36 protein-coding genes and 1 tRNA gene (2 of these 37 cut by a window edge) are annotated in these 57,671 nt (G+C 41.7%); 17 read left to right on the top strand and 20 right to left on the bottom strand.

Annotated elements, in window-relative coordinates; genetic code table 11:
• Positions 1-791: the 5' end (the start) of a RagB/SusD family nutrient uptake outer membrane protein gene (locus BN8908_RS15225; RefSeq protein WP_021987860.1), read on the bottom strand. Its footprint begins 1,042 nt before the window's first position; the window shows 791 of its 1,833 coding nt (coding positions 1-791); the start codon lies at positions 789-791; the stop codon falls past the left edge of the window.
• A gap of 18 nt (positions 792-809) precedes the next feature.
• Positions 810-3,953, bottom strand: coding sequence for a SusC/RagA family TonB-linked outer membrane protein (locus tag BN8908_RS15220; RefSeq protein WP_021987859.1), 3,144 nt, complete (start codon positions 3,951-3,953; stop codon positions 810-812).
• Between the two features lie 700 nt (positions 3,954-4,653).
• Between BN8908_RS15220 and BN8908_RS15215 the strand changes: the two genes are divergently transcribed.
• The 8 genes from BN8908_RS15215 to dnaG all read left to right on the top strand — a co-directional run bounded on the left by BN8908_RS15215 (position 4,654) and on the right by dnaG (position 23,808).
• Positions 4,654-7,779 (top strand): SusC/RagA family TonB-linked outer membrane protein, encoded by a 3,126-nt coding sequence (locus BN8908_RS15215; protein ID WP_235837447.1) that lies wholly within the window; start codon positions 4,654-4,656, stop codon positions 7,777-7,779.
• An 18-nt stretch (positions 7,780-7,797) separates the two neighbouring features.
• On the top strand, positions 7,798-9,564 hold the full coding sequence (locus BN8908_RS15210; RefSeq protein WP_392389382.1) for a RagB/SusD family nutrient uptake outer membrane protein: 1,767 nt from the start codon (positions 7,798-7,800) through the stop codon (positions 9,562-9,564).
• Between the two features lie 486 nt (positions 9,565-10,050).
• The gene (locus BN8908_RS15205; RefSeq protein ID WP_392389381.1) at positions 10,051-13,131 is read left to right on the top strand and encodes a SusC/RagA family TonB-linked outer membrane protein; all 3,081 of its coding nucleotides are present in this window, start codon (positions 10,051-10,053) and stop codon (positions 13,129-13,131) included.
• A gap of 12 nt (positions 13,132-13,143) precedes the next feature.
• Positions 13,144-14,997, top strand: a complete 1,854-nt coding sequence (locus BN8908_RS15200; RefSeq protein ID WP_068691485.1) for a RagB/SusD family nutrient uptake outer membrane protein — start codon at positions 13,144-13,146, stop codon at positions 14,995-14,997.
• A gap of 118 nt (positions 14,998-15,115) precedes the next feature.
• Positions 15,116-16,084, top strand: coding sequence for a DUF4959 domain-containing protein (locus BN8908_RS15195; protein ID WP_021987853.1), 969 nt, complete (start codon positions 15,116-15,118; stop codon positions 16,082-16,084).
• 177 nt (positions 16,085-16,261) lie between these two features.
• Complete coding sequence (locus tag BN8908_RS15190; protein ID WP_021987852.1) at positions 16,262-19,018, top strand: M60 family metallopeptidase; 2,757 nt, start codon at positions 16,262-16,264, stop codon at positions 19,016-19,018.
• 87 nt (positions 19,019-19,105) lie between these two features.
• Positions 19,106-21,721, top strand: coding sequence for a TonB-dependent receptor plug domain-containing protein (locus tag BN8908_RS15185; RefSeq protein ID WP_068691482.1), 2,616 nt, complete (start codon positions 19,106-19,108; stop codon positions 21,719-21,721).
• A gap of 137 nt (positions 21,722-21,858) precedes the next feature.
• Positions 21,859-23,808, top strand: a complete 1,950-nt coding sequence (gene dnaG, locus BN8908_RS15180; protein WP_068691480.1) for a DNA primase — start codon at positions 21,859-21,861, stop codon at positions 23,806-23,808.
• Here dnaG and BN8908_RS15175 read toward each other — a convergent pair whose 3' ends face one another.
• The 7 genes from BN8908_RS15175 to BN8908_RS15145 form a co-directional block, all read right to left on the bottom strand.
• Positions 23,809-24,510, bottom strand: a complete 702-nt coding sequence (locus BN8908_RS15175) for a hypothetical protein (RefSeq protein ID WP_021987849.1) — start codon at positions 24,508-24,510, stop codon at positions 23,809-23,811. It lies immediately after the preceding gene.
• A 60-nt stretch (positions 24,511-24,570) separates the two neighbouring features.
• Positions 24,571-29,316: an efflux RND transporter permease subunit gene (locus tag BN8908_RS15170; RefSeq protein ID WP_021987848.1), complete on the bottom strand. Its 4,746-nt coding sequence runs from the start codon at positions 29,314-29,316 to the stop codon at positions 24,571-24,573.
• 24 nt (positions 29,317-29,340) lie between these two features.
• Positions 29,341-32,415: an efflux RND transporter permease subunit gene (locus BN8908_RS15165; RefSeq protein WP_068691475.1), complete on the bottom strand. Its 3,075-nt coding sequence runs from the start codon at positions 32,413-32,415 to the stop codon at positions 29,341-29,343.
• A 196-nt stretch (positions 32,416-32,611) separates the two neighbouring features.
• A complete protein-coding gene (locus BN8908_RS15160) occupies positions 32,612-33,670 on the bottom strand; it encodes an efflux RND transporter periplasmic adaptor subunit (RefSeq protein ID WP_068691473.1) in 1,059 nt (352 codons plus the stop codon).
• 36 nt (positions 33,671-33,706) lie between these two features.
• Positions 33,707-35,167, bottom strand: a complete 1,461-nt coding sequence (locus BN8908_RS15155) for a TolC family protein (RefSeq protein WP_021987844.1) — start codon at positions 35,165-35,167, stop codon at positions 33,707-33,709.
• Between the two features lie 19 nt (positions 35,168-35,186).
• A complete protein-coding gene (locus BN8908_RS15150; protein ID WP_068691471.1) occupies positions 35,187-38,522 on the bottom strand; it encodes a golvesin C-terminal-like domain-containing protein in 3,336 nt (1,111 codons plus the stop codon).
• An 8-nt stretch (positions 38,523-38,530) separates the two neighbouring features.
• Complete coding sequence (locus tag BN8908_RS15145) at positions 38,531-39,460, bottom strand: ABC transporter ATP-binding protein (RefSeq protein WP_021987842.1); 930 nt, start codon at positions 39,458-39,460, stop codon at positions 38,531-38,533.
• A 177-nt stretch (positions 39,461-39,637) separates the two neighbouring features.
• On the opposite strand from BN8908_RS15145, the gene rsgA reads away from it, so the two are divergent.
• The gene (rsgA, locus tag BN8908_RS15140) at positions 39,638-40,558 is read left to right on the top strand and encodes a ribosome small subunit-dependent GTPase A (RefSeq protein ID WP_021987841.1); all 921 of its coding nucleotides are present in this window, start codon (positions 39,638-39,640) and stop codon (positions 40,556-40,558) included.
• Here rsgA and recO read toward each other — a convergent pair whose 3' ends face one another.
• From recO to BN8908_RS15110, 6 genes are all read right to left on the bottom strand, one after another.
• On the bottom strand, positions 40,559-41,275 hold the full coding sequence (gene recO, locus BN8908_RS15135) for a DNA repair protein RecO (RefSeq protein WP_021987840.1): 717 nt from the start codon (positions 41,273-41,275) through the stop codon (positions 40,559-40,561).
• A gap of 120 nt (positions 41,276-41,395) precedes the next feature.
• Positions 41,396-41,983, bottom strand: coding sequence for a non-canonical purine NTP diphosphatase (locus tag BN8908_RS15130; RefSeq protein ID WP_021987839.1), 588 nt, complete (start codon positions 41,981-41,983; stop codon positions 41,396-41,398).
• A 217-nt stretch (positions 41,984-42,200) separates the two neighbouring features.
• Positions 42,201-43,577: a COG3014 family protein gene (locus BN8908_RS15125; RefSeq protein WP_068691469.1), complete on the bottom strand. Its 1,377-nt coding sequence runs from the start codon at positions 43,575-43,577 to the stop codon at positions 42,201-42,203.
• 127 nt (positions 43,578-43,704) lie between these two features.
• Positions 43,705-44,304 (bottom strand): penicillin-binding protein activator LpoB, encoded by a 600-nt coding sequence (locus BN8908_RS15120; RefSeq protein ID WP_068691467.1) that lies wholly within the window; start codon positions 44,302-44,304, stop codon positions 43,705-43,707.
• Positions 44,305-44,360: 56 nt separating this feature from the next.
• Positions 44,361-45,236 carry an N-acetylmuramoyl-L-alanine amidase-like domain-containing protein gene (locus BN8908_RS15115; protein ID WP_068691465.1) on the bottom strand — a complete coding sequence of 292 codons (876 nt, stop codon included), beginning with the start codon at positions 45,234-45,236 and terminating at the stop codon, positions 44,361-44,363.
• On the bottom strand, positions 45,233-45,718 hold the full coding sequence (locus BN8908_RS15110; RefSeq protein WP_068692353.1) for a CYTH domain-containing protein: 486 nt from the start codon (positions 45,716-45,718) through the stop codon (positions 45,233-45,235). Before BN8908_RS15110 ends, BN8908_RS15115 begins: the two co-directional genes overlap by 4 nt.
• Before the next feature lie 463 nt (positions 45,719-46,181).
• On the opposite strand from BN8908_RS15110, the gene BN8908_RS15105 reads away from it, so the two are divergent.
• On the top strand, positions 46,182-47,456 hold the full coding sequence (locus tag BN8908_RS15105) for a serine hydrolase domain-containing protein (protein ID WP_068691463.1): 1,275 nt from the start codon (positions 46,182-46,184) through the stop codon (positions 47,454-47,456).
• 162 nt (positions 47,457-47,618) lie between these two features.
• Here BN8908_RS15105 and pheS read toward each other — a convergent pair whose 3' ends face one another.
• Positions 47,619-48,638, bottom strand: coding sequence for a phenylalanine--tRNA ligase subunit alpha (pheS, locus tag BN8908_RS15100; protein WP_068691461.1), 1,020 nt, complete (start codon positions 48,636-48,638; stop codon positions 47,619-47,621).
• Between the two features lie 266 nt (positions 48,639-48,904).
• On the opposite strand from pheS, the gene BN8908_RS15095 reads away from it, so the two are divergent.
• Positions 48,905-50,491 carry a glycoside hydrolase family 31 protein gene (locus BN8908_RS15095; RefSeq protein ID WP_021987832.1) on the top strand — a complete coding sequence of 529 codons (1,587 nt, stop codon included), beginning with the start codon at positions 48,905-48,907 and terminating at the stop codon, positions 50,489-50,491.
• Positions 50,492-50,498: 7 nt separating this feature from the next.
• Here the strand turns inward: BN8908_RS15095 and BN8908_RS15090 are convergent, their stop codons facing one another.
• The 4 genes from BN8908_RS15090 to rbfA form a co-directional block, all read right to left on the bottom strand.
• On the bottom strand, positions 50,499-50,894 hold the full coding sequence (locus BN8908_RS15090; protein ID WP_021987831.1) for a VanZ family protein: 396 nt from the start codon (positions 50,892-50,894) through the stop codon (positions 50,499-50,501).
• A gap of 21 nt (positions 50,895-50,915) precedes the next feature.
• The gene (locus BN8908_RS15085) at positions 50,916-51,722 is read right to left on the bottom strand and encodes a peptidylprolyl isomerase (RefSeq protein WP_082989342.1); all 807 of its coding nucleotides are present in this window, start codon (positions 51,720-51,722) and stop codon (positions 50,916-50,918) included.
• A gap of 34 nt (positions 51,723-51,756) precedes the next feature.
• Positions 51,757-52,959, bottom strand: a complete 1,203-nt coding sequence (locus BN8908_RS15080) for an ABC transporter permease (protein WP_068691459.1) — start codon at positions 52,957-52,959, stop codon at positions 51,757-51,759.
• A 71-nt stretch (positions 52,960-53,030) separates the two neighbouring features.
• Positions 53,031-53,366 (bottom strand): 30S ribosome-binding factor RbfA, encoded by a 336-nt coding sequence (gene rbfA, locus BN8908_RS15075; RefSeq protein WP_021987828.1) that lies wholly within the window; start codon positions 53,364-53,366, stop codon positions 53,031-53,033.
• A gap of 89 nt (positions 53,367-53,455) precedes the next feature.
• Here rbfA and BN8908_RS15070 point away from each other — a divergent pair.
• The 6 genes from BN8908_RS15070 to BN8908_RS15050 form a co-directional block, all read left to right on the top strand.
• Positions 53,456-53,528, top strand: a tRNA-Pro gene (locus BN8908_RS15070).
• 138 nt (positions 53,529-53,666) lie between these two features.
• Positions 53,667-54,047, top strand: a complete 381-nt coding sequence (locus tag BN8908_RS19010) for a Fic/DOC family N-terminal domain-containing protein (protein ID WP_235837446.1) — start codon at positions 53,667-53,669, stop codon at positions 54,045-54,047.
• On the top strand, positions 54,008-54,757 hold the full coding sequence (locus BN8908_RS15065; protein WP_235837445.1) for a Fic family protein: 750 nt from the start codon (positions 54,008-54,010) through the stop codon (positions 54,755-54,757). The genes BN8908_RS19010 and BN8908_RS15065 overlap by 40 nt, the downstream gene beginning before the upstream one ends.
• 396 nt (positions 54,758-55,153) lie before the next feature.
• Positions 55,154-56,065 (top strand): L,D-transpeptidase, encoded by a 912-nt coding sequence (locus BN8908_RS15060; protein WP_082989282.1) that lies wholly within the window; start codon positions 55,154-55,156, stop codon positions 56,063-56,065.
• A gap of 4 nt (positions 56,066-56,069) precedes the next feature.
• Complete coding sequence (locus tag BN8908_RS15055; protein WP_082989281.1) at positions 56,070-56,705, top strand: murein L,D-transpeptidase catalytic domain family protein; 636 nt, start codon at positions 56,070-56,072, stop codon at positions 56,703-56,705.
• A 168-nt stretch (positions 56,706-56,873) separates the two neighbouring features.
• A protein-coding gene (locus BN8908_RS15050; RefSeq protein WP_021987824.1) for a hypothetical protein crosses the window boundary here: on the top strand, positions 56,874-57,671 show its 5' portion. 663 nt of this gene lie beyond the right edge of the window; 798 of the gene's 1,461 nt are visible here — the first part of the coding sequence; its start codon is at positions 56,874-56,876; the stop codon falls past the right edge of the window.

Below are 57,671 nucleotides of genomic sequence, written 5' to 3'. Positions count from 1 at the left end.
GCTGCTTCTTTCCACAATTCTTTGTCGTAAGCTACCGGAAAAAGATTCGTCCCGTCCGGATTCTTCACATTTTTATAAAGCTCATTTCCATTAAACAACGGACGTGCAGCATACAATTTCAATCGACCGATCACAGCATAACATACTCCTTTGGTAGGCATACCGTAATCATCATTTGTCGTAGGACTTGCCGGTAATTCTTTTGCACATTCAGCCAATTCACCGCATACATATTCCACACACTCTTCCCAGGTATTCCGGGGACGCTGCAAAGCCCCCATCGACTGGTTGAAATCTACCAACTCGTCCTTTACCAGAATAATCGGTCCATACATACGCATCAACAACCAATTGTAGTAAGCTCTGGCAAATCTGGCCTGCACTTTCCATAATTTCTTTTCCGTTTCATTCACATCTTTCGCAGAACAACGGTCGATATTCTGCATAAAAATATTAGCCTCACGGATAGCTTGATAATAATGCATATAACGGTTATACGGCACTGTAGAAGGTCCCCATGAACCATTATTCATATACCGGTAATCCCGGTTATAGGTGCAGGTTGCTTCATCGGAAGCTCCGATCCACGGATTTTCATCCACCCAGTTCGATTCCGTAGGCATAAATCCCCATACATTATAAAAATATTGTAAGGTTGTCGCCCGTTTGGTCCAGATCTTGTCGAAGGTCATCGCTTCGTCTTCCTGTTTGTCCAGATAATCGTCACAGGAAACGGCAAGCAGGGCTATACTCGTCAGGAGTAACAGTATCGCTTTATTCATGAATTTCATAATATCCTCATTTAAAGATTACAAATTAATATTTACCCCAACGGTGAATACCCGGGATATGGGGTATTTAGCTCCGTTAGAAGAGTACAACTCCGGATCCCATAGTTTAAACTTACTGAATGTAAGCAGATTCTGTCCGGACACATAGAACCGCAATGACGTAATAAAGGTTTTATCTAAAATTCGTTTCGGCATGGAATAACCGATTTCCATATTTTTCAGTCGCAGGAAAGAACCGTCTCTCATACGCCAGGTGGAGTTTCGGTTATTATTCGGACTATTATCAGCCGACATACGCGGATAGCGGGCATTCGGATTCGGATTCTCTGCCGTCCAACGGTGTTTGTACACATCTTCATTGATAGCAGCACGTCCCAGGTTACCGGAACTAAATCCATACATGGCATCTCCGCCGATAAAGAATGAAGTATGGCTTACTCCCTGGAAAAATACATTCAGGTCAAAACCTTTCCAGGCAGCCGTTGCACCGAAACCATAGTTAATCTCCGGCAGGGAAGGATAACCGATGGCCACCTCGTCGTTAGCATCAATCTTACCGTCGCCATCAATATCCTGGTATTTGATATCTCCAACCCTCACTGTTCCGTAAGTTTGTGTCGGGCTATTATCGATTTCTTCCTGACTTTGGAACAACCCTAAAGCTTTAAGTCCAAAGCTTTGTCCATAAGGCTTACCGATCCGGTTCTGGTATTTGTGCTTCCAATCCGGTTCGTCATTATCTATAATTTCACTTCTGGCATAGGTAAAGTTACCTCTGGCTGTCAATTGAACCTCACCGATTTGTTGTTCGTATTCAATGGTACCGTCAAAACCCTGATTATTCATCTTACCGACATTCACCCAAGGCATTGTACTCAAACCGACAATTCCGGGAAGAGCTGAACGCTGCATAAAGATTCCGCTACGTTCTTCTTTGAAATAATCGCCCTGGATTTTTACAGCATTGAAGAAAGAAATCTCAAAACCGACATTCAGTTTTTTAGCTTCCTCCCAACCCACATTCGGGTTAGCTACTTCTCCCATACGAATTCCGTTTCCTCCCATATTACCGGTAGATCCCCAAGTATAACCCGGCAGATTATTACCGTTAGCATCCTTATATTGTATTGTAGCTTCATAAATAAAACGACGTCCTCCGCCAATCTGATCATTACCTACAATACCGTAAGAACCTTTCAGTTTCAACATATCGATGATATGGGTAACCGGCTGGAAAAATTTTTCGTTAGACACCATCCATCCCAAAGCAAATGCAGGAAATACACCGAAACGTTTACCCGGACTGAAATTTTCAGAACCGTTATATCCGACATTTCCTTCGATAAAATAACGATCGTCGAAAGAATAGGTCAAACGTCCGGCAATACCCATATTTTTATAAGGCAAACTACTCAACATATTACCGGATGCGGTATAAGTTTTCTTCTTCTGATTATATAAAAACAACGCCCCAACCCGGTGTTTTCCGAATACCCGGTCATAGGTTAAAGAAGCTTCCAGATAAGTCGTTTTATAACCGCCTACCGTGTTGGTATACGTCAAAGATTCCGAACCTTTGTAAATTTCCTGATAATTCAATGTACCGTCTTCGTTCCGGCCAGTAGCGAAATATTGATTCACTTCTTTGGAACGTACCTCTTTATTATTGTGATAAGCATCCCAGGAAAGTTTAATATTAGCTTTCAAACCCGGAGTTACAATTTCACTGAAATCCTGTGTCAATCCGACCAAAGACTGTGCAGAGTTCCAATATTCTTCCGTATAACCGGATTGTGTCAATAAGTTATAAGGATTGTAACCGGAACTTCCGCCTGGAGCTGAAAATGTTCCATCCGAATAACGAACCGGGAAAGCATTGGGAGAAGTCATAAAAGCATATCCCCAAATATCGTCCAAACTGGCACCAGGACTGAATTTCTTCTCATACACGTTGGCCAAATTCACATTCAATATGGTACTTTGCGTCAGATTGATATCCAGGTTGGCTCTAAAGTTAATTTTATTGTAATTGATAGAAGAAGTATAATCATTCGATTTATCTTCTTTAAAAATAGACCCTTCGTTATAATAAGAACCGGCTACGTAATAACGGGCGATGCTACCACCACCGGAAACATTCGCATTTACCCGTTGGTTGGAAGCGAAATTTTTATACAAAGCATCAATCCAGTTTACATTCGGATAAAGGTCCGGATCACTGCCGTCCCGATACTTCTGAATCGTCTCGTCTGAATAATATTTACGCCCTATCGCTTCGTTATACAATTGAGCCCATTGTACGGCATCTACCATCTTCGGCATTTTATTCGGACCGGTCAATCCGGCTTCTGCACGCACATTGATACGGGGCTTACCGTCAGAACCTTTCCGGGTAGTTACCAGGATAACACCGTTAGCACCGCGCACACCGTACACAGCCGTTGCCGTAGCATCCTTCAATATGGAAAAAGTAGCAATATCTTCAGGGTCTACCAGGTCAAGATCACGTTCGATTCCATCGACCAAAACCAACGGCCGCTGACTGTCCGAATTAAAGGTACTGATACCCCGGATATAAAAATTAGAACCTTTTCCCGGTTCTCCGGAACGTTGTACGGAAACAACACCGGCCAACTGACCGGCCAGCGTATTGGACACCGAACTTCCCGGTACTTTCAATTTATCGACTTCCACCGAAGAAATCGCACCGATCACACTCTCCTTCTTCTGGGTACCGTAAGCAACCACAACGGCCTCTTCCAGTTTCTCCGAATCGGGTACCATTGTCACATCGATTGTTGACTGATTACCGATTACAATTTCCTGTGTTTTATAACCGATAAAAGAAATCACCAAAATCTGATAATTTCCTTCGTAGGTTAAAGTATATTCTCCGTTGATGTCTGTTGCAACACCGACGGTAGATTCCTTCAACCAGACGTTAGCACCGACAATCGTTTCTCCTTTTTCATCGAACACTTTTCCTTTGATTGTTTTTTTCTGAGCCTGTTGGGCAGTAACTTCCTCCGTCAGACCCGAAGGCTGTGTTTTTCGCAACGTCGTCCGCTCGTTATTCCGGGCAAAAACCGCAACCGTTGTGAAAAAGCAAAGCAGCAATACTACCGCTTTTCTACATTTGTTTGCTTTTAAACATTTGTTCATAACATAACTGTGTTTGATTAATACTGTTACTTTTTAGATGGTAAACACATCCGCCTATTCCACACCGAATTAGACTGATTAGAACTGTTTTATTAAATAATAACTTTGGTTTTCTATCTATATAATTGATAACAAGCAAATTAACCCAAAATCGATACCTGCTTACCAGGCATGTAAGGGTATTTAGTCTGTCAATCAACAGATAATCAGTAACATATCAATGCGTGAAAAAAGTAGTATATTCAAAAAATATAAGTTGTAGATTTTTAGATTATTGATCGGAAAAAAAGAAATACAGATATGCTTACCAGGCTAAACTCTATTTATGAAGATTTAAAATATTTATAATCAAATACATATGCAAATGTTAATGTACTGTTAAATTTGTGTCGATAATGTTATAAAAAAGCTATTTTTTAACGAAACGAATTTTTTTTTCATCTCAACATAGTTAAAAATTAATGAAAGATTTTGTATTAATATTAATTTGTTTACATTTGTCCCTGATTTTTGCATTAAAATAATGTTATGCAAACGTTTTTTGTGTGAAAAGCATGCGAAGTAAGGAATTTTAACACGATTGTGAAAATTAAAGATAATTTACATTGCAAGCAAAAAAATATAAAAATTGGATACATGCCTGGTAAGCATGTAATAATATAGTTAATTAACTGATATTATGAATTTAACACTAAAATGTATGAGAAAAAACAGTGTATTTAAAGCTCTCAAAGCGGTTTTTTTGTCCTTAGGGATTATCACCGCGATGAATTTGGCCTTTGTAACACAAGCGTCTGCTGAAAATTTAAAAACAGAAGCTTTCCAACAGGAAAAAGTAACCATTACAGGAACAGTTTCCGATAATGCGGGAACTTTACCGGGTGTAACCATTCTGATAAAGGGTACATCCGAAGGAACCAGTACTGATATCGACGGTAATTATACCTTAATCGTTGACAAAGGTGCAGTTTTACAATTTTCCTTTGTGGGATATAAAACAAAGGAAATCGTAGTGAATAAACAAGCGGTAATCAATGTCACTTTGGAAGCTGATCAACAACAGTTAGATGAAGTTGTGGTTGTCGGTTACGGTACACAGAAAAAAGTAAATCTGACCGGATCAATTGCTGCCGTAGGACAGGAAGAATTAAAAGATCGTATCAACACAGACGTATTGAAAGCCATACAAGGAACGGTTCCGGGGGTAACGATTATTTCCCGTCCGGGTTCCGATGCCGCAATCAATTTTCGGGGACGTGGTAATTTAGGATCATCGACACCTTTATATGTTATTGACGGAGCAATTGCCGATGCTGAATTTTTTTCCAGTTTGGATCCGGCAACTATTGAAAGTATTTCTTTTTTGAAAGATGCCGCTTCTTCCGCCATCTACGGTTCGCGTGCTGCTTATGGAGTTGTATTGGTAAAAACCAAAGGAGGCAAGAAAGGAGAAATGAAAATAACTTACAACGGGTATATGGGTTTTAAAATTCCGACCTATAAGCCGGAAGTTGTCAGTTCGGGTCAATATGCAGAATTATATAACGAGGCCATTTACAATGACAACCCGAACAATAAACCTCAATATACAGAAGATCAGATCAAGAAATTTTACGATGGTTCAGAACCGGATTTATATCCCAATACCAATTGGTATGACATGGTGTTGAATGATATGGGAATCACCACGCAACATCAGTTGAATTTCAATGGCGGTAGTGATAATATTCGTTATTTTGTGGGTATGGGATATGTATATGATGAAAAACTGACTCCCGGTGTTCATGATGACCGTTTCAACTTGTCAGGAAATATCAGTGCCGATATTAAACCTTGGCTGACATTAAATACCAATGTAAAATACATTTATAAGCAATATAAAAGAAATACGGGTAGTGTTGCCCTGATGACTTGTTTAACTATTCCGGTCACCTATGTCGCCAAGCAATCGACTGGAGAATGGGGATCGATGCTGGGAGGCGAACAGGCTCCGGCGGAATATATCAAGAAAAACCCCTTGCGTAATTTGGAAGACGGAGGATGGCAGGAACAACACCGGAAAAATACATTAATTGATCTGGGATTTGATATCAAACCTGTAAAAGGGTTGGTATTAACTACACAGTTCGTGTATAAAGGCTGGGACTACCGTAACAAGTCTTACAGTGCTTCCTGGGATGAAGTACCGAACTTCAAGACGGGCAAAATGATCAGCGGTAGCGGTAAAGACGAAAGCAAAATGGAGTATGACTGGCAAAACAGCAGCCGTTTGCTTTATAACGGTCTGGCTAAATACAATTGGAACAATGACAACCATGACCTGGGAGTATTAGCAGGTGTTTCTTACGAACACTATAAATGGAACAAAAGCTATTCCTGGCGTAAAGGCTTTCCGAACAATTCAATGGAAGACATGAACGGCGGATCGAATGCAGACGAAAACACATATGCAGAAGGCGGATCAAATGAAAACAAAATGCTGTCTTACTTCGGCCGTATCAATTATTCACTATTCGGTAAATATCTGTTGGAAGCGAATTTGCGTGCGGATGCTTCATCCCGCTTTCACAAAGACGAGCGTTGGGGTATTTTCCCTTCGTTCTCTGCCGGTTGGAGAATCAGTCAGGAAAATTTCATGAGTCAGGTAAAATGGGTAGATAATTTAAAATTAAGAGCTTCCTGGGGACAATTAGGCAATATCAATAATGTAGGTGATTACGATTATTTACCGACATACGGAATGGGAAACAATTACAATTTTGAAAACCAAATTGTAAACGGTATGATTGAAATGAAACCGGCCAACCGGAGCTTGTCCTGGGAAACCGTAACAATCACGGATATCGGTGTTGATTTCGATATTTTCGGTGGTAAGTTAAGCTTGGTTGCTGATTGGTATTTGAAAAAAACCAAAGACATTCTGTTAGGTTATAACGTACCGGTAGAAGTCGGCATCAGTTCGGACTACAAACCGTCGCAGAATTTAGGGGAAGTAGAAAATAAAGGTATTGAATTTGCCGTTACTCATAGAAATACGATCGGAGATTTCTCTTATTCAGTAGGATTCAATTTCTCCAAAAACTGGAATAAGGTAACCAATTTGGGTGATTCTGATCCGATATATGAAGATCCCTGGATTAAAAAAGTAGGTAAACCTATTGGAACTTATTATGGATATAAAACAGCAGGTCTGTTGACACAGGACGATATCGACAAAGGCAATTATATTACGAACGGAATTACACCCCGTGCCGGTGACATCAAATACGTTGATGTGCACAAAGACGGAGTATTAAGCGGAGAGGACCGGACATTTATCGGTTGTGATGTACCGGACATTACTTATGGTGCCAATATCAATTTGAGATATAAAAACATTGAATTGAGTGTCATGGGACAAGGTGTTTCCGGAACCAAAGTGAAATTCTCTGAAGAGCAGGCCTGGGCTTTCTTTGAAGATGCCAGTCCCCGGAAATGGCATTTGAATCGTTGGACGGAAGCCAATCCTAATCCTAACGCGAATTATCCGAGAATATACTTGAAAGGGAATACGCATCAGAATTACAATCAATTATTTTCTGATTTCTGGTTGTTTGATTCCGACTATTTCCGCATCAAAAATATCACGTTGGGGTATTCTTTCCCCAAAGCCTGGATGAACAAATGTTTCCTGGATAGTGCAAAAATATTTTTTACAGCGGAAAATCCTTTTACGATACGTGCGGATCACCGTATGAAAGACTTTGATCCGGAAGCTTCGTCCGGACGCGGAGTCGGAGCACTGGGATTGAGAACCTTTGCCTTTGGTATTAATGTGTCATTTTAATCAATGAAATCGGAAGTTATGAATAAGATGAAATTAAATATAAAAAGCTTGCTTTTAAGTGCCTTATTGAGTACAACAATAGCAGGATGTGTGGACTTGGATGTAAATCCACCCGCCGCAATCGGACCTGATGCGTTCTGGAGAACGGAAAAAGACGCTTGGTATGGATTGAATGCTTGTTATGCCTGGATGCCGGGTTGCGATGTCTTTCAGGATGCTTATGCCGATAATGCTTTTAATCACCACGGGCATGAAAGTAACGGTCAGAATATTCAAACAGCAGCGATGAACCCATCGAATGATATGGGATATGGCTATACGGATGTCCGTGCTTTCAATGTGTTTATCAACAACGTAGACAATTGTGATATGCCGGCTGATTTGAAAAGACGGATGAAAGCAGAAGCCCGCTTTTTAAGAGCAAATTCCTACGTAAGCATGAATCTGTTTTTTGGGAAAGCCTCTATCATTACCGATGTAATGGCTTATGATGCACCTAACATCAGGCGCAATAGTGAGGAAGAAGTCCGGAAATTTGTGATGGAAGAATTAGATTCAATTATTAAAATTCTGCCCCCAAGTTATTCCGGAGGTTATTTAAATGAAAAAGGACGGATTACCAAATGGGCAGCTTTGGCCTTAAAAGCAAGGGCTGCGCTGTATTGGAAAGATTATCCGACAGCAGAAGCTGCTGCCTATGAGATTATAAGAGACGGTGGTTTTTCTCTGTTTAAAGTGTCTTCTTTGACAGAAGCACAACAAAAAGAAGCGGCAGAATTAGAACAATACATCGACTTTGCAGCAATGGGTATTGATAAAGATGCTTTTATAAAAGGGGTTTTCAGCTATGAAGGAATATGGCATACTGAAAATGCATCTCCGGATAATCCTGAATATATCCTGACTCGTCAGTACATGAGTGGGAATCCGGACTACGGTGATTTTTTAAGATATACCCAATTACGTCCCGATCAAATGAAAGGCGGTTGGGCTTCAGTAGAACCAATCCAAAGCCTGGTCGATGCTTATTGGGATGCAACGGGAAAAATCAAACCGACTCCTTTGACTCCGCAGGAAAGAGCATCACGTTTCGAAGACATCCTCGACATACGCAATGGGTACGAATCAGCTTCAGCTTTTGTAGAGGCTAAAATCGGAGAATTTAAAAATTATTCGTACAATCAGGAGTTCAGAAACCGGGATAGTCGTTTATATGCCTCGATTCTTTTCCCTTTCAAAGGGTGGTATGAAACAGATATGGGGACAGACTTCGTGTATGAATGGGCTCATAGCAATAATGACCCAAAAGGCGGATATATTTTTAGAAAAATGATGCCGTTAGCTTCAAATACGATGATTTGGGGAAGTAACTATGTCGGAGAAGGTGACTATCCGGTGTATCGCTACGCTGAAATCCTTTTGATTTTTGCAGAAGCCCGTGTACATAATACCGGTTGGGATGCTCAGGTAGAAGCAGCATTGAATGAAATCCGCGATCGTTGCGGCATGCCTCATGTCGTAGCTCATGCCGGAGAAGATGCGCTCGAATTTATACGAAATGAAAGACGGATCGAACTGGCCGGAGAAGGACATCGTTATTTCGATATTCGGCGTTATGGTAAAGAGTATGCCCGAAAATGTATGTCAATGACCATGAATTCGATCGACAATAATTATCACTTTGAAATGAGCTGGGACGACAAGTTAATGTTAATGCCTATTCCCCAAACGGCAATAGACCTGAATCCCTTATTAAAGGACGATCAAAATCCAGGATATTATTAATTGTCGTCATAAATGACACTGAAAAGCGGAGTATCAACTCCGCTTTTTTATTGCCCGGTTAAAATTGCTTTTAACCGGGATTTTTTATACAACACCATAAACTTCCGTTCAAATTTTTTATATCAATTTATATTAAAATTTCCCAACCTATGTTTCGGTTTATTTTCATCCAGCCAGGTTTATATTAATGATTATCAGACTGTTGGCTTGTTGTCAAATATACCATGCCTGGTAAGCAGGTATCATTTTCAAACTAAAACACAAATTATCAAACTATTACAATTAAATCACCCTAAAAAAAGGGGGGGATAAACGAAAGAATTTATTCACACAAACAATATAATCATTATCAAAAACAGAAATTGGAAAGAAGTTGTTAGGTGCTATTCATTAATTAACATTTTAAGTCACATTATGAAATTACCAAATTTAATCTCGAAGCCCTCACACCGTTTCGCTGTTCTTAGCAAAATAAGTGTGTGTTGTTTGCTTTTCCTCCTTTCGGGAATAGCGGCAAATGCTCAGACACAGAAAGTAAGGGGTATCGTTCAGGACTCCAAAGGAGAGTCGATCCCCGGTGTTTCGGTCGTAGTTAAAGACAATCCGACCCTCGGTGCAGCAACAGACCTGGACGGTCTTTTTGAATTGGATGTACCCATCGATGCTACCTTAAAAATTTCTTTTGTCGGAATGAAGACACAGGAAGTAAAAGTAGGCGGCCAAAAATTCTTGACCATTGTTTTGTATGAAGATTCAGAAGCATTGGAAGAAGTTGTCGTTGTCGGTTACGGTACACAGAAGAAAGAGTCGGTGGTCGGTTCTGTACAAACGATCCAGCCTTCCGAACTGAAGGTTCCTTCCGCTAATTTATCTACCAGTTTTGCCGGACGTATGGCAGGTGTAATTGCCGTACAACGTAGCGGTGAACCGGGAGCTGACGGTGCTAATTTCTGGATCCGGGGTATCTCTACATTCGGTGGCTCTACAACACCTTTGATTGTCGTAGACGGAGTTGAAGTTTCCACCGGCGACCTGAATGCCATCGATCCGGAAGTCATCGAAAGCTTTTCTATCCTGAAAGACGCTACCGCAACAGCTCTTTACGGTTCCCGAGGAGCTAACGGTGTCATGATTGTAACGACGAAATCCGGTCGTGACCTGGATAAACCGATCATTAATTTCCGTGTCGAAACTTCATTTGCAACTCCGACCAAAATTCCGAAATTCGTAAGCGGGAGCAGATACATGCAAATGTACAACGAAGCCGTAACAAACCGGAATACCGGTGAGGTGCTTTATTCCGATGATAAAATTGCCGGTACCCTGGAAGGACGTGATTCTTATGTTTATCCCAATGTCAATTGGTATAACGAAATGTTCAAAGACCTGGCAATCAATGAAAAAGTCAATTTCAACATCCGGGGCGGTAGCAAACGCCTGGACTATTTCATGAGCGTTTCAGTCGATCACGAAACCGGTATGATCAAAGACCGTTGTAAAGATTACGGTTTTTCATTCGATAATAACATCGACATCTGGCGTTACGTATTCCAAAACAACCTGAATGTAAACGTATCTCCGACAACGAAAATATCATTGAAATTAAATACTCAATTGCGCGACTATCACGGTCCGAATGCAAATACAAACGACATCTTCGGCATCGTTATGGAAGCGAATCCGGTAGATTTCCCGATTACATTCCCGAATGATCCGACGGTAGACCATATTCGCTGGGGAGGTAGAAGCGGAGGACGTTACAATTCAGGTATCCGTAACCCCATGGCGATGATGACCAGCGGCTACAAGGACAATTTCCAAAGTACCGTATTGGCAACCCTTGCTGTTGATCAAAAGTTAGACTTTGTAACCAAAGGGTTAAAAGCCAGTGCTATGATTTCCTTTAAAAACTGGTCTTCGACCACCTCCTACCGTGGAGCCGGTTATAACCAATACCAGATTAAAAACTACTGGAAAAATACAGACGGCACCTATGATTATGATCTGGAAATGGTCGGCACGGAACAGAATACGACCTTAGAATACGGCTGGGGAACCAGCGGAGATCGCAAATGGTATATTCAGGGGATGGTCAACTACGACCGGACTTTCGGAGGAGTACACAATGTTTCCGGTATGATCCTTTACAATCAGGAAGAATACAACACCAATGCACCCGATACATTTATCAACTCCCTTCCCAAAAGGAAACAAGGTATTGCGGGACGTGCTACTTATGCGTTCGACAACCGCTACCTGGTGGAATTCAACTTCGGTTACAACGGTTCCGAGAATTTTGCCAAAGGCCATCGTTTCGGTTTCTTCCCTTCGGTTGCATTGGGCTATGTAATCAGTGAAGAAAGTTTCTGGAACCCCAAAGTAATTTCTCACCTGAAATTAAGAGGTTCCTACGGTAAAGTGGGTAACGACCAAACCTATGACGATGCGGGTAACCCTGTGCGCTTTATGTATCAATCTCAGGTCAATTTATACGGTGCGGGATATGCTACCGGTTACGACGGAGGCTATGCATTATCCGGTCCGGTATACAGCCGCTACGGCAACAAAGACATCACCTGGGAAACAGGATATAAAACCAATATCGGAGTCGACATCCAATTATTCGGAAAAGTAAACCTGGTTCTCGATGTATTCCGGGAAAACCGGGAAGGTATCTTTATGAAGCTGCAAACCGTTCCGACCTTCTTGGGAACAGGAAATACGGACATTTACGGTAACCTGGGTAAAGTAAATAATGAAGGTCTTGATTTTTCTATCGACTATCAGCATGCATTTGCCAACGGTCTTTCAATGCAATTAAAAGGTACGTTCACATACGCACACAATACCGTAAAAGTATACAACGAGGCTCCCTATAAGCAATATCCGAACTTATCCAGAGTCGGACATTCGATAAACAGTCTGCGGGGATATGTTGCCGACCGTTTATTTATCGACGATGCAGAAGTTGCCCGCAGCCCGAAACAATTGATTTCTGGAAATGTACGCGGCGGTGACATCAAATACATCGACCAGGCTGATGCAAACGGAAGATATGACAACCAGATTACCAGTAACGACCAACAATTTATGGGAAATCCCTCTATTCCGGAAATTGTTTACGGTTTCGGACCTTCTTTCCAATACAAAGGATTCGATTTCTCATTTTTCTTCCAGGGAGTTGCCAAAACCTCTTTCTTTATGTCGGGCTTCCATCCGTTCGGAACTTCAGACAGCCGGAACGTGCTCAAATTCGTTGCCGACGATTACTGGAGCGAAAACAACCAGAATATCTATGCCAAATATCCGCGTTTAAGTAAACAGGAACACGCCAACAATACGGTAAACTCCAACTATTGGTTACGTAACGGTAATTTCCTTAAACTGAAAAGTGTCGAAATCGGATATACTTACAAATCAATGCGTATTTATGCCAGCGGCAACAACCTGTTGACATTTTCCAAATTTAAACATTGGGATCCTGAAATGGGAGGCGGTTCCGGATTGAAATATCCGACACAACGGGTGTTCAACGTCGGTTTCCAGATGACTATTAATAACAAATAAAGAGATTGACCTATGAAATCTATTAAATTCATTATCATATTATCGGTTCTGTTCTCTTTCGGCGCCTGTAATTATCTGGACATTATGCCGGATGAAGTTGCTACCGAAGAGGATGCATTCGAGAACTCCAAAGCAGCCGAACGTTATTTATATTCGTGCTACTCCTACATCCCGAAACTCAATTCCGGAGTTGAAAGTTTAGACTTTATGACGGCCGACGAAGTAATTACAGCCTTTGACCACGAAACATTTGCCAACTTTCCGAAGGGCAACTATACAGCCAGTAATCCGGTTATTTCCTATTGGGACAAACTGTATTTAGGCATTCGCCAATGTTACCTGTTATTGGAGAACATCGACGGAGTACCCCGCATGACAGCAGAAAACCTGAAATCCTACAAAGCCGAAGCTAAATTCTTGATTGCTTATTATCACCATCTGCTGATGAAATGTTACGGTCCGACCACTTTGATGGAACGGAATTATGCCATTACCTCCAGTGCCAGTGAATGGCCGGAACGTGCTACTTACGACAGATGCGTGGAATGGGTAGACAGCATGTACCTCGAAGCAGCCAAAGATCTGCCTCCCCTGCGTTACAGTACAGCCTACGGACGGGCAACCAGTGTTGCGGCTAAGGCATTACGTTCCAGACTGCGTTTGTATGCAGCATCTCCTTTATTTAACGGAGACCAGAGAGGCTTTTACGCCAATTTGAAAAACTCTAAAGGGGAAAATCTGATCAGCCAGACGTACGACGGTAAGAAATGGGAAGCAGCAGCAAAAGCGGCAAAAGAAGCCATCGATTGGGCCGAAGGAGAAGGATACATACTGTATGAAGATGCATCCAGCACCAGTGTATATCAAAAACCGACGGATCACACCGAGCGCAGTCTGCGTCTGAATTTCATCAATGCACAGAATTCCAACGAAGTATTATGGGCCGATACCCGGATGGAAGGCTATTACGATTTACAAAACAAATCAACCCCCTGGTATACAGAGGCTGAAGCCAGTTTTAACGGCATATGTCCCACATTACGGATGGTCGAATATTTCTATACCGAAAACGGACTCCCGATCGACCAGGATAAAAACTACGATTACAACAACCGTTACGGTTACAAAGAATATCATATCACGAACAAAGTAGACGGTGTAACGATGAACCTGAATGTCAGCCGGGAACCCCGATTCTATTCCTGGATTTCTTTCCACAACGGATATTATGAAATCGCCCGTGCCGAAGGGGGACAGATGATCACTCAATATCGCTCACAAGACAATTGCGGTATACAGGGACGTCCCAACAACTATTCTCCCGGTGGTTATCTGAATAAAAAAGGAGTATCTCCGGCTTACAGCAATACATCATTAGCCATTCCGACAGGTTATCCCTGGCCGGTTATCCGTTTGGCCGAGCTGTATTTGAACTATGCCGAGGCATTGATCGAACAACCCAATCCGGATCTTGCTACCGCCCGTATTTATATCGACAAAGTACGCAACCGGGCAGGTCTGGATAAAATCGAGGTATCCTGGGCTGCGGATAAAATCAACAGTAACGGTTGGAATTACAATACTGTGGACGGTATGCGTGAAATTGTACGCCGTGAACGTACCATCGAGCTATATCTGGAAAATCAACGTTTCTGGGATCTGCGCCGTTGGGGTATTGCCGACCAATTCCTGAATGAAAGTCCCAAAGGACTGAATGTTTCAGAATCGACAGATGCCGGCTTCTTCCAGGTAAAAACATTATCTTTTGCGCGTAACTTTGAAATTCCGGCTCATTTCCTGATGCCGATTCCGAGTACCGAAATCGACAAAGTAGAAGGTGTAATCGTACAGAATCCGGGATATTAATAGTCGGTACGGGTTGATAACAACTCTTATCGCAAAAGCAGAATCAAAATCTAAAATTTAATGAGTCATAGACTTAATTAAAAGTTGGAACAAACAAATAACAGAAATACAGGATATTATGAAAAAACTGTTTATAATTTCATTACTCGCTTGTGTTTTCGGCTTCTACAGTTGTTCGGACGATGATACCTCCATCCCGACACCCTCGGAAATCGCAAACATAGAAGCAGTTCCGGGAGCGGGCTCCGTAACGCTCTACTGGGACTTACCTGCCGATACAAACTTAATGTATGTCAAGGTAACTTACGTCAATCCGGAATCAAAAGAACATTTTGCCAAACTGATAAGTCGGTATAACGATTCGTTGGTTATCGACAACCTGTTGAAAAGATACGGAAATATAACTTACACGCTGCAAACGTTCAATGAAAAAGAAACGGCAGGTACGGTTTACACGGTAGATGCACAATCCGATGCAGCATCGAAAATAGCCGTATTAAACGGAAACTCAGAAGCTGTAAACTTAACCATAGACCAATTATTTACCAATGCCCAGGAATCCAGCGAAGGAGCTTTGACAAATCTGCTCGACGGAGTTGTTGCCAGTAACAACTTTTTCCATTCTTCCTGGAGCGGCGGATGCATAGACAAAAACGGAGGTTATTTTTACGATCCGGGACAGCCGCATTATCTGGTGATTGACCTGGGTAAAGAAGTATATGGTTGTAACTTCGCCTATGCCACCCGTAATGCCGGTGACGTACCCCTGAACTTCGACGTATACGGCAGTATATCTTTCGACTACTCGAATTGGTTAAGCAGCGATCCAACCGGGGCTACCTGGGGAAGCATAAATACGGATTATTCGCCCGAATCGGAAAATGCCGTAAAAATTACAAGCTTAAGTAATATGGTATCGACGGCAACGACATGGTACACTTCTCCCAACTTTATTTCGCAAACACCTTTCCGGTACTTGTGGCTTGTCCATACCGGAAGAGCCTTTTTTGCCATATCGGAAATTAAAGCGACCATATTGGGAGCCGATATTTACGATCCGGAAACCGGGGAAACAACTGCACTGTAATTTCTATTCGGTTTAAAATTTAAATACAGGAACAGGGGTGTACCGGGGAAATTTTCCCGACACTCCTGTTCTTTTTAAAATCAAAATCCATTGGCTGCATCTAAACAAATTAAAAATTTGAATTATATTTTTAATTCGATACACACAACCTGTAATTTTTATTTATCCTTTTGCCTTATGAAGCAATTTCTATTCATCATTTTCGCACTCGCTCTATTTGCCTGTAAAGACGATAAAGTAGACAAAGAACCTTATTTCGAAATAAAATGGACCTCCGATACGGTCAGATTCAATACCGGAGGAGGTAACACCGTTATTCCGGTATCTACCAATCAGGATATAGAACTGGAATATACGGCCGAATGGTTTACCGCAACCTGGAATGCCAAACAAAACAACATTTATATCACAACCGAAACGAATAAAAACAGTGATCCGAACACAGACCAACTGATCATACATGCCGGAACCTTTCAAAAAACATTACGGATTATCCAATTGGGACAGACTCCGGCCTTAATCCCGGAACAAACTTCCTACCGCGTTTCGGAAGATACGTCGACACTTTACATACCCGTAACGGCCAATGTACCTTTCACCACAGAGATCACATTCGAAGATAACGAGGAAGAAGAATGGCTGACTTCCATCGAACGCCGGGATACTCTTACAAACGGAAACATCCGTTTGGCTTTCCACGTTACGGCCTATACAGCCCTGACACCCCGGGAGGCCATTATAACCCTCAATGGAGAAAAAAACCAGAATGCGGTTATCACTGTGACACAATCCGCTTTAGACAGCGTATATTCTCCCTCTGATCCGGAAGACATCGGATCGGATCTAAAAATAACGGTCAACGCGGGAAAAGCTTCCAGCTTCCAACCCGGAGAAGAAATAGAACGAAGCTTCGACGGCAACACATCAACCCTCTACCATTCGGCTTATGACAACTCAAAACCAAACTATTTCCCAATCGATTTGGAGTATTTCTTCACCGACGCAGAACAAATAGATTACCTGATTTATTACCCGCGCAGCGACGGCAGTAAAAACGGTCCGATAAAAGAATTCCGGCTTTACATTAAAACCGAAGGAGACACAGACTATAAACCTTATCAGGGGACATTCGATTTTAACGGTAAAGGTTCACCGAGCCGCATTACGTTCACCGAGCCGCTTATCCATCCCCGGGCTATCAAATTTCAAGTATTATCGGGAGACGGCGACGGTAACGGATTCGTATCCTGTGCCGAAATGGAGTTTTATCGAAAAAATCCGAACAATTCCATTACCGATATTTTCACCGACGCTTCCTGCTCGGAGTTGAAAGCCGGAGTTACTTATGAACAAATTTGTACGATGGAAAACGAATTCTACCGGAACATTGCCAAATATATGTTTGCCGGAGAATACCCGAAAGAATTCCGTATCGCCAGCTATAAACCTTATCCCTATCCCAGCCAGGATGAAGATTTAAAAACCAATACATTTACCTTACTCGATAATCCGACGGGAATCTCGGTCAAATCCGGTGAAGAACTGGTCGTCCTGGTCGGAGACACCCACGGCAGCGATCTTTCCGTCCGGGTAATCGACTGGAACAACGGATACGGATCGAGTTCCGACTACATGCTTACCGAAGGAGCCAACAAACTGAAAATGAATAAAAGCGGATTGGTATATTTGATGTATCACAACAACGGTACCCAACCGGTAAACGTGCACTTCGCTACCGGTAAAGTAAACGGTTTCTTCGATGCCACCCGCCATTCCGACACAGATTACAGAACACTGATAAACAATGCGCAGGACAAACATTTTGACGTTTTGGGTAAATACACCCACATGTGTTTTCCGGTAAGCAAATTCCGCTCGGCCTGTCCTGAAAAAGGACAACGTCTGGTTGAACTTTACGATTCGCTCGTACTATTAGAACATCAATTACTCGGATTATACAAATACAACCGGATACAAAAAAACCGCATTTCTTTCGTCGTCGACTATGAGGAAAGTACTTATATGTATGCTACAAATTTCCGGACAGCCTATGCACCGGGAACTCTCGACGAAATTTTGAATCCTGCGAAATTCAGAAGTACGGCCATCTGGGGACCGGCCCATGAAGTAGGCCACGTACATCAAACCGGTATCGGGATGAAATGGATCGGCATGACGGAAGTGACAAACAACATCATGTCCCTGCACGTACAAACGACATTCGGCAACAGGTCCCGGCAGATTGAAGACGACCGGTATGCAACCGGTTTCAGAACCCTGTTATGCCACGATTATCCTTTCTGTACATCTGACGGTGACGGAGGAAACGACGTATTCGTACAATTGATCCCATTCTGGCAATTGCAATTATACAATGCAAAGGTATTAGGAAAAAGCGGATTTTATCCCGACATGTACGAACAGGTACGGATAGACGAAGCCGCAATTACACCGACAGACGGTGAAGCTCAAATTAACTTCGTCAAAATGGCTTGCCAAAAATCGGGATACAACCTATTGAAATTTTTTGAGCGTTGGGGCTTTCTGACACCGGTCGATAAAACCATCGACGACTATGCGCAACGGCAACTGACCGTGACGCCGGAAATGATCGACCGGGTGAAAGCGGAAATCGAAGCCATGAATCTGAAAACGCCACTGGCCATCGAATACCTGCGTGATGATAACATCGCTTTATACAAAAATCCTCAACCCGTTAAAACAGGTACCGCCTCCCTAAACGGTTCTACCATTACCTTAACAGGTTGGAGTAATATCGTCGCTTACGAGATTTACAATACCAGCACCAACGGAGACCGTTATCTCGACCAGATACTTCTTCCTTCCGGACAATTGAAATTAAATCTTATCAACGACAAAACCGAAGTTTATGCCATAGCAGCTGATGGTAAGCAAACCGCAGTCAGTTGGTAAACCGAATAACAGGAGCCGGAATAATTAAAAACAATTCCGGTTCCTGTCTTAAATACCGGAATAGCCAAAACCAGAAAAGCAACACCTATGAAACGATTTTCCATTGTTTTCTTTATTTTACTATCCTCCATCTGTCAGGGACAAACGGATAATGCATTCGAAGAAAAGCTGCAACACTGTTTCACCCGGTACAATGAACAGTCAGCTCAAGAAAAAATCTATCTGCATACGGACAAATCGGTTTATACACCGGGTGAGCAAATCTGGCTGAGAGCTTATCTGGCAGATGCCGTTACCCACGTACCCAGCCGGCTTAGCCGATATGTATATGTAGAACTCATCGACCAGGGAAATAAAGTATGTAAACGAATACAGATAAGACTCGCCGATTCCTGCTTTTTCGGCAATATCGAGCTCCCCCTCGATTTAAACCCGGGGAATTACGCTTTACAGGCTTACTCCCGTTGGATGCAAAACAGCAGTGAAGACTTTTTCTTCCGGAAATACATACGTATTTTACCTGCCGCAGACCATCTGCACATACATACAAACCAGCAAACAGACAGTAACGACAGGATTACAACGACATTAACATTGATGAACGGCAACGGAACCCTCTGTTCCGGCCAACACTTTCAAACGACTCTCTTCCACGGCAGTAAAATAGTAAAAAACCCTTTTATCCGCAGTAATGACAAAGGAGAATTAAAATTCGACTATGCCGGCCGGGACAGTATCGACCGGATAGAACTTTCTTTTGCCAACGATAAACCCCGCAAATATAAAACAGAAGTATATCTACCCTTGCAATCTCCGGATTTTAGCCTGCAATTCTTTCCGGAAGGAGGAAGCCTGCTGGCAGGAATGCGGCAAGTTATCGCTTTTAAAGCTGTCGGCAACAATGGAATATCCGTTGAAACCGGAGGATTTATATACAACAGTAAAAATAAACCGGTAGGAGCTTTCAACACGACACATCTGGGAATGGGAATTTTTTCCCTGTTTCCCAAAAACGGAGAAAGATACTATGCCCTGGCAACGGGTCCCGGGGGACAGGAGAAAAAAATCGACCTTCCGGTTCCCCAGGCAAAAGGTTATACCTTATCTTTAAAACACCAGGACGAACATACCATCCGGTTATCGGTAGAGAAAGCCATCGATTCAGATACACTCCCTCTTTATCTGGTGTTACACCTACGGGGACAACTGATTACCACTTTTCCGGTAAAACCGGGATTTATCGGTACTATGGATACCCAAAACCTGCCGGGAGGCATCCTGCATTGTTTACTGATGAATACGGAAGGCAGGGTTTTCAGTCAGCGCCTTTGTTTTATAAAACCGAAAGCTGCCAATCGTCTGACGATCCTCTCCGATAAAAAAATATACGAACGGAGGGAAAAAGTACAACTTTCCCTGCAATTGGTTCCCTCGGCAGCAACATTTACCGAAAGCAGTTTCTCGATCTCTGTCACCAATGACAGTCAGGTTGCCCGGGACAGTAGTTCGGAAAATATCGTCAGCTATCTGTTATTGCATTCCGACCTGAAAGGCTATATCGAATCACCCGGTAGCTATGCTTATGCAAGGCCGGAAGAAACCGACCTGTTGATGCTTACCCATGGCTGGACACGTTTCGATGTGGAAGAACTCATACAACAAAAAGGGAAAGTGTTACCTCCCGAATACCCGGTCGAACTGGAACAGCAAATCCGGGGACAAATCACCAATACAAACGACAAGCCGATGCCCAATGCTTTATTGCGCGTATTCGTTCCTTCTTTAATGACATTCGGAGATGTCAAAGCAGATGAGAACGGAAAATTTCTGATCCGGGGATTCGAATATCCGGACACGACATTATTTCTGGTACGCGGCTATAAGGAATCCGGCGGTAAATCCGTAAAAGTAACAGTCGAAGAGCCTGTCTTTCCCGAATCACACATCTTCTTTCCCCGGAAATATGCCTTCGAATCCACTTCTAAAGATAACTTTCTGGACAATTTCAAAGACAACTATTATATGCAAGACGGCATCAAAGTCTATATGCTTGAGGAAGCTGTCGTGAAAGGATCCCGTAAAAAACAGGAAGAATGGCAGGAAACGGGTAATTACACGGAATTAGCAGATTACCTGTTGAAAGAAGAAGATTTACCCAAAGAAAGCATGAATAATATCTACCAAATGCTTATGCGGCTTCCCGGAGTATTTGTCAGTAATCAAAAAGTTTCCATACGGGGTGGCGGGAGCCCTTTATTTATTGTCGACGGCATAGAAATGGACGAAGCCTTTATTGCCAATATCATTCCCGAAAATGTCAATAACATCGGAGTGATCAAAGACGGAGGACGACTCAGCATGTGGGGCATGAGCGGGATAAACGGAGTCATCCTTATCAACACCAAATTCGGGACCACCGGTCAAAGTGCAGGACCCGGCTATTGTCGTTTCCGACCAATCGGTTGCCTTATCCCGGCAGAGTTTTACATGCCGGATTACGACGATCCGGCTGTCCTGGCTTCCTCTGAAACCGATTACCGGTCGACCGTTTACTGGCAACCGATCGTTATTCCGGACAGTACCGGCAAAGCTATCGTTTCATTTTTTACGGCCGACCTGCCTTCAACTTATACCATAACCGTAGAAGGATTACTGGATAATGGGGAAGCTATTCATCAGGAAATCCGGATCGAAAGGAACTGATCAACTTATCAACAGTTACCTGTGAGATTGTTGACAAACCCCTAAAGCGGAGTCTCCGACTCCGTTTTTTTATTAAAAAAGACTTATACCAGCTTTCATTCTGCCTATATAAACGTTTTATATTTTATCTTTGCGCCATGATCGATCAGGCCACCATACAAAAGATTTTCGATGCTGCCGACATTTACGAGGTTGTTTCCGACTTCGTCAGCCTCAAAAAAAGAGGTGTAAACTATGTCGGTTGTTGTCCCTTTCATAACGAAAAAACCGGTTCATTTACCGTTTCTCCCTCCAAAGGGATATACAAATGTTTCGGATGCGGGAAAGGCGGAAATGCCGTTAATTTCATCATGGAACACGAACAGATGTCTTATGTGGAAGCCCTTCGTTACCTGGCAGCCCGCTATAATATCACCATTGAAGAAAAAGAGCTCAGCGAAGAGGAAAAGAAAGAAAAAAGTGAACGGGAGAGTATGCTTATCGTCACAAACTTTGCTGAAGAATTTTTTGTCGATCAGTTATTACATACAGACGAAGGTAAATCGGTAGGTTTGGGGTATCTGCACAAAAGAGGCCTGGACGCACAGACAATCGAGAAATTCGGCCTAGGTTATTGTCCCGAAAAGTGGGACGGTCTTACCCAAGCAGCCCTCGCCAAAGGTTACAAAAAAGAGTACCTGGTCAAAACCGGTTTGACTATCGAATCCGAAAAAGGACTATTCGACCGGTTCCGGGCACGTGTTATCTTTCCGATACGGGATATCGCCGGAAAAATCATCGCTTTCGGCGGCCGTATCATGACGAACGACAAAAAAAGCGCCAAATACCTCAATTCGCCCGAATCGGAAATATATCACAAAAGCCGCACTTTATACGGTATCTATTTTGCCAAAAAAAGTATTGTTCAACACAATCGTTGTTACCTGGTAGAAGGCTATCTGGACGTTATTTCTTTCCATAAAAAAGGTATCGAGAACACGGTAGCCTCTTCCGGAACATCTCTGACAGTCGAACAAATACGGCTGATCCGCCGTCTTACCCCAAACGTTACGATCATTTACGACGGGGACGCTGCCGGTATAAAAGCTTCTCTCCGGGGAATCGATCTCGTGCTTGAAGAAGGATTAAATGTAAGGGTATTGTTACTACCTGACGGCGAAGACCCCGATTCGTTCTCCCAATCGCGTACCCCCCAGGAATTATCGGAATACATCACAAATCATGAAACGGATTTTATCAGCTTCAAAACAAAGCTGTTGCTGGATCAGGCCGGTAATGATCCTATCGAAAAAGCCCGTCTGATTACGGAAATCGTGCGCAGCATATCGCTCATACCCGACAGCATCACCCGCTCGGTATATGTACGTGAAACGGCGACCCTCATGCAGGTGGAAGAGACCGTTTTATACAATGAAATCGCCCGTATACGTACAGGTAAAAACGCAGATGCCGCACACCAACATATTGTCCGGCATCAGCAAACACATCCGGTTCAATCCCAGGAAAAAACACCTCCGGTATACAGTACGGAAAAACTTTGCGAAACCGAAGAAAGTGTACTGATACGTTACCTGCTGTTATTCGGCAACCAGGAGTTATACGAAGAAAAACGGGATAACGGCACCTACTCTGTCAGTGTCGGCGAATACATCATCGAAGAACTCGGAGAAGACGAACTCGAAATGTTTAATCCCGGCTTCTGTGAAATTCAAAAAGAATATCGGGCTCATTATAAGACACCCGGCTTTATTCCGGCTAAATTTTTCATCGGTCATACTGATCCTGCCATCAGCAGCATCGCTGCCGACATCCTCAGCGAACCTTACGAATTAAGCAAAATGTGGACGGAGAAGGAAAGCAGCGTTGTCAAAGAAGAACGTCTTTTTTCCGAGTTACTCCCTAAGATCGTAGATAATTACAAAATGCGACGGGTAGAAATAATGACCCGGCAAGCCGACAATAAAATCTTAGAACTCCAAAACAGCGGTAACGGAGAGGAAATTCTGACCTGGATTAAAAAGAAAAATGCCATCAACCGCATCCGGGCCCGTCTGAACGAAAAGCTCGGTCGTACCGGAGTTAAATAATCAAATAAATCGTTCCCGGTTTTGTGTTTGGTAAAGTCCTGTCAACAGACATATTACAGAAGCTATCAACAAAATAATACGGTTACTCAACACAATACTGTAAAAAACAGCAGGATTTTTATCCAAAGGCAGATCGAAAGGATTCAGAAAAACATTCCATTTACTGGCTCCTAAGGTATTGCGCATAATAAAAAATATCAAGCCGATAATAATAATAACGACCGCCGTACCGTTTCCGTTTTTAATAATCGTACTAAGCATAAAACAAAGTGTACCGATAAAAAAAGCCGGTACTAAAACCTGAAGCGTAAGCTCTACCGGTGCTACTTCCACCAACAGCCAATCCGTAAGCAGCGACAACCCCAGTGTAATGGCGAAACAAATGACATAAGCGATCAGCAAACGGAACAACCACACTTTATAGCGATAATTCGGTATTCCGAAAATAATTTCGATAATCTTGGCATCCTGATCATTCTGAATCCCGAAACACATCGGATAAAATATCAACAGGACAGAAGGCACCAGCAACATATTATACCCCGTACTCTCCGTAATTTCGGAATCGGAAACCAGATTGAGGATCACCGTCAGGATAAAAAAAGCGACAGCACTCAATACAAAATAAATAAACTTATTCCCAAATACGATCTTTACATTGTAATGCGACAAGCGTAATAAGGTATCGAAAAATTGTTTCATATCAATGTCTAAAGTCTAAAAAGCCAAAGGCCACCGGAAAGCGCCTTTAGCTTCAATCGTTTATTGTGTAATAATCTGTTCATTATTTGCCAGCTTTACCCCTCTCAACAGCCACAAATAAGAATCTTCCAATACAGGGTTTGTCCGGACAGCGTTCGGGACAGGCTGGGTTTCTGAAAGACATCTTACCCGGATACTTTCGCCCATACGGATATGATGTACGATCAACAATTCCGGTGGTAATTGAGCAAATTCTTCCAGCGAAACTTCAAATACCCAGGTCACGTCTTTGGCAATACCGACCATTTCCGAAGGTGTCCCGTGATATTTCAACGATCCCTTGTTAATAACGCCGACCTGATTACAGGAACTGGCAATATCCTCAATAATATGAGTAGAGAATATTACAATCCGGTTGCGGGACAGTTCTACCAACAAATTCCGGAAACGGATACGTTCTCTCGGGTCCAGACCGGCTGTCGGTTCATCGACGACTAAAATACGTGGCAGATTAAGCAGTGTCTGTGCTATACCGATACGCTGTTTCATACCGCCGGAGAAGCCCCCGATTTTTTTGTCCTTATTTTCATACATGTGTACCGCCTCAAGTACTTCCCTGATCCGTCGTACCCGTGTTTCCTTTTCATAAATACCTTTCAACAATGCCTGGTATTCCAGAAATTGCCAGGAAGTCAGATTTTCATAGGTACCGAACTCCTGTGGCAGATACCCGATCAATCCCTGTAATTCTTCCCGTTTCTCCTGTGTATCTATGCCATTGATAAATATTTTACCGTAACTCTGCTCGAATACACCGCAAATAATACGCATCAACGTCGTCTTGCCGGCCCCATTCGGACCCAACAACCCAAACATACCGGTGTGAATATCCAAAGACACGGCATTCAAAGCCTTAAAAGGTTTTTTGCGGTAACCGATCACCGGCACTTTGGTAGCCATACGGTAAAAACTTTTCCGCAAAACCCGGAAACTCCCGTCTATCAAATCGATATTGATATTATACTTATGAATACGATCTGAGAGATATTTCACCAGAATACCGGCATACCACAACATGCCCAGCATAACCGGACCGCCTCCGCTATGGAATCTGAATATAGCCCATATAACGGTCACAAAAGGAGAAAAATAATACAATACAAATCTGGTCACCCGCACAATCCGTCCCAGAAAACGCCGGTTACGGAACATCAGGAATTCTTGTCCTATCCTGAGAAGGCGAATAAACAACAGCCATGTCAGAATAGCAAACAACATTCCCCAGAATGTATTTTCCTGGTAATAATACACAAAATAAAAAAAGAATACTGCCAACGGCACAAGCCAGAACAAAAGCCGTAAATCTTTCCAATTCCGGTATTCTTCTTTCAGCCCAAGCCGTTCCCGAATCCGCTGCCCGGATAGCCATTCACGCTTAAATTCAGAGGGACGTCCATAAATTTTTACCAGATTCCGTACCTGAATTGTAATTTCCCGGTCTTCCGGAATAATATGGCTGTTGGCCCGGCGCAGACTCCCTTCCATAAACCAGGTCACTCCCGGCACCAGAATGACAGCCCCTATCAGATAAGCAATCCGCCACAGTAACGAATCGGAGAACACCATAATACATATCACAGCAACCAACAATAATGTCAATTGCAGAATTTTCATGGTAAGACTCTGGGTGCGGAGACGTCTTAACGCATCCTCCAACCCGGAATATAAGGTAGGAATAATTACCAATGTCAACAAAGTACTCATTGTCAATCCGCCGATCACCGTAATAGCAAAAGGAGCACCTAACCCGGCGACAAACTCACCTTTCCCCATCGCTAACGGCACCATAGCCACAATCGTCGTAATTGCCGTTATTAAAATCGGCCTCAAACGGGAAATACCCGCCAGCAACAACGCCCGTAATTTCCGGTTTCCTTGCCGCCTCAGTAAAGAGGTATAATCGATCAGAATAATACTGTTGTTTACCACAATACCGATCAGGATAATAAAACCGATCATTACATTCGCATTCATCAGCGAATTATTGGTAAACAATAACGCCAGTAACGAACCGATAGCCGCCAAGGGTATGGCAAACATCAATACGACAGGGGCACTCAACGATTCGAAAACAGAAGCCAGAATCATAAAAATGATAACGAAAGCGGCCAAAATCAGGAATGTGAATTCCTCCGTCTCGTTTTCCTCATGCACGACTTCGACAGCCAAACCGGACGGGATATCCAATTTCTGCACCATCTCATCAATCTCGGTCCGGGCGGCCTCCAAAAACTCTTTCGACTCATTGACATCCGAAACGAAACTATACCTGACCTCGATCTCTTTATCCTGATTTACCCGGGTAATGTTGCCTTGTCCGCGTGTAAGATTAATCGTGCTGAAACTCCGTAAATCAATCAGGGAACTGTTCTGATTCGTGACTTTCATTTCCCGCAGCTCATCCAAATTACGCTGCTTTTGTTTATCATCCTCATCCGCCTCTGCAAATTCTTTGTCTTTAATGATGATATCATATTCCTCATCTCCGGCCTTATATTTGATTTGAGTCGTATTCTCAGGAGCAAAATTCACCAATTCCGTCACCACATTATTGGGTGTCACGTCATAGATCCCCATCAGATACTGGTCGAACTGAATACGGGCTTCCGGCTTCCCCCGTGAAGTATTTACCCAGGCATAATTAATATTTTCCAGATCCTGCAATTGATATTCCACATATTCAGCAAGATTCTCCATTTTCTCAAAATCCTGTCCTTTGATGATAATCTTCTCCGTCTGATTTCCCATTCCCATCAATTTGAGCAGTTCTTCCCCACCACCCATAATGGCACTTCCTCCACCACCCTGGAAATTCTGGCTGCTACTCCGGGCTTCCAGACTGATGTTCCAGATCCGTAATCGCCGGGCCTTATCCAACACCATACTCTTGACCTCATTCAGCGATTTCTGATCGATATTTTTAAAATCCTTTTTCAGCTTAATACTGACATTGGCATCTTCTGCATATATTTTGGAAGTAATCTGTTCAATTTCAGGCACTCCGAGCAATTCCTCCTCATAACGGCGGATCATATCGTCGGTACGGCCAAGCGTATACCCCGTCGGAGAAGTAATATACACCTCGAAAGTATCCGACTCCACTTCTTTCAATGTATTGAGCGTCAATGTCAGTGACAACACAATTGTTATGATCAATGCAAGAATCGACCCGATAACGATCTGCGCCGGTTTACGCAGACAATATTTTAAAATAGCGATATAAACCTGCACCGGCCGGCTGTAAATAGAAAGGGAACTGAAATTAACGGGATGATCCTTTCTGGTCATAAAATAATTCACTGCCATAGGAACCAGCAACAAAGCCACGACCAGAGAAATAGTCAGTGTCGCCACAATAGATACACCCACATGCTCACCGATCAGCTTGATCATGTAATTGTCGGCAAACACAAAAGGCAGAAAAACGGTAATTGTCGTCAAAGTCGCCGCCAGAATTGCCTTCCATACTTCTTTCGTCCCCCTCACTGATGCTTCCTCAGCAGACACACCAATCCCCCGCAAACGGAATATATTCTCCATGACGACGACAGAGTTATCGAGTAACATCCCGACCGCCAGAGCAATTCCCGTCAACGTAAGCGTATTGATCGTTATCCCGCTCAAATAAAAGAAATAGAAAGAAGAAAAAACCGAAATCGGGATCGCGAAAGCAATAATCGTTACAATCCTCAAATTCCGCAAGAAAAGATAAAGAATAAAAATCGCCAGGATTGCACCCGTCAAACCCAGATTGACAATCGTATCGATATTCTCATTCATGGTCTCCGCCACATCCGTATCGATCTTTATACTGACTCCTTTCGTCTCTAATTCCGCATTTAGTTTACCGATCTCCGCTCTGACCCGCTCCGACAACTCGATAACATTGACTTGTGGAGATTTCGCGACAATACAGGTTATCACCTCCTTGCCGTTCACCCGGGAGTAAGATTCTTCCTCTTTAATTCCGAAGCGGATTTCAGCGATATCCTTCAGCAACACCGGTCCCTGGGCAACGACAATATTCCCCAGGTCTTCCGTTTTCAAATACTCTGCCGTTACATTGACAAAATAACGCCTGTTATTTTCATAAGCCGGACCGGCAAAGGTTTTTTCTGCCATATTCCGGCTAATGAGCGAACTGATTTGAGAAGTAGTCAACTTTAAAGCATCACACTTGTCCTGATCGATAATAATTTCGATGCTTTTCTGGCGTCCTCCCATAACCGACACGGCAGCCACCCCATCGATATTTTCCAATATCGGAGCAATATCTGCGTCAGTGACACTGCGTACATAGTCGACATCCTCATCACTTAAGACAAATAAAGTCATAAACTGAGAATTCACCATCCCGGTCGGAGCTTTGTTTACCGAAATTCTGAATTCGTCAGGTATATTTGCCGTAATCGCCTTGATCTTTTCTTCCAATTTCAGGTAAGCATACTTGATATCAGTACTTTTCACGAACGTAACCGTAATCCGGGCATTCCGGGTGGAAATCTGGGTTTCGATCTTCTCAACCCCTTCCAGGGCACTTATCACACCTTCTACCGGAATAGCAGCCTGACTCTCGATATACTTCGGATCAAGTTCATTCGTTGTCGTAATATTTACACTCAGCATCGGCAATTCAGCATTCGGATAGAGTTCCATAGGCAGATAGCTATAGGAAAAATACCCCATCAGCGTTAAACCGATGAAAAGCATTGAAATCAAAACACGACGTTTAATCAGTTTATCCATTTCATTAAAGTCAAAAATCAAAAATTATTTTTTGACTTTCCGGTCAAAAATATAATACACACAAGGAATAACGATCAATGTCAATATGGTCGCCGTAACCAAACCACCGATAACAGCCAACGCCATCGGAGAACGCAAAGAAGCTCCCTCCCCGAATCCGAAACACATCGGCAACAGAGCTAAAATCGTCGTAAGCCCCGTCATGATAATCGGTCGTATACGCTGCTGGGCTGCGGCCATAATTGCCTCTGTCAGCTCCATTCCCTGCTCTTTCAACTGATTTATCCGGTCGACCAGAATAATAGAACTGTTTACCGCTATTCCCGCCAGCATGATGATTCCGATAAAAGCCATCATATTCAATGTCTGTCCTGTCAGCAGGAACGCCAGGATACTTCCGACCCCGGCCAAAGGAATGGTCAGTAAAATCGTAAAAGGATGCCGCAACGATTCAAATTGCGAGGCCATTACCATATATACCAAAATAATGGATAAAAGCAAAGCGAAACCCAATCCATTGAAAGATTCAGCTCTCTTTTCCTCCTCTCCCGTAATCTTTGCCGAATATTTCGCCGGGAATTCCACCTCATCCAAACGGGCATTCACCTCCGGAGTGACCCTTCCCAACGAATAGTCCTTCGCCAGCAAAGCCGTTACTCTTCCGATCCGATTCTGATTATTACGGGCAATTTCTTTGGGAGCCGTCGTCACACTCACTTCGGCAATTTCTCCCAAACGGTATTTTTTATCTCCCTGACGAATTTCTACGTTCTGTAAATCCGCCAATGAAATTTCAGGTACCCGGATTTCGATATCTACCGGTTCTCCCTGCGATTCATAGTTACCGGCAGCTTTTCCATTCAGTTTTTCCTGCACCTGTTGGGAAACAGAGGCAACATCCACCCCATAAATACCACTCCGCAAGCGGTCGATATTGACATTGACTTCCGGCGCCCCCTTTTCCATCGAAGTTTCGATATCATAAAGCCCTGCTATATCCGAAATCCGTGCCTTTACATCCGCACACAGTTGCTCCAGCACTTCTATCTCCTCTCCTTTTATCTCAATGACCAAAGGAGCCCCTTCTGTCCCCAAAGCACTCTGCAAAGCAGACTGTTCCTTTTCATAAGTCAATTCGACATCTTCCGGCATATCGGCATTTTGTCCGAGAGCCGTTATCAGATAATCCGCATCGATGGTTGAATTTTTCCGGAGCATAACTTTGATTTCCGCCTGATGCTCTTCTTTGGCTTTGGTTCCGGCTTCGATATCCGTATTCGAAGGGCCGACCAGCGTATACATCCACTCCAGATTCTCTCCGCCCAGGTCCCGGATCATCTCCTCAATAGAAGAAGCTGCATAGTCCGTACTTTTTAAACGGGTACCCGTCTCCAAGGTCAATTTTACATTGAACTCCCTCGACTCGGCTTTCGGCATAAATTCCATACCGATCAAAGGCAATGTCATATATGCCGCAATCATCAATATCAAGGCCCCCAATACAACGGCATAACGATGCTTCAGCAATTTACCGATAAAAATTCCGAATCCTTTGATTTTTACCGATTTTATATCCTTACTTCCCTGTTTGATAAACCGGGAAGACAACATCGGAATAAACAATATGGCTACAAATAAAGACGACAACAATGAAAAAGTAACCGTCCAGGCCTGCTCTTTAAACAATTCTCCCGCTGCCCCCTGAATATATACGATCGGCAAAAAAACGACGATTGTCGTCAAGGTAGAAGAAGTAATCGCTCCCGATACCTCTGAAGTACCTTTAACGGCAGCTTCCTTCACCGACAAACCATTTTCCAGATTCCGGATGATATTTTCCATGACGACAATCGCATTATCCACCAGCATTCCAGCCCCCAATGCCAATCCTCCCAACGTCATAATATTCATTGTCAGGCCATTGAAATACATAAGATTAAAGGTTGCAATAATGGAAATCGGAATAGACAGACTGACAATCAAAGTCGTATTGATACGCCTCAAAAAGACGTACAATACAATCACCGCCAACAATATTCCCAATACGGCAGAATCCTTTACTTCTCCGATAGATGCGCCGATAAAATCACCCTGATTGGTAATGATATTGAACTCATAACCGGGCATACTCTTCCGCAATTCCTCCAGCTTATTCTGAATATTTTCAACGACCTTAACCGTATTGAATTTATTTTCTTTGTAAATACTGATTCCCAGACAACGTTCTCCGTTAAAACGGGCGATATTATCAGGATCCTTATTTACAGTCTGCACGACAGCTACATCTTTCAAATAAACCGGAGCCTTCACATTTGTTGCAGAAGAGGACGCACCGTTTTCGTCTGCAGCCGGTTCTTTAAACGCCACAATGATGTTACTGATATCCTCTATATCCCGAATCAGGTTAACCCCTTTCACTGTATATTGAATATCCTCATTTACAATCGTCCCCCCGGAAACATTCCGGTTAACGCTTTCTATTTTAGAAGCAATGTCGTCTGCCGTCAAATTAAAAGCTTCCAGCATATACGGATCGGTCTTCACCTCGACATAGACATTCTCCTGTCCGTTCAACTGTATATCGGCCACGCCGTCCAAACGCACCAACTCACTGCGCATATAGTTTTCGGCTATTTTGCGCAATTCGTTCATATCCTTGATCTCGTTATGAGTAAGCGCCAGTGTCATTACCGGCTTTGCATTGGCATCATAACGGGATACATTCAAAGAAGTAACTTCGGAATTCTGGGCTATTTGTGAAACACTTCGTTGTAAATCGAGAAAAGCCGCATCCATATCCTGATCCCAGTCATACTCTACAGTAATCAAAGCCGAACCGGCCATACAACTGCTTTTTACACTCTTCACCCCATCCTGACGGGCCGCCAATGACTCGATATTCTCGACGAACTGTTTTTCCACTTCTTCAGGCGGACGTTCCCCCACCTGCAAATCAATATATAATGCCGGATTCTTTAAATCCGGGAATAAATCGGTTCCCAGTTTATTGTAAGAAATAATCCCGAGCAGGCAGATAGCCAATGTAATCATCAGCACACTCACGGGATATTTAACTGCGAACTTGGTTATTTGATTCATCTTATTTTACTTTTATTACCTACAATCAAATTGTAAATTATCCGGAAGATTGATTCGTTATCAGATTCACAGAATCTAAAATTTAAAACCTATATCCGTTTTGAATTTACGCTTCTCCCCATCCGCCGGAAAGCTTGGTGGGACAACCTAAAACCCAAATCCAGAATCTACAATAAATACTTACCGGTACAAACCGTTATTTCATCACTTTTACCTTACTTCTGTCACGCAACCACTCGTATCCTTTCACAACCACCTTTTCTCCTTTTTCCAATCCCTTTTCCACTTCCACATATTTATCGTCACTGATACCGACCGTAATTACTTTTTGCTGTGCGGCAGAGCGATCTACTGTAAAGACAATCTTATTTCCCCGGCGACTCGTCACGATTTCTTTCGGAATAGAAAGTACCGAATCCTTACGTACCGTAATAACGTCTGCTTTGGCAAACATTCCCGGACGAAGCTTCAATTCAGGATTATCGATCTGGATATAGCCCGAAAATGTCCGGGTATCTTCATTGATCGCCGGTGACAATTGAGTCAGCAATCCTTTTAATGTATCCGATTTGATATTGTAATTGGTAACATACACCCTTTGACCCACTTTCAGTTTCGGCATCACATTTTCCGGAAATTGCGTTTCCAGGTACATTTTACTGTAATCCATAATACCGACAACCGGCTGGGCAGAAGCCACCTCAACATTGGGAGTATAATAAGGCAAACTGACTATGACCCCTTTAAACGGTGCCTTTACACTCATCTTGCCTAAAGTAATATAAGCATTTTCCAATTCCAGCTTTGCATTGATATATGCCGTCTCTGCATTATTCACATCTTTCTGTGTCGCTCCTCCTTTTTCAAGTAAAGTCTTCTGTCCTTCCCATTCCTTCTCCGTGATCTGGATGTTCAGCTTTTTACTTTCCAACTGCACATTATTCTCGTATTCTTTATTTTCCAAACGAACGATTACAGCACCGGCCTCCACGATGTCTCCCAACTGATACGGCTTACCGGTCTTCGGGTTTGTCTGTAAAACATAATCCCCGTTCGTTTCCGATTTCAGTTCTACGGTACGGGTTGCTTTAGCCGTACCTGTCGTCGTTATAAATTCTTCTATCGTACGCTGACGAACATCATCTACCCACACGGGCGTCGTCGTTTCTCCCGACTGATTATTCCGATCTCCGCCACAACTATACAATGCCATCCCCAAGGTCAGAACACCGATTAGCTTAAAGTAATTATTCATAGTATTGAGATTTTATTTATATCGTATTAAATTAATTTATTTTTTTGCTTCCAAAGGCAAATACGATTTATTCGTCGTATAATCCCACAATGTCTGTACTTTCAGATTCAATAACTCCAGCTTATAACTGATAATCGCATTGGTATATTCCTGTTTAGCACTCGTCAGCTGGGTTTGGTATTGTTGCAACTCCATACCGGTTAAATTTCCGTTCCTGTATTTTTCCAGATTGATCTCATAAGTACGTTCCGCATTTTCTATACTCTTTTTCTTTATGTTGATCTGATTGATCAGGGTCGGTAAATTCCGGCAAATCTGCCGTATATTTATCGTAATCTCTTTCTTCTGCTCGCTCATATCCACTTCGTCCGATTCCATGGCCAGCTTACTTGACTGTACTCTTGCCTTTTTAGCTCCCCAGTCGAAAATCGGAATAGTCAAACTTACCCCGATTTGTTCATTATCCGTCGGATTATCATACATATTTCCCACCTTATCTCCCAGAGCATTGAGGCCGACACGGGCAGAAATATTTCCTTTAAACTCATTTTCTGCCTTTGCCCGGATAATAGAAAAAACATCCCGCTCCAATGTAATCTGTTTTTGACGCAATTCCATCCGTTGGTCCAATCCATGCTTTACAGCTTCTTCCGTATTCACGGTGATGGATTCTACTTCCGTATTCGGCAATACGGCGATGTCCTCGTCCAGAGAAACCCCCAGCAACAACTTGAAATTATCCTTCGCATTTTCATAATTTATTTCAGCCGTATATACGGACGATTCACTGGTAGCCAGATTCACCTCAGCCTGAAAAAGTTCTTCCCGGGCAACCAATCCGGCTTCCACCTTATTTTTTATAATATCGTAATTCTGTTTCTGGTTGGCATACTCATCCCGGGCAATCGATAAATCTTTAAACCGCTGATATACCGAATAGAAATTATCCGTCACATTCTTCTCGATATTCAGTTGCTGCATAGCATAACTCAATCGGGCATTTTCAAGACTTAATTCCAATTCCTTCAATTGCATCTTCGTCCGGTTATAAGTAAAAATGGGCTGCTCTATCCGCAAAGAAATATTGTGATTGAAAGCGGTACTCTTTCCCCCGGAAGAACGATTGGAAGCATCCTGCCAGGACACGTCGTTCACCAAAGAAACCGTACCGTCCGTCCATTTAATCGGCTGTACAATTCCCAGAGAAGCCGAGGAACTCATAGTCTTACTGTCAAACCATTTGCTGTTATAACTGTCATACTGACTGCTACGGGAATAATTAAACGGACTGACATCTAAGGAAAACTGTGACTTCAAAGAAGCTTGCTGAGCCTGTAAATTCAGCTCATTCTGCTGAAGGCTCAACTTACTTTGTATCAAAGCCGGACTGTTCTGAAAAGCAATGCTCAAGGCCTTGTCCAATGTCAGTACTTGCTGTGCGAAACAGATACTCCCGCAAAGCAGAAAAAACGAAACGAATAAAGCGTGTCTGTACATACTTATTGCCTTAGTTATATTATTTAATCAATGTAAACTTCACTGCATCCGCTGAGACAAAAACAGAAGAAACCTTATCCGTCAATGTCACAGTCACTCTGCCTGCCGGCAAATAATAGCTTCCCAACGACACCCATCCGTTTTCTTCCTGTGCAAAATCAACGGATGCCGTCTCTTTCTCTTCATCGTAAGCAATCGTATAGGTTTGGGTCTGGTCGTTACGGGTGCGGTTGTGTCTTCCCCAAAACCAAATCTCGAATTTAGGATTCCATACAAATATCTCATAATAATTATCCTTCGGGATTTCAGCCGTCCATTCAACCTTATTGGCACCGGTACCTTTACTTTTATAAACAGCCGAATGTACCGACTCTCCAAAACAAGAGCTCTTAACAACGGCAGTCCATTTCGACGGATAACGCCAAGGCATAAAATTCTGGTATTTATCCTCCTCTTCTTTCCGGAATAAATCTTTCAGCTTATGTCGTGTATTTCCCTCGATTGTGCGGAAACCGGGGTCTTCATTATCTATGATAATCTCGCCGGGAACAGCAGCAAAAACAGCCGTATCTATCGGAAAAGCTCCCGTCAATGTATCGGAAACCTCGGTATCTACTTTGGAGAAATTGAAATCGAACTCATTCGGTAAATTCCGGGATACCATCGTATTTACAGTTATACGTCCGGGACGATCGTCGTTAATGATCTTGATTTCCCGGGCACTGCCTGCCGGTATATAATAATGATGAATATTATCTTCATCCTCACCCGATCCGGGTCTACGGGGACCTCTTCCCCGCATACCTCCGCCGCCACTCTCGACATTGACATTGATCATACCATCCACATCCGAAGGATTATAAGCCTTCAGGCTGATCCGGTATTTGGTAAAATCATCCAGAATAACCTGATTCACATCAACATCTTTTAATTTTATCTCAGGGGCATGATCCGTCGTATACCATTGATGAATAAAATCAGCAAGATCGATATGAAACTCTTCTTTAAATTTTTCCGAAAATTCCTCCAAGTCCGTTTCTTTAAACAGATGGCTTTCATTGAAATTTCTCAAAAAAGAATGAAATGTTTTCATTGGTATCTGCGAAACGACAAAGCTTTTCAAAAAATTACTTTTCAACTTCAGCACCTCATAAAACACCTGAGGCTTGATGTTTTTATCTTTCATAGCAGCCTCAAAACTGTGATCCTGCAAATAAACATTCGCCCGTTGATTATCAGACAATTCAGTACTAAAAAACCATCTTCTCTGGTTGGATTCACTTGTATTCTGCATTGTATTCAAAGCAACATCGATAATCGGATAATCGGCAGAATACATAAAACCCGTAAATCCGAAAAACATAGCTCCGATATTCAGCTTATTGACCTCCGGAGAAGAACTCCAACGCATACTCCCATCGGAAGAAGTCTCTGCAACAAAAGTATTATTAATGTAATTCTTTAACATCTGCACCTGAATTTCCTTATCTTCAGGTATATCATTCTGATTACGCCAATCCCTGATCCGATGTTGTTCTGCCCTGAAATCGACCTGTGTCCGTAAGCCTCGTTCCGGCAAAAAAACAATTTCCGGCATCACCTGCTCGGTATATCCTTTCCAATTACGAATATATCCGGTAAAAGGAAGCGGAGTCTCAGCCATAACAAACTTTGAAAAAGGATAACTTCTGTTTTTACCGACTTCCAGGTCGGCCCGGATTTCCCGTATAATTGCCGGCAAAGTATCCTGTATCTCTTCAAAATACTTCGAAAAAAAGTCATGCCCTTTGAAATAATACAACTCATAATCCGTAGAATCCACAGAAATGGCTTTTTTCTCGTAATCACCGATTGCTACACTGATGCAAGGCAGAGGTGTGGCATTGGAAAATACGGTTTTTCCCTCTTCCCGGACAGCATCTCCCTGAGATATGGCCGTTCTATTCTCCGGATGTTCGACAGTAAGCGTATAACGGGTAAATTCCTTCTTAATATTGTAAGGCATAGCCGGATAAGCAGGCGATTCCGCTACCGGATACCACAAACATTCAGGAGTAAGAATGGTGTAACGGTCTTCCAGGTAAACATAGCGTTTTCCATACCGGAAAGAAAATGTGTTCCCCGTCGGATTAGCCAAAAAATCTTTCTCGTCTATATCCGTATAACAAACATTCTCATCCAGCGGCCCGGCATAACGGATGGTAATCTGTTTTTCTTCGCCGGGCTGCAACGCCTGATCAATCAATAAGACCTGCTTTTCCCGCTCATATGTAACCGCCTGACCGGCAACTTCCAAGCCTAGAATTTCTACCCCCGGATTCAAATAAAGAATAACCTGCGGAATCATTTCCCCGCGGCTATTTTTTACCAGCATCCGGCTTTCGGCTTCCAGGCTGTTTCCACTCTGCTTTATAGTTATGTCATTCGAAGAAATGTCCGCTTTCGGCAAAACAGCATACTTATCAAACAATGCAATATATTCCTTCCGAACCTCGGCAATATGCCGGAAATGCCGGACATACAGAAAACCCGTTCCCACACTGACCAACAGCAATACAAAAGCACAGATATTTATAATAACCGTTTTCCAGGGACGGTGAGGCAAACGCTTGACCAATGTTATCGTAAAACACAAAAGAGCGATCCCCCCCAAGAAATAAACGGTACGCTGTAATAAAAACAAAGCCAAATCCGGATGCCCCGTTACATCAGAAAAAATAGCCGGAATATTGACACCGAAAAAGTCAAACACTCCGTACAAATTATCCCCGACATAGAAAAAAAGCGTACCAATAATACCCAACATTACAATAAACGTTACGGCTTGATTTTTCAATATACACATCAATGTAAACGACAATCCCAGCACAAACCACAAGGAAGGCAACGAAATCGTAAAAAGATAAAACAAATAAGGGAAAATACTGAAAGGGGAACCTCCCACTACTAAATTGACAAACATCCCGACCAGTAAGGTAATTATATTCAATCCGAGAAATACCCGGGTAATCCCCCATACTTTTCCGACAATATAATCCGCATTACTCATCGGACGTACATAAATAACTTCGGCTGTATCCAATTTCTTATCCCGCTTCAAAAAACTACCGGCCAGAAAAACAACAATTACCGATTGAGCAATATTGTAGAGATAGGTCGTAAAAAAAGGGATCAAAGAAGTCACTCCGACATAATTCCAGGTCTCGCTATATTTCCAGAAAACCGGAGAAAGATTGCTCAATTGAGTCAATGTCAGAATCAACAGTACCAATATTGCAAAAATACGAAACAACCAACTCCTTTTCAGTAGCTTCACTTCGTACCGCGCAATAACGTTTATCGTATGAATATTCATATTAAACTCTATTTAAATAACTCTCCACCTTCTTCCTTATCGGCATACATATCCATCCTATCCTGTAAAAGATAGTCCATAAAATAGACATAAGCGTGTTCTATATTAGGGGTGATCATCTTTCCGCCGAAACCGTCCAGATTATCGGCAACGACCTGTATATCCCAACCTCCGTTAGAAGGAATCGTCGAAATAATCGGATATTTTTCCTTGATATCCTTGAACTCCTGATCGGTAACAAATATTTCCCATACCTTTCCCTGCGCCAACTCGATCATATCGTCGGGCGAACCTTCAAATTTCAATTCCCCTTTATTCAATAAAGCCAGTTTCTTACACGTACTGGAAATATCTCCCACGATATGAGTGGAAAGAATAATAATGACATCCTGATCACTGACCTCCGACAAAATATTCCGGAAACGGATACGTTCTTCCGGATCCAGTCCGGTAGTCGGCTCATCGACAATGATCACTCTCGGATTTCCGATAATAGCCTGTGCAATGCCTAAACGACGCTTCATACCTCCCGACAAACGATTCGCCCAACGATCGCGCACCTCGAACAAACCCACCTTGCGCAACATTTCGTCTACAATTTCTGCCCTTTTCTTCACCCCTTTGATTCCAGCCAACCCGGCTCCGTAATCCAGGAATTCCCAGGTTTTCAATTTTTCAAAAAAACGGAAATCCTGAGGTAAATAACCTAATACAGAACGGATAGCTTTACGATCTTTGGCAATGTCATAATCATCGAAAAAAATCGTTCCCGACGTAGCACTTTGCAACAACGTCATGATTCGCATCAATGTCGTTTTACCCGCACCGTTAGGCCCCAACAAACCGAACATACCCGGCTCGATGACCAGATTCAATTCATTTAAAGCCTTATGTCCGTCAGGATATATTTTACTGAGATTCTTGATTTGTATTTTCATCGTTTACCACCACGTCTTTGAAGGCTTAAAAGTAACAAATTCACGCCTACAATAACTATTTTTACACACTTTTAATATTTTAATAACAGTATGACAAAAATTTACCTCAAAGGTTTAGTCTTCCGGCCATAAATATTCCGCGAAGAATATTACTTTTGCCTTCAAGAAAAATAAGAGATGGAAAAAGGTATCGTAATAAAGTCTACCGGGAGTTGGTACTTGGTAAAAAGGACGAACGGAGAAATAATCGAAGCCCGTATCCGGGGAAAATTACGTACGAAGGGATTGCGTACAACCAATCCCGTAGCCGTCGGCGATATAGTCAGCCTGGAAAAAAACGAAGACAACTTTGTTATCACAGAAATCGGTGAACGGCGCAATTATATTATCCGGAAATCTACAAACCTCTCCAAAGAAGCACACATTATTGCCTCCAATGTAGATCAGACATTACTCATTGCCACAATCAACCATCCGGTAACCTCTGCAGTATTCATCGACCGGATTTTAGCAACGACGGAAGCATACAATATTCCGGCCATTCTGGTCTTCAACAAAAGCGACCTATACGATAATACCGACCGGGAAAAAGCGACAGAACTAATAACAATATATTCAGAAATCGGTTACCGGTGCTTGCAGGTGTCTGCGGTAACAGGTCAGAATATCACAGAACTCCGGGAATTATTAAAAGACAAAGTTACTGTTTTGTCCGGCATGTCAGGGGTTGGCAAATCCACACTGATCAATTGTATCGAACCCCAACTTCAACTAAAAACCGCAAGCATATCAGACAGCCACGATACCGGAAAACATACGACGACTTTTGCCGAAATGTTCCCGTTGAACGAAGGAGGATACATTGTCGATACCCCGGGAGTCAGAAGTTTCGGGATCATCGATATGGAAAAGGAAGAAATTTCTCACTTTTTCCCCGAAATATTCCGGGTTTCCGAACATTGCCGCTTTTACAACTGTACCCATATTCACGAACCCGGTTGTGCTGTCATAGAAGCCGTCCAAAACGGAAGAATCAGTGAAAGCCGGTATTGGAGCTATCTCAGCATGATGGAAGAAAGCAAAGAAAAGTACAGATAATCAATCTTCGAACACTTCCCGTATAACGCGAATACTCTTAACGTTGAGATCCGTATTTAAATGAATACTGTAGAAAAGCAAAATAATGTCCAAAAGAATACTCCGGCTCTTGCGGTCTAAAGCTATTTGCTTTAAATCTTCAACCTGACAAGTACACAACGTAAAAATTGTTTTGGCAGCATTCGGTCCGGAAATATAGGGTTCATTTGTATCCGGAGAAACAAAAGTACCATCATTTACATTGAAAACACAACCTTGCGAATAGGTGGATGAATCGATTTTAAATCCAATCAGCGCCGCTATCCTGTATAGAAAAAATAAATTAAAATTCGCGGTATCATTTTGAGTCGTATTCAGATAGTCAACCGATTTCAAAATAAACTCAAAAAGATTTATATTTTTCTGTTCATTTTTCAAAATTAAATTTAAAATTTCACTCCACAATACAATAATATTCATTTTGTAAATATCGAGATAAATATTTGAAAGACTCAAAAGCGGAGAAACAGATTTCAGTTTTTGAAAATTTCCCTTTTCATTGGGAAAAAATTCAACTTCACAAACCTGAAAAAGATTAACAGTGCAACTCTTTTTCCGGAACAAAGAAGAAGGAGAAATAAAAGAAAGATAACCGCTCTCCTTCGAAAAAGCATGTACTATTTTCTGTGTATCTGAAAAATTTAATATTTTAAGAACAACTATATTAGCTACTTCCATATAAAGTATAACTTAAAAATAGTAACACGGTCTAAAATAAGCTTAAACACCCTCTCCCACAAACTCAAAATATACGATTTCTAATTTTAGATTCCGCTTCAAGCTGATTTGTACTTCCGATCAAAAATCCTTTACAGTTTTATTCAAAAACTCCGTCAATTTTTCCACAGCCCGTCCCCGGTGGCTGATTCCGTTTTTCTGTTTCATTTCCATCTGGGCAAAGCTCTCTGTAAAACCCGACGGACGGAATATGGGATCATAGCCGAAACCCGCGGTACCCTGTTGCTCCGTCAATATTTCCCCCAAAACCTTTCCTTCAAAACAATATTCCTTTCCATTCATAACCAATGCAATAACTGTACGAAACTGTGCTTTTCTATTGGTTTTTCCTTCCATTTCTTTCAACACTTTACGCACATTATCTTCCGAACGCTTAGCCGGACCGGCATAACGGGCAGAATAAACCCCCGGACGATTCTCCAGAACTTCTATTTCCAACCCGGTATCATCGGCAAAACAATCATAGCCATAATGCTCTTTCACGAAACGCGCCTTTTGTAAAGCATTTTCCTGTAAAGTCTCATGATCCTCAGGTATATCTTCATGACAACCGATCTGGCTCAAAGACACGATTTCAAAACGATCTCCTAAAATATCCCGGATTTCTTCCAGTTTATGCCGGTTATTGGTAGCAAATACTAATTTCATCACATCAAATAATCATTCAAAATTAACAGCAGATTTTCAATTATATGTCTATCAGCGTACTACAAACAAAAAAAATACACCGACGAACTCCATACGAAATAATTCATATCCTACACTCAAACGTTCTGACACCCTGTTATAAAGAGAACTCAGCATAAATCCGTTTCATCCCGGCGTACAATACGCCGCTTACAAAGGTATTAAATAAGTCCATGAATTATAAAGTCGAATAAACAAAAAAACTCGTTTTTTTCGGGTTGGCAGGAAAAATAAACGTTTCCCGATGTACATTATCTGAGGTAAAAAAATTAGCAGAAACCTGATTTTCGGAAGACTGTAAAGGAATCCTCACATACGAAACGGAATAAGGCAAGGTTTGCCAGTTCCGGGTATCAGCTTTCTCCGTCATGGCATTGGCCAAACCGACAGCAAATCCCAGCCACTCATTCTGTTTGGAAGCGGCATATTGCAATCCCTGCTTAGCCGCAACCCGCAACAAAGAGGTTGAAAATTCCCGCAACATTCTATCGTGCAATGTTTTAAAAGCGATCTGATTAATATCTTCAGCCAACTCCAAAGGATAAGACTTATTCTCATACTGCAGTGTAGCCCTGGAATAAAGAGGAGGACGCTCTTCATATTTCGGAAAAACAGCCCGTACAATCTTCAGATTGGCTAAAGAATTACGTTCATGGTCACTATAGCCGCTTCCCCAGAAAAAAGGGAAAGTTAACCCATACTCGGCATTATGAAATACAATAGCCCCGTCTCCCCTTTGTTCTTTTACAAAATTGATTCCCCATTCCGATTTCACTGGTCCTAAGCCGTTTAGCCAGAAAAATATCAATTGCCCGTCAGCCGGAGGCGACGAATAAACGTATTTTTGCCCGAACTCTTCTTCATACCTTTTCAATTCCTCCTTAAATCCGCACAAATAGGCGGTTCGAAGTATATCTTGCCTCAATTGTACGGGTGCTTCTATTCCGAAATTTTTCTTATAATCGGTTTGATAAGTTTCAAAAGCATTTCGATAAGCGATAAAAGCATCATTGAAATTTCCGGAAGCATCATAAATCAACCCCATCAATAAATGAGCAAAAGCATCCCTCTGATATCTGTTTTTATGGTCAGGATATTTGTCATTTAACTGATTGAGCTTGATATTGATTTGACGAACTTCGACCAATGCACCCTCCATATCTCCCAAACGTAAATAGTTCATGGCTTTGTAGAAATTAACCATGATAACTTCAAAATCTTCAGGCTCATAAGGTAATATCTCAGGATTACTTAAGAGTACAGCAGCCTGTAAGGCAGGATTACCGGACTGTTCGTCAATCATCTTCTCTGCCGTTTCGAAAGCAGCATTACTTTCCTTCGGATGATCCAGCATAAATTCAACATACCCCAAATTCAGATAAAAAAGAAGTCTGTTTTTCCCCTTTTCCATCTTTTTGTTCTTATGCAACAATTTATCAGCCTGCTCGAAATTCCCTTCTTCCACGGTACGTTGAAATTCTGCTGTACGCTCATACCAGGTGGCACAAGAGGACAACAACAAACAGAAAACAACCGGAAACAAAGTAATTCTCATCCGAATATAAATTTATACAGCTTAACGGCCGGTCAGACCGGATAATCCCCCACTGCTTAGGGATTAATGAAACCGATATTATGATTTACGACCGAACTCAATAAGATCAGTTATCATTTATTTCAATCTAAAATCGGTCAGATACCGTTTTCTTGATTTTTTTATCTCCCATCCAGACAACCTCATTGGTCTCCAGATTTGTCAACTCGAGATCGATCTGGTAAGCTACGACTTTATTCTTTTTATAAGAATCGACAATACTATTGATCGTTCCTTGTAACATAAAATCAGCCCCCAATTCAAGTCCCCATCTTTTAGCCGTCTCCGCAGAAACAAATCCTTTATTCTGATCTTCCCGCTCTGCTCTTAACTCTTCTCTTTTAGCACCGGCCTGTACCAAACGTACGCTTCCGTTGTTTATAATTGCTTTTTCAATATCCTTGATAAACATCTCGGCATCGATGTGTTCATGACTTTTATTCAGAATTGTACCGACAACAACAACCGGGCGCTTATTGTTATGCTGATTTTCATAAATAGGAATCCATTTTGCCCCGAGCAAATCTTTGATCATCTCATTGGAAACCAAACGGGAGTCTGTATCATTCCACCGACCGCTCAGATCGATCACCTCCCCGCTGTCAACACGAGTCACTTTCCGGCTCGCACAGGCAGAAACACTAACAATAAGAGTGAGAACTGCAAATACCTGAACTAATTTTTTCATATGATTTCGTTTTATGGTTGATTTTATTATTTTACAATTTGTATGCCAAACCCCGCCTAAGGAAATACGATCCAAGCCTCGCCCGGAACCAGATTGACCCGGCCCACCATGATTCCCGTCTGTGACGGGATATCCGCCATATAATCGGGCAGAGGGTGTTCCGAACAAACAATTTTTTTCGCCGTACTCGAGGCATGCAGCAAATAAACCCGTCCTTCCTTTTTCACGGCAATCCCCAAATGAGAAGTATCCAAACCCTTTATATTCGTCGTTATCAAAACAATATCTCCGTTCATTATCTGTTTTTCCGCAATCCTAATATTATGCTTTGGAATATAATAATACGACCTTTTATTGATCGCTGTTTCAATTTTTTTCATTTCCGGTACTAAAAGCGTATCCCGTGACAATATGGGATACTTCCGGTAGTTTTTCGTCATAAAATAAACCTCGAGAGGATATTCGATCCCTCCGATTTTATGAGTCACATCAGAAAGAATATGTTGCCGCTCCATCTCGTACAACCAGTCACTGGAGTAGTGAAGACGGGAAATGTAACTTTCGATTTTTCCTTTCCGATAACGAATCCGGATCAGATTATCCACAAACTGAGCCGTCTCACTTTTATCATAACGATTTAAAAAAGTCAGTGCCAACGTATTCTCGACAAATGTCACACAATCGAATTCCCGTAAATTTATAACAGGCATTTCTTCCATAGGCACATTCAAGGTGCCCGCTTTATAAGGCTTATTTATAAAAAACCGGCCGATCAAAACGACACGCTGCCCATAGGGTAAATCAGCCAGCTTATTCGTCCGGGCATATACCCAGAATTTTTCGAGAACCAAACTATCGGCAGAAGAAAAAACAACCGCTTCAGCAGTCAAACACCACCCTGTCAGAAAGCACAACAATATCCATCTTTTCATTTTTCAATACAATTAGTCCATTCTTTATACGGATACCTTATCAAAGAAGAATTATAATAACGTTTATCTCCCGTTACTTCTTCTCCCAACCAATCCGGCTTGACAAAAGCCTCATCCTCGGCACCAAGCTCAATTTCAGCAACAACCAATCCCTCATTTTCCCCGTGAAATTCGTCCACCTCATAAATATGCTTACCGGCCCGTACCAAATAACGCACTTTATCAATGATTCCCGGCTCACAAAGCTTTATCAACTCCCGGGCATCTTCCGTATTGATTTCTTTTTCCCATTCAAAACGGCTCAAACCGTCCGCAGTAGCAGGTCCTTTAATTGTCAGACAAGCCTTTGACCCACATAATCGGACCCTCACATTCCGTTCCGGAACGGAAGAAAGATACCCTTGTAAAATGGGTACTGCCTGAAAAGCCTCAGATTTAAATGCCCCTTTTACCAAAAATTTCCGCTCAATTTCACGATGCACATTTTTTTCCATAATTCAATCCAAACATTATCGGACAACAAATATAAGGTAAAAGAGCTGAATGTACTGATTTTAGATTGTAGATTGTAAATTGATTTCAGCATTATTCGTATATGAGCCCAAAGACGGCAACGGATAGAATGCCTTTTCAAACAAGCTTGAAATACAAAGCCGGATTATTTATCCGTATTTTACAGACAAAGCCTAATAAAAGAACAGACCGGTATTTAAGCAAAAACCGATACTCCCAAGAACGAATAAAATTCAAAACGGGATTCACTACATACTGAAAAAATATAATAAATATCTCAAGCTATACCATATTCATATGCTTGATCTGAAAATAAATTTCAGCTATATAAAAGATATCTTCCTGCTTTTTGTCCGCATCTTTCGTTAAAATTATTGCCAATGTGTGATATTTTGATAAATTTGTCAATCAATACTTCTTAAAATACAAGCTATGAAAATATTAATGTTATTATTGCTCTCCGTTTTTTTCTCTTCTTGTGCTTTTTGGCGGGGAGTTTTCCACGGAGCTCCGAACATTGACGATTACAAAATTTTTCCACAAGCGACGATAAAAAAAAGCAGTAATCCGTTTCATTTTACAGAACTTCCGCCTGAAAGAAAAATATTAGATACGGCAAAAATATTCCGTCAGAAAATGGTACATATCACTCTTGAGGAGTATTTTGGCCAAGCCGGTGGGAACGGATCTTTTTTACTCATATATAACGATACCATTGTATATGAAAAGTATTTCGGTGAATTCAACCGCTCCTCAATCTCTACGGTATTTTCCATATCGAAGTCCTTAACCTCCCTTTTATGCGGAATAGCTATCGACGAAGGATATATCAAAAGCATCAATGATCCGGTAACAGATTATCTGCCGGAATTAAACAAAAAAAATGCTAAATTCAAATCATTGACAATTGAACATCTGCTTGATATGCGTACAGGCATTAAATTTAAAGAGCAATATAACTGGATTGTCACAACCGGAATCGCCCGCCTTTATTATGGAAACAATCAATTACAACAAATTAAATCCCTGAAATTTGAAAACGAACCGGGTTCCACACACTATTATCACAGCATTGCTACCGCCATTCTCGGCATCATTATCGAACGTGCAACAGGTAAAGGATTCGCCGAATATATGGAAGAAAAAGTATGGCAACCCCTGAACATGGAGTATGACGCATCTATAAGTCTGGACGGCAAGCGTAACCATTTTGCAAGGGCGGCAGTAGGTTTTTCGACAAATGCCATTGATCTTGCCAAAATCGGCCGTTTATACATGAATAAAGGAAATTGGAACGGAAAACAAATTGTTAGTTCTGAATGGATAGAACGTTCCGTAAAAGGCAATGTAAATAATAAAGGATATCAAAACTGCTGGTATTCTATCCCCAAACTGTTAAGAAAGGAAAATGGGAACGGCATTTTTCCGGACTCGTTATCTGTCGTTAAACGTTTTGACGAGCTAAACATTCCACACAGCGAGAGATGTATATATGAACCGGAAAAGGGCGAATGGATAGGAGAAACTTATACTCCAAACTTCTATGCTCTGGGGATTTTCGGACAGGTTTTATATGTAAACCCTGAGAAAAAAATTATAGCCGTCAGACTCGGAGAAAAGCAACATGAAGATTATTACATCATAATACATAAACTGGCCGAAGCACTTAAAGTGAAAAGTACAACCGATGAAAATAACACAAACTAGATATTCCATAAAATAACCGGATAACGACAAATATCGCCTCAACACCTCCGCAAAGTGTTCCGGAGTTTGCGGAATACCCGAAAAAGACTTGCAATACCTGATGAAAATAAAAAAAGGAGTACCGAAAATTTCGATACTCCTTTTATTATCATAAACATCCGGTCAGATTGCCGTTGTAAATTGCTTCAGAAACCGGAGATCGTTTTCAAAAAACAAACGCAGGTCCTTGATGCCGTATTTCAACATGGTGATACGTTCGATACCCATCCCCAAAGCAAAGCCGGTATATTTTTCTTTATCGATACCGTTCAATTCCAAAACATTCGGATCGACCATTCCGCACCCCAGGATTTCCAGCCATCCCGTTCCTTTACATACATTACAACCTTTTCCGTGGCAAAGCGTACAGGACACATCCATCTCGGCAGAAGGCTCGGTAAAAGGGAAATAAGACGGACGAAGGCGAATCTGCGTATCGGCTCCGAAAAGTTCTTTCGCAAAATAAGTCAATGTCTGTTTCAAATCGGCAAAAGAGACGTTTTCATCTATATACAAAGCCTCGATCTGATGGAAAATACAATGTGCCCGCGCAGAAATTGCTTCATTCCGGAAAACCCGGCCGGGAGTCACCAGACGTATCGGCAGCTCATGTGTTTCCATATCCCGTACCTGTACGGAAGAAGTATGTGTATGCAATACGATATCCGGATGTTTCTCTATAAAGAAAGTATCCTGCATATCCCGTGCCGGATGTTCTTCCGGGAAGTTCAGTGCTGAAAAATTATGCCAGTCATCCTCGATTTCAGGACCTTCCGACACCGTAAAACCCAATTTATCAAAAATTGAAAGGATTTCATTCCGAACAATGGCCAAAGGATGACGAGTCCCCGTTTTCAGGACATCCCCGGGTAAAGTCAGGTCAACCCCGGATTTACCGGTATCCTGATCACAAAGTTGTTCTTTCAACTCATTGACCTTAGCCGTTGCTACCGTTTTCAGTTCATTCAGAGCCTTACCGATCTCTTTTTTCTGCTCAACAGGAACATTTTTAAAATCTTCGAATAACAAAGCGATCGTCCCTTTTTTACTCAAATGCTTGATTCTGAACTGTTCTATTTCTTCGGGAATCTGAGCCGAAAAAGCGGAAATCTCAGTAATTAACTGATTGATTTTTTCTAACATCTTCTCGTCTTTTAAGTACTCTATAATAAATAATTAATGATACATTTAAGTATTTAACAACCTTTGTTTCAGAAGATTGCAAAACAAAACTGTAACCTAAAGTCTAATAAACCCACAGGCTTAATTAGCAAAGGACAAAGTTAGAAAAATATATTTGAGTTTTCCATGGAAAAGCAAATTGCTCAAAAAAGATTTTTAATTATGTTTGCAGCGAAATTTCAAAAATAAAATATCTCTTATTTACCGGTGCCTCAAAATAACATACGATGAAAAAAACGATAACTATATTCTTTTTTATACTTATCTGTTCCCTCTTCCTCTATGCCCAGGAAAGTGAAACAAAAATTCCCAGCCTGCAAAATGAAAAATGGTGGGGCGCTTTCGTTGCAAAGGGATCAGTTATGCCCTGGAAAGATACTCCGACTCTGTTGGATTTACACAATCAGAACTTTAACAATCAAACCGTGCCTTTATTCCTTTCCGACAAAGGGAGATACATCTGGTGCGAAAAACCGTTTCAGTTTACCGTAAAAGACGGCGATATATACATAAAAACCGCTCCGCAAAATATCGAGATTGTAAACGGAGGCTCGACTTTGCGGGAAGCTTATCTGGCAGCTTCCCGTTCCCATTTCCCGCCTTCCGGAAAGCTTCCGGACACCCTTTTCTTTTCTATGCCGCAATACAATACCTGGATCGAACTTATGTACAATCAAAATCAGCAGGACATTCTCGACTATGCCGCAAATATCCTCCGGAACGATTTTCCGACCGGTGTACTGATGATCGACGATAACTGGCAAAAGTATTACGGAAATTTTGACTTCAAACCCGAAAAATTTCCTAATCCCCAGGCCATGGTCGCTCAACTGCACAAGCAAGGCTTTAAAGTGATGCTGTGGGTATGCCCGTTTGTCAGTCCGGATAGCCCTGAATTCCGGGAACTTGAAAGCAAAGGCTATCTGTTAAAAAAGAAAGGGTCGCACGAAACAGCCCTTATACATTGGTGGAACGGATTCAGTGCCTGCTATGACCTGACCCATCCCCAGGCTTTCGATCATTTTATCAAGCAATTGAAAACAGTTCAGGAAAAATACGGTATTGACGGTTTCAAATTAGATGCAGGAGATGTTGCTTATTTAAGCGGAACTTCTTTCGACAGCTATCAAAAAGACGCGCTCTGCGTGGACCATTCTCAAAAATGGGCTGAAGTCGGCTTACACTTTCCCTTCAACGAATACCGGGCATGCTGGAAAATGGGAAATCAGCCTTTGGTACAACGCCTGGGCGACAAAGACTATTCCTGGAATGCCTTGAAGCTGTTGATTCCGGATATGTTGACCGCCGGACTACTGGGATATTCCTTTACCTGTCCGGATATGATCGGCGGCGGACAAAATTCAGCTTTTCTCAATGTCGGGAAATTCGACGAGCTATTGATCGTACGCTCAACCCAGGTACATACCCTCATGCCTATGATGCAATTTTCTGTTGCTCCCTGGCGGATCCTCAACGAATCGAATCTTGCCATTTGCCGGAATATGGCCAAACTACATGTAAAAATGGGACCTTATCTGTTGAAATATGCCAGGCATTCGGCTCAAACCGGAGAACCGATAGTAAGGCATATGGAATATGAATTCCCGCATCAGGGGTTCAGTGATTGTAAAGATCAGTTTATGCTGGGAGAAAAATATCTGGTAGCACCCATGCTCACTCCTGATGCCGGGCGGACAGTAAGATTACCCAAAGGGAAATGGAAAGACGATTCCGGAAAAATAATCCATGGCGGTAAAACAATCGACATCACGGTTGCCCCCGACAGACTTCCTTATTTTGAAAAAATCAAATAAGGCCGGGCTATTTCCAGATTTTATTTTTCCAGCGCATCAAAACCGGATAAAGCAAACAACCGACAATAGCACCTAAAACATCTGCCAGGAGATCCAGTATATCTCCGCTTCGATTGAAAAAGTATTGTTGTAAAATCTCTATAACCCCGCCATATATTAAAGAAATAGTTACGGTAATTAAATATATCTTTCTTTGCGTCAGATTTGTCTGATATCCCAATTCACTACACAACAATACTGCCATTATAAAAAACATACCGAAGTGAACCACTTTGTCCAAATGAGGTATATCCCAATGGGGATTCGGAATGTCCTCCGACGGCATCGCACATAACACAAAAATGACCAATGCCCAAATAATATTGCGGAACAGCAACAACTGCTTTCTCTTTTTCTGTATCATTTCCAAATGCTTTATCCCATCTTAATTCAGTACTTTCACCTTGATTTTTACGTCTTTAAAAGGACGATTGTTCTCGTCGGTCGGTAAAGCTGCAATTTTATCGATAACCTCCAACCCTTCGACCACCTCTCCGAAGACAGTATATTCCTTATCCAAATGGTGCATACCACCGGAATTCATATAAGCCTCTTTTTTATCTTCCGGCATATATATTTTATCCGTATTGGTATTCCAGTCGAACTCGATATTTTCCTTGATTTTTCCGGCAATCCGGCGGAATTCATCAACCTTCTTCAACGCTCGCAAAGAATCAAGTATGACTTTTTTCTCCGGAGTATAATATTTTCGGCGAATGGCATTTTTGATCGGTATATTTACAGACTTTTCAATCATTTCCAATTCTTTCTCCGTATATTTTCTCCCTTGTACGATATAAAATTGAGAAATATCGGATTCTTTGTAAAAATTTTCCCGGTTCGGTTGGCGGGGGGCTGCCAAAGCCCCTTTCTTGTGATAATGCACTTCTTTTATCTCGGCATCTATCGTCATCGGTTTACCGAAACCGATAGACTGTCCGGCTATAGCCCCACGGCTATCAGAAGATCCACCCTGAATGACAAAATCTTTTATCACCCGGTAAAACAAGGTTCCGTCATAATGCCCTTCCCTGGCCAAACGAATAAAATTATCCCGGTGTTTGGGCGTATCGTTGTATAACTTCACTTTCATATTCCCCAGGTTCGTTTCAATCAAAACCATTCTTTCTTTTTCCTGGGCAAAAAGCGAAAAAGAAAAAATCAAAAATAAGGCTGTAACTAATTTCTTCATCTTCCGGATCATGAATAGAATGAATAAACACTTATCACTTTATGAGTTTTCTCACCAGATATTTTACCGGAAAATAAGAGGCAACATATCCGATACATAAAACCGTAAATATAATCAAAACAATATCTCCGAAAATCAGTTTTACCGGATAAGCTTCCAGCAAATACCCTCCTTCTCTCAATTTTATCAATCCGTAATTCTCCTGTAACAAACAAATCGCGACACCCAGCACCACCCCGATAAAAGCACCTATACAGGTAATCAGATTTCCTTCCGTCTTAAATACAGAGATAATTCGGTTCAAAGGCATACCCAAAGCTTTATATACCACTAAATCTTCTTTCTTATCCAGTATCAGCATAGATATCGAGCCGACAATATTAAAAGAAGCGATCAGCAATATAAAAAGTAATATCAAAAATACGACCAACTTTTCGGAACGCATCATTGCATAGAAAGACCGGTTCAATTCATATTTATCTTCGACCCGGTAATGAGAACCGACAAGTTGCTGCAACTGCTCTTTCACTCGTCCGATGTATTTTTCACCTTTCAATTTCAGCTCTACCTTAGATATCTCGTCATCCAGAAGAAATAATTTCCGGGCAAAATCAATATCAGTAATTACCAGTTTTCCATCGATTTCCTGTTGGGAAGAAAAAATACCCGCAGGGAAAAGATATTCGGTATTCAATGCCGAATTTAAAGAAGACGCCCGTTTATCCGGATAATAAAACATCATCGGTGTCAGGAAATTCAAGCCGAGTCCGACCTCGACAGCTACCCCGGCCCCGACAACCGCTTCATATACATCCCGGTCTTTCAGCCGGAATCCACCCTCCACAATACTGTTGGCAAAACCTGTCACCTCCGGAAAATCTTCAGTCACTCCTTTTACGACAACGGGACGTAAACGCTCTCCGTATTTTAACAAAGCATTTTCTTCAATCACCGGATTATAGTAAGCAATTTCCGGTATCGCATCCATACGGTCGTAAAAAGTAGAATCGAAATGCATGAATTTACCCTCTGCAGGAAATATGACGATATCCGGCGTCAGGCTATCCGTACTCTTCTGCAGAAATAAATCGATGCCGTTGAAAACCGAAAGAATAACGATCAATGCCGTCGTTCCTATAGCCACCCCTACCGTGCTGATAGCAGAAATAATATTGATGGCGTTTTGCTTTTTCCGGGAAAACAAATAACGCCGCGCTATAAAATAGGATAACCGCATTGTCTCTGATTTACGATTTCAAATTTACGATTTCAGATCAAAACGACAAATCTGAAATCTACATCAGGAGTTTATTTTAACAAATTATCTATTTTCTCAATATAATCTAAGCTATCGTCCACAAAAAAACGCAATTCGGGAATAATCCGCATCTGCTTTCCGACCTTTTTCCCCAATACAAAACGAATCGATTTATTTTTCTCTTCCAGACTATTCATGGTTACTTCAATCCGGTCCGAAGGGAAAATACTCAAATAAATCTTGGCATAAGAAAGGTCCGGACTCACCCTTACCGTCGTTACAGAAACCATAGCGCCGGCTATAATTTCCTTACATTCATTCTGAAACATTCCACTTAACTCTCTTTGAATCAAGCGAGAAACTTTATTTTGTCTGATAGAATCCATTCTCCGATAAATTATTGAATAAATTTTTTTACAAATATACTATATTAAATTCATTATTTTATTACATTTGCATCCGCAAACAAAGCAATCGAGATGTAGCGCAGTTGGTAGCGCGCCACGTTCGGGACGTGGAGGCCGCTGGTTCGAGTCCAGTCATCTCGACAAAACAGAGGCAATTGACCGGTATAGGTTGATTGCCTCTTTTATTTATATTAAAATTTTGGGAAATTAGGACGGCCCGGTTGAACTGTTTTTTTAAATTTGTAGTATTAATACCGACCGGAAATGTACAAGATCCCCATGTTACCTTTAAATCAAGAAATTGAGACAAAGGCTATTTTGAAACAAGTGAGCAATGCAAATAAACGATTAGCAGAATTAAAAGGGATTGCACGAACCATTCCTAATGAGAACATTTTAATTAATAGTTTAGTACTACAAGAAGCAAAAGACAGTTCTGCCGTTGAAAATATTGTTACAACTCACGATGAATTATATAAGGCAGAGGCAGATAGAACTTCTTTGGTAATTAGTAGTTCAACAAAAGAAGTTCTTCATTATTCCGAAGCATTAAAACATGGTTTTGCATTAGTACGTAACAAGAAATTACTTACCAATAATATTATTCGGGAAATTCAAGAATGTTTGGAACAAATAGAAGTACTCCAGGTACAACTTTAAAAAGCCAACAAACCGGAGATATCGTCTATACTCCTCCACAAGATCGGCAGGAAATAGAAAATTATATGAAGAATTTGGAGGAGTTTATCAATGATGATTCCATCATCGATGCTGATTCCTTGATTAAATTAGCAATAATTCATCATCAATTTGAGAGTATACATCCTTTCTATGATGGTAATGGCCGGACTGGCCGTATTATAAATATACTGTATTTAGTAATAAAAGATTTATTGGATTTGCCAATATTATATTTAAGTAGATATATCATTTCCAATAAATCAGAATATTATAAATTATTACAAGAAGTCAGAGATCAGGATGCCTGGGAACCCTGGATTTTATTTATTTTAAAGGGAATTGAGATAACAGCGCAAGAAACAATAGGTTTAGTACAAAAAATTGGTTATCTGATGCAAACATATAAGGTAGGCATCAAGAAAAAGCTACCCAATATTTATAGACATGAGTTATTGAATAATTTATTTAGTCACCCTTATACAAAAATTGAATTTGTTCAGCAGGAATTAAATGTGAACAGGCAAACTGCATCAAAATATTTGCAAAAATTGGCAGAGCAAGATTTTATACAATCAGTAAAAATCGGCCGGAACAAGTATTACTTGAATCTTCCTTTAATAAAATTATTTATAGATGCCGGAAAACAGATCGGATTATCACAAGATAGTATTGAGTCTGTCAATCAATAAGGGGTAAAACATATAGTCGTAGCTAAAAGAGAGATTAATTTACAAACATATCACCGGCAATATGTCGAAGAATACATGAATCTTTAAACATATCGCTGGCAATATGTCGAAAAATACATGAATCTTTAACCCATTCATTGTATTGAGAATAGTTGATCGACAAAAATGTAAAACTCCAGTCATCTCGACAAGACAGCAATTTTCGTTTGAAAATTGCTGTTTTTTTCTCACCAAATGTGAAGTTTTCGTAAATAATACAAAAGCTTTCAGCCAGATCCGGAAGAAACTCCTACTTTTACGTATTGAATGGAAGCGCCGCCTGAAAGAGGGAATAAGCCTGTCAATCCGGACAAGGACAGAATCAGGTAATCCGTTAAATTTCGGGCCAGATGAATCATGAAAAAAATAATTCTGATTGCAGGAGGCTTTCTGTTTTTATACCTGACCGTATTTGCGGCCAGAATTGAAAAAGCATTGCTATACAAACAGCATACGTTGCAAGATACATACAAATACCAGGAAAAAGAGCGGAATTTTCAGTGGAAGAAAATTTCGGGGAAAATAGATACACTGATTATGCTGGAAGAAATGGCACCGGAATTCGGAGCGCTGAATAATTACAAAAACCGGAATGGAGTTGCTCCCTTAGCGGACAGCGTAAAGCAGGATGCCTATAAAGCGATTACCGACAAACATGGAGTACGAAGGGACCAAGCCATACCGTTTTACCGTTTTAATAATCTATCCGTGCCGGAATGTTACGGCCGTGACGGTGCGCTGGTATGGATTTTAAGGGATACGGCCGATTATCTGGTTATCGTAGCAGCCCCTTTCAGGGGAATCTGGCTGGTACCGACAAAATATGTAGACCGTTTACCCGAAAGGTATTTCCGGAAATTACTGTTTGTCGACCGTACAAATCAAAATATAACCACATTAGAACAAAGTGACACGGCCTGGCTGATCAGGAGTATGAACCCTGTAACGACAGGAGTGGAAAGACCGCCGCATCGTTTTGAAACACCGGCCGGAATATATGTCATACGTTCCAAGCAAACAGCTATGCTGTACCTGAAAGACGGGAAGAACGAACTCGATGGATTTGCCCCCTGGGCCAGTCGTTTTTCGGGAGGAGCATATACACATGGCGTACCGGTAAAATATCCGAATAAGAAAACCATTGAGTACAGTTGGTCGTTAGGAACAACCAAACGTTCGCATATGTGTGTGAGAAATGCGACCTCACACGCTAAATTTATTTATGATTGGGCACCTGTCGATGTGTCGTTAGTATATGTATTTGATTGAGAAAATGAGAAAAACGTGGCTTTTATTAATCCTTGTGTGTTGTTGTCATATTTCTATCGGAAAGTCAGTTCTGCCCAGAACAGAGGGGGTAAACTACCGCCGCCTGTACCAAGAACTTGGTATCGGACAAACAATCGGATTTCCGGCTTTTTACAAAGCCTTGGAAAACTACCACAAATACCGTTCTGAAAAACAGGACAAACTGGTTGTGATAGACTTTACCAAGCCTTCTACGGAAAAAAGATTTTGCGTCATAGATATGCAACAGAAACAGGTCCTATTTGAAACTTATGTATCACACGGAAAAAATAGCGGAGGAAATTATGCGACATCCTTCTCTAACCAACCCGGTTCTTTTAAAAGCTCGCTGGGACTTTTCCGGACAGGGGAAACCTATTACGGAAAAAACGGATATTCTTTAGTTTTAGAAGGCTTGGAAAAGGGGATAAATGATAAGGCCAAAGAACGGGCCATTGTCATTCACGGAGCCTCTTATGCCGATCCGGCCCTCATCCCGGCCCAAGGGCGTTTAGGACGCAGTCTGGGTTGTCCGGCATTGCCGCCCGTCGTCAGCCAGAAAGTGATCGACACGATCAAAGAAGGCATGCTTTTATATATCTACGGAAACAACAAGGTCTGAAAATACCTGACCGCACGATATCCTTTTGCCGCTTTTCATTTCTTTTATTCGTATATTTGCTAATAAGTTCATTGACTCCTTCCTTATTTTCGCAGTCCTGTTTAAACAAAAAACAGGATATTTGAAAATATACAACGAATCAGGACCGGTTATTTAAATAAAAAAGAAATGATAGATATCAAAGTCCGGGTGCACGACCGTTTTTCCGTGGAATTTAAAATCGGCTATCTGGTCCAAAAAAACCTGAAAGCCAACGACTTTATGATGAACACCTGGATATTTATACCCAATAGTCTGGATATAAATTCGTTTACTTATGGTAAAACGGAATTCTATCGCCATGCCAAATCGAATATCCGGTATATTACACCGATATACACGTTAAGTGAACTCAGAAACGAAGAAGCCTTGCCTTTCAGATTCCTGGAAGTAGCTTTCCATGAATTATCAGCCGATCATTCACAGGAGAATCTGGCCGAAACAGAATACCAGATTAAAATGTTCTGCTCCATCGTTAAAAGTGCCCTGCGAAAAGAAGCGGACCAGATAATAAAATATACACCTGAACCTGACCGGGAAAAGGCGATAGACCTTTATATTGAACAAATAAACGATATTACAGGCAAATACCGCAAACTGAAAGACATTCTACAGGATTCCGGTTTATACGAAGAAGTAGTAACCCTTCATTCATTCGGAGACGAATTCTTATCCAATCTGATCGAATTCCAAACCTATCGCTTACTTGAACTGATAAAACAAAAAGACATCGAATGTTACAACCGGATAGAAGACAGATTAATGCTATTGATCCGGCACGAAAGAAAATACAAAAAACAACATCAATACCAGACCATAGAGAAAAACAGTCCGGACCATAACCGTGCCGTCTTTTTCCGGATGCGGCTATTGAAAAAATTCGTGGAGAGCCATCTGTTTTTAAATGCTTACAAGAAAAAAGACGGA

The sequence above is a fragment of the Culturomica massiliensis genome, assembly GCF_900091655.1.
In the GTDB taxonomy this organism is placed as follows: Bacteria; Bacteroidota; Bacteroidia; order Bacteroidales; family Marinifilaceae; genus Culturomica; species Culturomica massiliensis.
Note: the sequence above shows the minus strand (reverse complement) of the source record. Positions and strands in the feature narration are given on the sequence as shown.

Coding starts and splice junctions, on each gene's coding strand:
- BN8908_RS15080 (WP_068691459.1), bottom strand. CDS start 52,959: ATGCGGTTATCCTATTTTATAGCGCGGCGTTATTTGTTTTCCCGGAAA.
- BN8908_RS15145 (WP_021987842.1), bottom strand. CDS start 39,460: ATGAAAATACAAATCAAGAATCTCAGTAAAATATATCCTGACGGACAT.
- BN8908_RS15155 (WP_021987844.1), bottom strand. CDS start 35,167: ATGTACAGACACGCTTTATTCGTTTCGTTTTTTCTGCTTTGCGGGAGT.
- BN8908_RS15055 (WP_082989281.1), top strand. CDS start 56,070: ATGAGAAAAACGTGGCTTTTATTAATCCTTGTGTGTTGTTGTCATATT.
- BN8908_RS15130 (WP_021987839.1), bottom strand. CDS start 41,983: ATGAAATTAGTATTTGCTACCAATAACCGGCATAAACTGGAAGAAATC.
- BN8908_RS15190 (WP_021987852.1), top strand. CDS start 16,262: ATGAAGCAATTTCTATTCATCATTTTCGCACTCGCTCTATTTGCCTGT.
- BN8908_RS15085 (WP_082989342.1), bottom strand. CDS start 51,722: ATGAAGAAATTAGTTACAGCCTTATTTTTGATTTTTTCTTTTTCGCTT.
- BN8908_RS15175 (WP_021987849.1), bottom strand. CDS start 24,510: ATGAAACAATTTTTCGATACCTTATTACGCTTGTCGCATTACAATGTA.
- BN8908_RS15195 (WP_021987853.1), top strand. CDS start 15,116: ATGAAAAAACTGTTTATAATTTCATTACTCGCTTGTGTTTTCGGCTTC.
- BN8908_RS15160 (WP_068691473.1), bottom strand. CDS start 33,670: ATGAATAATTACTTTAAGCTAATCGGTGTTCTGACCTTGGGGATGGCA.
- BN8908_RS15125 (WP_068691469.1), bottom strand. CDS start 43,577: ATGAGAATTACTTTGTTTCCGGTTGTTTTCTGTTTGTTGTTGTCCTCT.
- BN8908_RS15090 (WP_021987831.1), bottom strand. CDS start 50,894: ATGATACAGAAAAAGAGAAAGCAGTTGTTGCTGTTCCGCAATATTATT.
- BN8908_RS15210 (WP_392389382.1), top strand. CDS start 7,798: ATGAATAAGATGAAATTAAATATAAAAAGCTTGCTTTTAAGTGCCTTA.
- BN8908_RS15220 (WP_021987859.1), bottom strand. CDS start 3,953: ATGAACAAATGTTTAAAAGCAAACAAATGTAGAAAAGCGGTAGTATTG.
- rsgA (WP_021987841.1), top strand. CDS start 39,638: ATGGAAAAAGGTATCGTAATAAAGTCTACCGGGAGTTGGTACTTGGTA.
- rbfA (WP_021987828.1), bottom strand. CDS start 53,366: ATGGATTCTATCAGACAAAATAAAGTTTCTCGCTTGATTCAAAGAGAG.
- BN8908_RS15060 (WP_082989282.1), top strand. CDS start 55,154: ATGAAAAAAATAATTCTGATTGCAGGAGGCTTTCTGTTTTTATACCTG.
- BN8908_RS15105 (WP_068691463.1), top strand. CDS start 46,182: ATGAAAATATTAATGTTATTATTGCTCTCCGTTTTTTTCTCTTCTTGT.
- BN8908_RS15170 (WP_021987848.1), bottom strand. CDS start 29,316: ATGGATAAACTGATTAAACGTCGTGTTTTGATTTCAATGCTTTTCATC.
- pheS (WP_068691461.1), bottom strand. CDS start 48,638: ATGTTAGAAAAAATCAATCAGTTAATTACTGAGATTTCCGCTTTTTCG.
- BN8908_RS15115 (WP_068691465.1), bottom strand. CDS start 45,236: ATGAAAAGATGGATATTGTTGTGCTTTCTGACAGGGTGGTGTTTGACT.
- BN8908_RS15185 (WP_068691482.1), top strand. CDS start 19,106: ATGAAACGATTTTCCATTGTTTTCTTTATTTTACTATCCTCCATCTGT.
- BN8908_RS19010 (WP_235837446.1), top strand. CDS start 53,667: ATGTTACCTTTAAATCAAGAAATTGAGACAAAGGCTATTTTGAAACAA.
- BN8908_RS15215 (WP_235837447.1), top strand. CDS start 4,654: ATGAGAAAAAACAGTGTATTTAAAGCTCTCAAAGCGGTTTTTTTGTCC.
- BN8908_RS15165 (WP_068691475.1), bottom strand. CDS start 32,415: ATGAATCAAATAACCAAGTTCGCAGTTAAATATCCCGTGAGTGTGCTG.
- BN8908_RS15095 (WP_021987832.1), top strand. CDS start 48,905: ATGAAAAAAACGATAACTATATTCTTTTTTATACTTATCTGTTCCCTC.
- dnaG (WP_068691480.1), top strand. CDS start 21,859: ATGATCGATCAGGCCACCATACAAAAGATTTTCGATGCTGCCGACATT.
- BN8908_RS15200 (WP_068691485.1), top strand. CDS start 13,144: ATGAAATCTATTAAATTCATTATCATATTATCGGTTCTGTTCTCTTTC.
- BN8908_RS15120 (WP_068691467.1), bottom strand. CDS start 44,304: ATGAAAAAATTAGTTCAGGTATTTGCAGTTCTCACTCTTATTGTTAGT.
- recO (WP_021987840.1), bottom strand. CDS start 41,275: ATGGAAGTAGCTAATATAGTTGTTCTTAAAATATTAAATTTTTCAGAT.
- BN8908_RS15065 (WP_235837445.1), top strand. CDS start 54,008: ATGTTTGGAACAAATAGAAGTACTCCAGGTACAACTTTAAAAAGCCAA.
- BN8908_RS15150 (WP_068691471.1), bottom strand. CDS start 38,522: ATGAATATTCATACGATAAACGTTATTGCGCGGTACGAAGTGAAGCTA.